This window comes from Chromobacterium fluminis, from assembly GCF_011602385.1.
GTDB lineage: Bacteria > Pseudomonadota > Gammaproteobacteria > Burkholderiales > Chromobacteriaceae > Chromobacterium > Chromobacterium fluminis.
The window spans coordinates 1-56200 of the sequence record NZ_JAAOMA010000021.1; the positions used below are offsets into that span (position 1 = coordinate 1).

General features: G+C 63.8%; 53 protein-coding genes (1 of these 53 cut by a window edge). 32 read left to right on the plus strand and 21 right to left on the minus strand.

Annotation, left to right across the window (positions count from 1 at the left end; translation table 11 throughout):
* The 3 genes from HA052_RS15110 to HA052_RS15120 form a co-directional block, all read left to right on the plus strand.
* Positions 1 to 466 (plus strand): hypothetical protein (locus HA052_RS15110; protein WP_166452514.1); only part of this gene is annotated, 466 nt, incomplete at its 5' end.
* A 185-nt stretch (positions 467 to 651) separates the two neighbouring features.
* Positions 652 to 1218, plus strand: a complete 567-nt coding sequence (locus HA052_RS15115; protein ID WP_206118920.1) for a hypothetical protein — start codon at positions 652 to 654, stop codon at positions 1216 to 1218.
* A 161-nt stretch (positions 1219 to 1379) separates the two neighbouring features.
* Positions 1380 to 2120 carry an HNH endonuclease signature motif containing protein gene (locus HA052_RS15120; RefSeq protein WP_166452515.1) on the plus strand — a complete coding sequence of 247 codons (741 nt, stop codon included), beginning with the start codon at positions 1380 to 1382 and terminating at the stop codon, positions 2118 to 2120.
* Positions 2121 to 2283: 163 nt separating this feature from the next.
* Here the strand turns inward: HA052_RS15120 and HA052_RS15125 are convergent, their stop codons facing one another.
* A complete protein-coding gene (locus HA052_RS15125; RefSeq protein ID WP_166452516.1) occupies positions 2284 to 3231 on the minus strand; it encodes a hypothetical protein in 948 nt (315 codons plus the stop codon).
* 511 nt (positions 3232 to 3742) lie between these two features.
* Positions 3743 to 4219 carry an FKBP-type peptidyl-prolyl cis-trans isomerase gene (locus HA052_RS15130; RefSeq protein ID WP_048410490.1) on the minus strand — a complete coding sequence of 159 codons (477 nt, stop codon included), beginning with the start codon at positions 4217 to 4219 and terminating at the stop codon, positions 3743 to 3745.
* 445 nt (positions 4220 to 4664) lie between these two features.
* On the opposite strand from HA052_RS15130, the gene HA052_RS15135 reads away from it, so the two are divergent.
* Complete coding sequence (locus HA052_RS15135) at positions 4665 to 5408, plus strand: HNH endonuclease signature motif containing protein (protein ID WP_166452517.1); 744 nt, start codon at positions 4665 to 4667, stop codon at positions 5406 to 5408.
* 126 nt (positions 5409 to 5534) lie between these two features.
* On the opposite strand, the gene HA052_RS15140 is transcribed toward HA052_RS15135, so the two are convergent.
* Complete coding sequence (locus HA052_RS15140; protein WP_166452518.1) at positions 5535 to 6059, minus strand: hypothetical protein; 525 nt, start codon at positions 6057 to 6059, stop codon at positions 5535 to 5537.
* Between the two features lie 749 nt (positions 6060 to 6808).
* Entirely contained in the window at positions 6809 to 7744 is a 936-nt protein-coding gene (locus HA052_RS15145; RefSeq protein WP_043593777.1) for a LysR family transcriptional regulator, read from the minus strand.
* Positions 7745 to 7954: 210 nt separating this feature from the next.
* Here HA052_RS15145 and HA052_RS28250 point away from each other — a divergent pair, with 210 nt between their 5' ends.
* Entirely contained in the window at positions 7955 to 8026 is a 72-nt protein-coding gene (locus HA052_RS28250; protein ID WP_081576008.1) for an NAD(P)H-dependent oxidoreductase, read from the plus strand.
* A gap of 165 nt (positions 8027 to 8191) precedes the next feature.
* On the opposite strand, the gene HA052_RS15155 is transcribed toward HA052_RS28250, so the two are convergent.
* A complete protein-coding gene (locus tag HA052_RS15155; protein WP_166452520.1) occupies positions 8192 to 10147 on the minus strand; it encodes an oxidoreductase in 1956 nt (651 codons plus the stop codon).
* A gap of 137 nt (positions 10148 to 10284) precedes the next feature.
* Here HA052_RS15155 and HA052_RS15160 point away from each other — a divergent pair, with 137 nt between their 5' ends.
* The 3 genes from HA052_RS15160 (at position 10285) to HA052_RS15170 (ending at position 12316) form a co-directional block, all read left to right on the plus strand.
* The gene (locus HA052_RS15160) at positions 10285 to 10869 is read left to right on the plus strand and encodes a cupin domain-containing protein (RefSeq protein ID WP_081576009.1); all 585 of its coding nucleotides are present in this window, start codon (positions 10285 to 10287) and stop codon (positions 10867 to 10869) included.
* A gap of 157 nt (positions 10870 to 11026) precedes the next feature.
* A complete protein-coding gene (locus tag HA052_RS15165) occupies positions 11027 to 11185 on the plus strand; it encodes a hypothetical protein (RefSeq protein WP_166452521.1) in 159 nt (52 codons plus the stop codon).
* A 96-nt stretch (positions 11186 to 11281) separates the two neighbouring features.
* Positions 11282 to 12316, plus strand: coding sequence for an ABC transporter substrate-binding protein (locus HA052_RS15170; RefSeq protein WP_166452522.1), 1035 nt, complete (start codon positions 11282 to 11284; stop codon positions 12314 to 12316).
* A gap of 80 nt (positions 12317 to 12396) precedes the next feature.
* Here HA052_RS15170 and HA052_RS27975 read toward each other — a convergent pair whose 3' ends face one another.
* From HA052_RS27975 to HA052_RS15190, 4 genes are all read right to left on the minus strand, one after another.
* Positions 12397 to 13827: a carbohydrate-binding protein gene (locus tag HA052_RS27975; protein ID WP_166452523.1), complete on the minus strand. Its 1431-nt coding sequence runs from the start codon at positions 13825 to 13827 to the stop codon at positions 12397 to 12399.
* 67 nt (positions 13828 to 13894) lie between these two features.
* A complete protein-coding gene (locus HA052_RS15180; protein WP_081547901.1) occupies positions 13895 to 14527 on the minus strand; it encodes a lytic polysaccharide monooxygenase auxiliary activity family 9 protein in 633 nt (210 codons plus the stop codon).
* 103 nt (positions 14528 to 14630) lie between these two features.
* Entirely contained in the window at positions 14631 to 15455 is an 825-nt protein-coding gene (locus HA052_RS15185) for a nucleotidyltransferase domain-containing protein (RefSeq protein ID WP_166452524.1), read from the minus strand.
* Positions 15456 to 15808: 353 nt separating this feature from the next.
* Complete coding sequence (locus tag HA052_RS15190; RefSeq protein WP_166452525.1) at positions 15809 to 17035, minus strand: RtcB family protein; 1227 nt, start codon at positions 17033 to 17035, stop codon at positions 15809 to 15811.
* A 264-nt stretch (positions 17036 to 17299) separates the two neighbouring features.
* Between HA052_RS15190 and rtcR the strand changes: the two genes are divergently transcribed.
* From rtcR to HA052_RS15210, 4 genes are all read left to right on the plus strand, one after another.
* Positions 17300 to 18892, plus strand: coding sequence for an RNA repair transcriptional activator RtcR (gene rtcR / locus HA052_RS15195; protein ID WP_166452526.1), 1593 nt, complete (start codon positions 17300 to 17302; stop codon positions 18890 to 18892).
* Positions 18893 to 18970: 78 nt separating this feature from the next.
* The gene (locus HA052_RS15200; RefSeq protein ID WP_166452527.1) at positions 18971 to 19303 is read left to right on the plus strand and encodes a metal-sulfur cluster assembly factor; all 333 of its coding nucleotides are present in this window, start codon (positions 18971 to 18973) and stop codon (positions 19301 to 19303) included.
* Positions 19300 to 20391 carry a DUF8744 domain-containing protein gene (locus HA052_RS15205; RefSeq protein ID WP_166452528.1) on the plus strand — a complete coding sequence of 364 codons (1092 nt, stop codon included), beginning with the start codon at positions 19300 to 19302 and terminating at the stop codon, positions 20389 to 20391. Before HA052_RS15200 ends, HA052_RS15205 begins: the two co-directional genes overlap by 4 nt.
* Entirely contained in the window at positions 20388 to 20798 is a 411-nt protein-coding gene (locus HA052_RS15210; protein WP_166452529.1) for a hemerythrin domain-containing protein, read from the plus strand. Before HA052_RS15205 ends, HA052_RS15210 begins: the two co-directional genes overlap by 4 nt.
* Here the strand turns inward: HA052_RS15210 and HA052_RS15215 are convergent.
* Positions 20788 to 21666 (minus strand): LysR substrate-binding domain-containing protein, encoded by an 879-nt coding sequence (locus tag HA052_RS15215; protein ID WP_166452530.1) that lies wholly within the window; start codon positions 21664 to 21666, stop codon positions 20788 to 20790. The genes HA052_RS15210 and HA052_RS15215 overlap by 11 nt on opposite strands.
* Before the next feature lie 100 nt (positions 21667 to 21766).
* On the opposite strand from HA052_RS15215, the gene HA052_RS15220 reads away from it, so the two are divergent.
* Both HA052_RS15220 and HA052_RS15225 read left to right on the plus strand, forming a co-directional pair.
* Positions 21767 to 22372, plus strand: a complete 606-nt coding sequence (locus tag HA052_RS15220; protein ID WP_166452531.1) for a LysE family transporter — start codon at positions 21767 to 21769, stop codon at positions 22370 to 22372.
* 80 nt (positions 22373 to 22452) lie between these two features.
* Positions 22453 to 23205, plus strand: coding sequence for a substrate-binding periplasmic protein (locus HA052_RS15225; protein ID WP_166452532.1), 753 nt, complete (start codon positions 22453 to 22455; stop codon positions 23203 to 23205).
* Between the two features lie 141 nt (positions 23206 to 23346).
* Here HA052_RS15225 and HA052_RS15230 read toward each other — a convergent pair whose 3' ends face one another.
* Positions 23347 to 23769 (minus strand): MarR family winged helix-turn-helix transcriptional regulator, encoded by a 423-nt coding sequence (locus HA052_RS15230; protein ID WP_166452533.1) that lies wholly within the window; start codon positions 23767 to 23769, stop codon positions 23347 to 23349.
* An 82-nt stretch (positions 23770 to 23851) separates the two neighbouring features.
* On the opposite strand from HA052_RS15230, the gene HA052_RS15235 reads away from it, so the two are divergent.
* The gene (locus HA052_RS15235) at positions 23852 to 24427 is read left to right on the plus strand and encodes a YIP1 family protein (RefSeq protein ID WP_081547879.1); all 576 of its coding nucleotides are present in this window, start codon (positions 23852 to 23854) and stop codon (positions 24425 to 24427) included.
* Position 24428: 1 nt separating this feature from the next.
* Here the strand turns inward: HA052_RS15235 and pgaD are convergent, their stop codons facing one another.
* The 4 genes from pgaD to pgaA form a co-directional block, all read right to left on the minus strand.
* Entirely contained in the window at positions 24429 to 24902 is a 474-nt protein-coding gene (pgaD, locus tag HA052_RS15240) for a poly-beta-1,6-N-acetyl-D-glucosamine biosynthesis protein PgaD (RefSeq protein WP_166452534.1), read from the minus strand.
* Complete coding sequence (gene pgaC, locus HA052_RS15245; RefSeq protein WP_346774563.1) at positions 24899 to 26146, minus strand: poly-beta-1,6-N-acetyl-D-glucosamine synthase; 1248 nt, start codon at positions 26144 to 26146, stop codon at positions 24899 to 24901. Before pgaC ends, pgaD begins: the two co-directional genes overlap by 4 nt.
* 67 nt (positions 26147 to 26213) lie before the next feature.
* Positions 26214 to 28172, minus strand: a complete 1959-nt coding sequence (pgaB, locus tag HA052_RS15250; RefSeq protein WP_166452535.1) for a poly-beta-1,6-N-acetyl-D-glucosamine N-deacetylase PgaB — start codon at positions 28170 to 28172, stop codon at positions 26214 to 26216.
* Positions 28172 to 30595: a poly-beta-1,6 N-acetyl-D-glucosamine export porin PgaA gene (gene pgaA / locus HA052_RS15255; RefSeq protein ID WP_166452536.1), complete on the minus strand. Its 2424-nt coding sequence runs from the start codon at positions 30593 to 30595 to the stop codon at positions 28172 to 28174. The genes pgaB and pgaA overlap by 1 nt, the downstream gene beginning before the upstream one ends.
* A gap of 292 nt (positions 30596 to 30887) precedes the next feature.
* Here pgaA and HA052_RS15260 point away from each other — a divergent pair, with 292 nt between their 5' ends.
* A complete protein-coding gene (locus tag HA052_RS15260; protein ID WP_081547873.1) occupies positions 30888 to 31367 on the plus strand; it encodes a VOC family protein in 480 nt (159 codons plus the stop codon).
* Between the two features lie 10 nt (positions 31368 to 31377).
* Here the strand turns inward: HA052_RS15260 and HA052_RS15265 are convergent, their stop codons facing one another.
* Positions 31378 to 31944: a MarR family winged helix-turn-helix transcriptional regulator gene (locus HA052_RS15265; protein WP_081547871.1), complete on the minus strand. Its 567-nt coding sequence runs from the start codon at positions 31942 to 31944 to the stop codon at positions 31378 to 31380.
* A gap of 136 nt (positions 31945 to 32080) precedes the next feature.
* Entirely contained in the window at positions 32081 to 32929 is an 849-nt protein-coding gene (locus tag HA052_RS15270; RefSeq protein WP_166452537.1) for a 5'-nucleotidase, lipoprotein e(P4) family, read from the minus strand.
* A 307-nt stretch (positions 32930 to 33236) separates the two neighbouring features.
* Here HA052_RS15270 and HA052_RS15275 point away from each other — a divergent pair, with 307 nt between their 5' ends.
* From HA052_RS15275 to HA052_RS15290, 4 genes are all read left to right on the plus strand, one after another.
* Entirely contained in the window at positions 33237 to 33833 is a 597-nt protein-coding gene (locus HA052_RS15275) for a TetR/AcrR family transcriptional regulator (RefSeq protein ID WP_166452538.1), read from the plus strand.
* 90 nt (positions 33834 to 33923) lie between these two features.
* Positions 33924 to 34664, plus strand: coding sequence for an NADPH-dependent oxidoreductase (locus HA052_RS15280; protein WP_081547865.1), 741 nt, complete (start codon positions 33924 to 33926; stop codon positions 34662 to 34664).
* Between the two features lie 48 nt (positions 34665 to 34712).
* On the plus strand, positions 34713 to 35813 hold the full coding sequence (nemA, locus tag HA052_RS15285; RefSeq protein WP_166452539.1) for an N-ethylmaleimide reductase: 1101 nt from the start codon (positions 34713 to 34715) through the stop codon (positions 35811 to 35813).
* Positions 35814 to 36248: 435 nt separating this feature from the next.
* Complete coding sequence (locus HA052_RS15290; RefSeq protein ID WP_166452540.1) at positions 36249 to 36671, plus strand: hypothetical protein; 423 nt, start codon at positions 36249 to 36251, stop codon at positions 36669 to 36671.
* A gap of 88 nt (positions 36672 to 36759) precedes the next feature.
* Here the strand turns inward: HA052_RS15290 and HA052_RS15295 are convergent, their stop codons facing one another.
* Together HA052_RS15295 and HA052_RS15300 are read right to left on the minus strand one after the other, a co-directional pair.
* A complete protein-coding gene (locus HA052_RS15295; RefSeq protein WP_081547859.1) occupies positions 36760 to 37431 on the minus strand; it encodes a UPF0149 family protein in 672 nt (223 codons plus the stop codon).
* Between the two features lie 93 nt (positions 37432 to 37524).
* A complete protein-coding gene (locus HA052_RS15300; protein WP_166452541.1) occupies positions 37525 to 39213 on the minus strand; it encodes an AMP-binding protein in 1689 nt (562 codons plus the stop codon).
* 147 nt (positions 39214 to 39360) lie between these two features.
* On the opposite strand from HA052_RS15300, the gene HA052_RS15305 reads away from it, so the two are divergent.
* The 5 genes from HA052_RS15305 to HA052_RS15325 all read left to right on the plus strand — a co-directional run bounded on the left by HA052_RS15305 (position 39361) and on the right by HA052_RS15325 (position 44864).
* On the plus strand, positions 39361 to 39747 hold the full coding sequence (locus HA052_RS15305; RefSeq protein WP_166452542.1) for a MerR family transcriptional regulator: 387 nt from the start codon (positions 39361 to 39363) through the stop codon (positions 39745 to 39747).
* Between the two features lie 104 nt (positions 39748 to 39851).
* Entirely contained in the window at positions 39852 to 41522 is a 1671-nt protein-coding gene (locus tag HA052_RS15310; RefSeq protein WP_166452543.1) for a sensor histidine kinase, read from the plus strand.
* Positions 41516 to 42244: a LytR/AlgR family response regulator transcription factor gene (locus HA052_RS15315; protein WP_048410449.1), complete on the plus strand. Its 729-nt coding sequence runs from the start codon at positions 41516 to 41518 to the stop codon at positions 42242 to 42244. Before HA052_RS15310 ends, HA052_RS15315 begins: the two co-directional genes overlap by 7 nt.
* 396 nt (positions 42245 to 42640) lie before the next feature.
* Positions 42641 to 43858: an L-lactate MFS transporter gene (locus tag HA052_RS15320; RefSeq protein WP_166452544.1), complete on the plus strand. Its 1218-nt coding sequence runs from the start codon at positions 42641 to 42643 to the stop codon at positions 43856 to 43858.
* Positions 43859 to 44342: 484 nt separating this feature from the next.
* Positions 44343 to 44864: a hypothetical protein gene (locus HA052_RS15325; RefSeq protein ID WP_081547849.1), complete on the plus strand. Its 522-nt coding sequence runs from the start codon at positions 44343 to 44345 to the stop codon at positions 44862 to 44864.
* Between the two features lie 137 nt (positions 44865 to 45001).
* Here HA052_RS15325 and HA052_RS15330 read toward each other — a convergent pair whose 3' ends face one another.
* Positions 45002 to 45451: a YaiI/YqxD family protein gene (locus tag HA052_RS15330; protein WP_166452545.1), complete on the minus strand. Its 450-nt coding sequence runs from the start codon at positions 45449 to 45451 to the stop codon at positions 45002 to 45004.
* 140 nt (positions 45452 to 45591) lie between these two features.
* Between HA052_RS15330 and HA052_RS15335 the strand changes: the two genes are divergently transcribed.
* The 7 genes from HA052_RS15335 (at position 45592) to HA052_RS15365 (ending at position 54721) form a co-directional block, all read left to right on the plus strand.
* Positions 45592 to 46761, plus strand: a complete 1170-nt coding sequence (locus tag HA052_RS15335) for an isovaleryl-CoA dehydrogenase (protein ID WP_166452546.1) — start codon at positions 45592 to 45594, stop codon at positions 46759 to 46761.
* A 108-nt stretch (positions 46762 to 46869) separates the two neighbouring features.
* Complete coding sequence (locus HA052_RS15340; protein WP_166452547.1) at positions 46870 to 48468, plus strand: carboxyl transferase domain-containing protein; 1599 nt, start codon at positions 46870 to 46872, stop codon at positions 48466 to 48468.
* An 18-nt stretch (positions 48469 to 48486) separates the two neighbouring features.
* Positions 48487 to 49272, plus strand: coding sequence for an enoyl-CoA hydratase/isomerase family protein (locus HA052_RS15345; RefSeq protein ID WP_166452548.1), 786 nt, complete (start codon positions 48487 to 48489; stop codon positions 49270 to 49272).
* A gap of 26 nt (positions 49273 to 49298) precedes the next feature.
* A complete protein-coding gene (locus tag HA052_RS15350) occupies positions 49299 to 51266 on the plus strand; it encodes an acetyl/propionyl/methylcrotonyl-CoA carboxylase subunit alpha (RefSeq protein ID WP_166452549.1) in 1968 nt (655 codons plus the stop codon).
* A gap of 5 nt (positions 51267 to 51271) precedes the next feature.
* A complete protein-coding gene (locus HA052_RS15355) occupies positions 51272 to 51784 on the plus strand; it encodes a GyrI-like domain-containing protein (RefSeq protein ID WP_081547837.1) in 513 nt (170 codons plus the stop codon).
* Positions 51785 to 51797: 13 nt separating this feature from the next.
* Positions 51798 to 52709, plus strand: coding sequence for a hydroxymethylglutaryl-CoA lyase (locus HA052_RS15360; RefSeq protein WP_166452550.1), 912 nt, complete (start codon positions 51798 to 51800; stop codon positions 52707 to 52709).
* 53 nt (positions 52710 to 52762) lie between these two features.
* Positions 52763 to 54721 (plus strand): acetoacetate--CoA ligase, encoded by a 1959-nt coding sequence (locus HA052_RS15365; protein WP_166452551.1) that lies wholly within the window; start codon positions 52763 to 52765, stop codon positions 54719 to 54721.
* Between the two features lie 61 nt (positions 54722 to 54782).
* Here HA052_RS15365 and HA052_RS15370 read toward each other — a convergent pair whose 3' ends face one another.
* A protein-coding gene (locus HA052_RS15370) for an ArnT family glycosyltransferase (RefSeq protein WP_166452552.1) crosses the window boundary here: on the minus strand, positions 54783 to 56200 show its 3' portion. The gene runs 232 nt beyond the window's last position; the window shows 1418 of its 1650 coding nt (coding positions 233-1650); its start codon lies off the right edge, out of view; the stop codon is at positions 54783 to 54785.

Below are 56200 nucleotides of genomic sequence, written 5' to 3' on the forward strand. Positions count from 1 at the left end.
GCGCTGGACCATAGCCGAAGACAACCGCCTCGCCCTGCTATGGGAAGCCTCCCCCGCGCCAGTGCGCCAACTATCGGAAAAACTGGGCCGCAGCCCGCTGGCCATCGTCTCCCGGTTGGTCCACCTGGGGCTGTACGAACACCAGCAAGCGGCGATGCAGGCCGACAACGCCCGCATGCAAACGCTGCAACTGCCGCCGCTCTGGGACGTGCCCGCCCCCGCGGAAAAGCCGCCCACCAGACCCGCCGCGCCGCCCGCAGCCGGCAAGCAAGGCGCGGTCTGGACCGTGACCGACGACCAACAACTGAAAACCCTGTGGCACAGCCCGGCCCAGCCGGACAGCCTGGCCATCGCCAAGCAACTGGGCCGCAGCCGCGGCGCCATCCTCGCCCGCCTGGTGCGCCTGGGCCTGTTCAGCGACCGCGACGCGGCGTATCAGGCGGACCAGGCGCGGCTAACCGGCTAGCCGCCCTCATCCTTTTCTAAATCACCAGTTCAAACGACACCATGGCATTCACCTTCGCAAATATTTTCAAGAATCGTCCCCCACAACAAGCAACTAAACCGGCAGCAGTTCCCGCTCCACAGCCAAGCGCCGCGCCAACGCCGCCGCAAGCCATAACGCCTATCCAACCCGCTAGCCCAATAAGCGTGCAAACTTCCGCGCCTAGCCTGCCGCCAATCACAGCTCAGCCCTCCGCTCCAGCCCAACCCGCCCCCAGCTCAGCGGAAAAAAAGGGCCATGAGGGCGAGAAAGCGCTCAACGCCTGGTTCAAGCAGCACAAGCTGGCCTATGTCGGCATCTGTCAGAACAAAAACAGCTTTGCCACCCTATTCCATGGCACGGCCAAACGGCCGGACTTCCTGCTCCTGCTGCCCTCGCTGGGCATGATCGCCATCGACGCCAAGAACTACACCCCATCGCGCGGCGAACTCACCCTCAGCCTGGAAGAAGAACTCAAAAAAGCGCTCACCTTCGAACGGCTATTCCGCCTGCCGCTGTGGTACGCCTACTGTGATAAGGGAAACATGGGCCAGAACTGGTACTGGATCAGCGCGCTAAAAGCGCTGGAAGTGGGCGAAGTGCGAGATGGCAGTAATGGCCAATTCCTGGCCATCAAGATGGAGCACTTTGAAACCATCGCCAGCCCCAAGGATTTGGCCAAGCTGTATACCCATACTTTGCCAAGTTTGGAGAAAGTGGCGGCGGGGGTTTGATTTGGGAAGTTGATGATGAATATATCGTCAATTTCTATACTTGAATGTTAATCACACAGAGATATATGCGACCAACTTGCATGACTTTGTTATAGCTTGAGACTCATCAGCGTCGGTCTGTTATTAGCATATGTAAGCAGAACAATTTCTGGAGCATAGCAATGTATAAAAAGTATCTTGAAGTTGCATGGATGAATGTTACGGAGTTTGTTCCACTCGACCTTGACAGCTTGTCGGAAAATATCCAAATCACTTCAACACTGGAAGAGTGGCCGGCAGCTGATGATACCAAGCCAAGGACATCCCGTTTCGTCAACTACAAGACCTATAGTCAGGTTGAACGAAGAGGCGATGGGGGCTTTGTCGTGAGAATTACCTATAAGCACGACAATAACCTGCATATCCAGTACGAGGATGCCTTATGGGGTGTTTCCACTATCGTGATTCCGCAAGGCGCTCGTAGCGGTGAAGCCAGTTGGAAAGGGTTTGATACAGAGAAATACGACGGTATGGTCCAGTGGACGTGGCGCGACAAGGAGGAGAAGCAGAGAACTCGCTCCAGCAAAACAGTCGTGGACCGAGATCAGCTCCGGTTCCGTCATGCGTTGCTGAGCCTGGATAAGTGCTGCGGCATCACCGGTGAAACAACGGAACGTGCGCTGGAGGCCGCACACATTGTTCCAGTAGCCGAAGACGGAATGGAGTGGCTGGAAAACGGAATTTTGCTGCGAGCGGATCTACACCGACTATATGACAAGCATCTGTTTACTATTCAGCCGGATGGCAAGGTGAAACTGCAAGGTGAGTTGTCGGATGCCTACATAGAACTGCTAAAGGATAAGAGACTACCCACATCAGTACTGACGCGAGTTAAGGCTGCGTTGAAGGTAGCTAACATGTAGAAGCTCCGACTTGATCCGACAGTCAGACATAGTCAAAATGGAAAACTGTCAGATCAGGTTTTAACCTCTACGCTTTACTCATTTAACAATATAATCAACCTCCAACTACAGCACTAAATTTCCCACCAAAACATGCACCAATCTTCACATAACAGAGGTTAATTTATCTTAACTCGACTGTCTGAGCAACAAACTCGACCAAGCTATTCTCTTCCGGCTCATAAAAAATTCGCTCATAAAGTCGTATAGGCACCTCAATTTTACTCCCCTTATAATTCACCCAACTGCTGCGCTTTTCAGGAGAAGCCGATTCAATACCTTTCTCACTCTCATCCTCAGTTGATTCCTGAAGCCAATTTATAGCCTCTATATTTGAGGCAGAAATAATCCACACATCGCCCTTTGGTTTAAGCACACTTTGTTCCGCGGCAGCACCATCTGCCTTCAAGCCATCATCGTCCCAGCGTAATCTTGAAAACTCCATGTCATCCCTCCCCCAGCCCTTGAAAGGATAAGCTTTATTTTTTTCAAACCAGATTATTTTTTTCTTATCAACAAAATCAGCTGCCTCTTCATTTCGACCCCATTTATCTTCACCATAAAAATTAACTGAAACTGCATAATATGGCTTTAGCGCCAACTCAAGAAATTTATGTTTTTTTTCAAAAAAACCAACACCCCAAGTGCGCAAATTAATTCTTGCATCAACCAAACGAAAATTATAAGAAGAAGAAACCACTCTATTCTTATCAAAACTTTCAACTAAGCCATTTTTCTTTTTTATAAACACTTGTACATCCACAGGCCCAGAGCTATCAAAGCAGAAGCTCTTTGGCCAGGGTTGCTTAGGAATGATTTCAAATGAAACGTCATTGTCTATAGCGCCATAACCCCGCACCATATCAGTGCCCTCTCGGATATGCCACTCAGCCCCTTTTGTTGATATCCATGACACATCTTCATAATGGCATTTAAATTTTTCATTCACCTCATATAATTTTCCATTTACATCAAATTTTACGTTAAACGAGTAGCTTTTAAGAGGAACTACCGGAGGTTGACATGCAGCAATAAAAGGAGTCAACAACAACACAAAAACACTATATCTCATAAAATAACCAAGCAGGTGTTGGTAGAATATCGAAAAATTATCATAAGCCTGTAAAAATAATACACCAAATCACTCTACAACCGAAAGCGACTCATAGCCACCCTATAAGCGTACAGGAAAAATTGCTCGAGAAAACAATACTTTTCAGCGTACTAAAACTACTTAACCTTGGTAGATTGACAGACAATCAGCCCAACGATCCTCCCGCCTCTGTTTAGTCCTTCTTTGTTGCACCTTTAGTAGGCACTCCATCTCCTTCAGGCTCAGAAATAGTAACCGCACCACTGCCACATTCCGCGCTAGGTCTATCTGTTGCATTTCTAGACTCAACGGTATCTTCAGAAGCCCTTTCACCCACCGTGAAGCTCCATGTCGCAGGCGGTACAGGACAGCAGCCTGTGCGCAGCGTACCGATGGTATCCAGCAAATCACCACCACCCAAACCACCAGACCCCAGACAAAAAAAAGCCCTCCGCTTGAGGAGGGCTTTTTTTGTGTGAGGCCGGTACTATCAATGCTGATGCCCGTGCTCGCCATGCACATGCTGGTGAGCGATTTCCTCAGCCGTTGCCGCGCGTACATCCACCACTTTGACGACAAAGCGCAGGGCTTTGCCGCACAGCGGGTGGTTGCCGTCCAACAATACCGTGGGGCCTTTGATCTTGGTGACGAAGTAGTAACGCGGCTCGCCATCCGGGCCGATGCGCTGGATTTGGCCGCCTACCTTCACGCCGGGCGGGAAGTCCGACTTGGGCATGGTGGTGACCAGGGCTTCGTCGCGTTCACCGAAGGTGTCTTCGGTAGCCAATTCCAGCGTGGTTTGAAAACCCGATTCCTGGCCTTCCAGCGCGGCTTCCAGCTTGGCGAACAGGTTGTCGTAATCGCCGTGCAGGTAGGAGACGGGCTTCTTGCCATCGTCGTAAACCAGGCCCTGGCTGTCGGTGACTTTCATGCGCAGGGTAACGGCGGTGTTGGCGGTGATTTTCATGGCAGGCAATAACAAAAAAATGGAAGCGGGAAGGTTCTCAGTTCAGCGAGGGAGTGTCAACTGAATCGTCTCTCGTTTGCCGGCCACTGAGGTGACAGCAGTAGCCTCTTTCATCAGGACGACGAAGGAGCACTGTGGCGAATCTGTCACCGAAGCTTCTATTTCTTCATAAACGGATCAATCCAAGTTGTCTTCAGATAAGAAAATGGGTAACCCCATGTTTACACATAAACTCCGAGTTGTTCTTTATAAATTCCATTTTTTTCTAATTATATCATGTGCAAAGGGTGACGATAATCGATAATGGAAGCTTAAAGCACCACTTCAATTTGTATGCTATACAAACCTGAAAATAATATGACAGCATCCATTAACCACGACTGCACCCAGTCGTAAAAAGTTTACCGTACAGATTATCAGACCGCATAATTTTTGGAGGTGAAAAATGTTTGAAAAAGGTATCAAAATTTCATGGTGGCATCCCACAGAGTACATCAACATCGATTTAGATTCACTTTCTACCGATGTAAAAATCAAGACAACAAACGAATGGTGGCCAGAAAAGAAAAAAATTCTACACTACACCACCAGCAGCGATATTACACAGCATGTTGATGGAGTATTTACACTTACAATTAGATATACTCCAGAAAATAATCCTCACTTACCCAATGAAAATACTTACTGGGGTACATCTACCATTGTCATTGAGCCAGGAGCACAGAGTGGTACTGCTACTTGGGATGGGGCAGATAATCATGACTATGATGGAACGGTAAGGTGGACACGGCTTGATGGTCTTTTCAAGGCAAAGAAGCGTACAACAACAACCAAGATGGAGCGCGAACAGACTCAGTTCCGTGCCGCACTGCTGAGCATAGATAGCTGTTGTGCTATCAGTGGTGAAACCACTGAAGCGACATTAGAAGCTGCACACATCATTGCATCGAAGTATGGCGGTGCAGAGGTGATTGAAAATGGTATTTTGTTACGAGCTGACTTACACCGCCTAATGGACACCAACAAAATTAAAATCCAGCAAGATGGTCATGTAGTCATTATCGACCAACTTTCTGATGATTATCAAAAACTGCTATATGGCAAGAAACTACAACCAACCATACTAAACCGGATTGCCCAGGCCTTGGCTAAAGCCGAGGAGCTAGGTCCGGTTGCTTCCACCGAGTAGGGAGTTCTCTGTTAATTAGCTTTGAATGGCCATTTAGACCACAGGCAACCTGTCTTAGTATCCGCCACTGAGGGGTAGCCCCATCCCCAACAGCCAGCCCCGAAGGGGCTGGCTGCCCTCCCCAGCTTAACTCCTCTTCTTCTTCCGCCCCAGCCTCCGCGGCAAGGCTTCCAACTCGTCCAGGCTGAGATGGAGGCGGTTCACCGCCTCCACATGCCTCGGCAGGTCCACCTGTTCCACCCCCAGGTTCAACAGCAGCTCCAGATAGTTGAAGAAGCTCTTGCACATGCGGCGGCGGTGGCCGCGTTGGCTGAAATCCATATCGCTGGCGATGCGGAACAACAGGCCGCGCGCGGAGTGCTGGCGGTTGAGTTTCAGCATCTGCGCCAGATGGGCGGCGTACTGATGGCCCAAGGCGCGGGCTTCACATTCATCCTTGGCGTCGGCCGGCTGCCAGTAATGCGGATAGGTGCGGCCTTTGATGCGGCGGATGAAGGGCAGACTGAGGTCTTTGGCGTGGGGGCCGGCAAAGCGGTAGCGCGAGCGCGGCCCTAGCGGCGGGAGTGGAGAGGCGTCCTGATGGACGTCTTGGGTTTCCGTAGCGGACGAAGTGAGTTCGATGCCTAGCACCGGATGGACAAGCTTTACCATTTGCAACCTCCTGAGCAGAAGGGCCCAGCCGCAAGGCGGCAGGGCGGGCACATGACAAGAGTTAGCCTACCGGTGAGTTCTTACGAAAGCCGGCGCGCCCGCGAGGGCGCCACTTGCCATGGCCCGCCCGAATAGGCAAAGCAATGGCAGCAGATACGCTGTGGAAACAGCGCATCCGCAGTAAGAACTCATAAGCGGGAGGCTAATCCCGAGCGCCGCGATTGCTGCGGCGCGGGGGCTATTGTTGAGGAGGAGCGGGAGGGCGTCAAGCCGGCGGGGTCCGGCAAGGGGAGTTGCAGCCATCATCTTGTGTGGCGCAGCGGGGTTCCGCGTGGGTATCGCCAGACTGTCTCTGCGTGGCCGCCAGGGTGATTCGATGTGTTTCCGGTGGGTATCGCCTGCGGCTCCACCCACCCTACCAATGCGAGCGGCTGCACGTAGGGTGGGAGGAGCGCAGCGATACCCACCAGCCGCCAGTCCCGGCGGGAACAAGCCATTACGCAGCAGAACGTAAGCGGTTCTAAGAGCCTGTTTACGATCTCGCGAGCAAGGGCGAGACAAGGCGAAAACGAGCGAAAAAGCGGAATGTACTTGTGTGGCGCAGAGGGGTTCCGCGTGGGTATCGCTACGCTCCACCCACCCTACCAATGCGAGCGGCTGCACGTAGGGTGGGAGGAGCGTAGCGATACCCACCAGCCGCCAGTCCCGGCGGGAACAAGCCATTAGCGCAGCAAAACGTAAACCGGTTCTTAAGAGAGAGGCACCGCATCCGCCGCCGACCCCGCCTGCGCATTAACTAGGGTGATGATGAAGTCCCGCATCCAGCGATGGCCGGGGTGCTGCTGGGTGCGGTCATGCCAGGCCATGCCCACTTCAAAGCTTTCGGTGGGTAGCGGAAACTCCACTTGTTTTAGCGCGTCGCCGCGGTCTTGCACCAGGCGCTGCGGCACCAGCGCGACAAAGTCGGACTGCGCCACCATTTCCGGCACAAACAGGAAGGACGCGGCGGACAAGGCCACGTTGCGGCGCAGGCCCAGCGCCGCCAGCGTGCGGTCCACGGGGGTGAAGAAGCCGTTGCCGTCCAAGGAGACGATGACGTGGTCCAGCGCCGCGTACTCTTCCACGCTCAGCCCTTCCTTCAGGGCGGGGTGGTCGCGGCGGCCAATCAGCACATAGTGTTCGTCAAACAGCCGGCAGCTGTTCAGTTTGGACGGGGCGGCCGGCGGGGTGAGCAGCGCCAGGTCCAGATCGCCCTGCTCCAGTTGCGCTTCCAGCCGGTGCGGGTCCAGCGTGCGCACCGCCACCCGCACGCCGGGCGCGCTTTTGTGCAGTTCCCGCGCCAGCGGGATCAGCAGCGCGGCTTGCAGGTAATCGGTGCAGGCGATAGCCACGGTGAGGTCCGCGCTGGCCGGTTCAAAGTCCTGGTGTCCGGCCACGGTGGCGCGCACTTCGTTCAGCGCCTTGCGCAAGGGCTCGAACATTTCCAGCGCCTTGGCCGTGGGGTACATGCCGCGGTGGACGGTCACCAGCAGCGGATCGTCAAACAATTCGCGCAGGCGGTTCAATTGCGCGCTCACCGCCGGCTGGCTCAAGCTCAGCCGCGCGGCCGCGCGCGTCACGTTCTGTTCCACCAGCAAGGCTTCTAGCGTTACCAGCAGATTGAGGTCGAGTCGTTTGGTATCCATCTGATGAATAGTAAGCAATAAAAACCGTGATTTCACGGATTGTTGACCACGCGTCAGACTGACGGCTTTCCCCCTTTAAACGCTTGGAGGCCGCATGAACCGACACGCCCTGATCATCCACGCCCACCCGGACCCGGCATCGCTGACCGCCCAATTCGCCGCGCTGGCGCGGCCGAACAGCGCAAGCGGCTTGCAGCGGACTTGGTGATCATGCTGCTTCCGCTGTGGTGGTGCGGCCTGCCCGCCTTGCATAAAGGTTGGATTGACCGAGTCTACGCTTAAAACCTGTTTACGATCAGCTACGCGTCGGCGATACGGCGTTGAAAACGTCTTCAGAATGCTCATGTACAACATATATTCCGCTTCTTCAGCCGCAACGCCTTGTCTCGCCCTTGCTCGCGAGACTTTGAACAGGTTCTGACGGCGCATATCGCCGGCTAACATCGGTTATAAACGCCAGCCCAGCCGCATGCCTTCATAGATGGCTTCTTCCGCGGTGCGCGGCGCCAGGCAATCGCCTATCGCGTGCAGCTCGGCGCCACAGCCGCTCAGTTCTTCCCATAAACCATCCTCGGCCTGGTGGCCCTGACACAGCACCAGGCAGTCCACGTCGCTTTCCACCATCGCTTCCTCGCTGGCGGTGTGTTGCAGGTACACGCTGTCGTCGTCGTGACCGTACAGCCGCGCGTACGGGGTTACCGCCACGCCGGCGCGCTGCAGTTGGCCGGCCAGGTGGTCTCGCACATACATTTGCAGCGCTTCGCCGGCATGGGTGCCGTTGACCACCAGCCTCACCTGGTGGCCGGCGGCGGCCAGCCGCAGCGCGATGCCGGGGCCGATCCAGTCGCAGCGCCAGTCCGCCACCAACACCTTGCCGCCCCGCACCGCTTCGCCGCGCAGCACTTGCCAGGCGTCCAGCACTGGCATGGCGCCGCCGCCTTCCAGCGCCGGCCAGCGCGGCCGCGCGCCGGTGGCCACCACTACCGCGTCCGGGGCCAGCCGCCGCACCAGTTCGCGGTCCACCCTGACGTTGCGCCTCACTTCCACGCCGGCCAGTTGCAGTTCCCGTTCCAGATTGGTGATCAGGCCGCCAAATTCCGCGCGGCCGGGCAGCAGTTGCGCCAGCAGAGCCTGGCCGCCCAGTTGCGGGCCGGCTTCGTACAGGCTGACCTGATGGCCGCGCTGCGCCGCGATCACCGCCGCCTTCATGCCCGCCGGACCGCCGCCGGCCACCAGCACTCGCCGCGGCGCGGCAGCCGGCCGCTGTTCGCCGTATTCCAGTTCACGGCCGCTTTGCGGGTGTTGGATGCAGGAGATGGACAGGCCGCGGTGGAAGCGGCCGATGCAGGCTTGATTGCAGCCTATGCAGGCGCGGATGTCGTCATGCCGGCCCTGTTCGGCCTTGGCCGGCAGTTCCGGATCGCAGATCAGCGCGCGGGTCATGCCGCAGCCGTCGGCCTGTCCCTCGGCCAATAGTTGTTCTGCTTCCTGCGGCTGGTTGATGCGCCCGGCCAAGAGCACCGGGATGCTCAGCGCACGCTTGAAGCGCGCCGCTTGCGCCGCCAGGTAGGCGGCCGGCAACGCCATCGGCGGCGCGATGTGGATGGCCGCGCCCAGGGTGGCGGAGCTGCCGGCCACCAGGCTGACGTAGTCCAGTTCGCTCTCCAGCGCCCGCGTCGCCGCCAGCGCCAGCTCGGCGTCCATGCCCTCGCCTTCTTCCTCGCCGGCGGAGATGCGCAGGCCCACCACGAAGCCCGGCCCGCCGCCGGCGCGGGCGGCGGCCACCGCTTCGCGCAGGAAGCGCAGCCGGCCGGCGTCGTCGCCGCCGTAGCCGTCTTGGCGGCGGTTGACTTGGGGGTTGAGAAATTGCGCCGGCAAATAACCGTGGCTGGCGACGATCTCGGCGCCGTCCACGCCGGCGGCGCGCAGCCGCCTTGCGGCCGCGCCGTAGCCGGCGATGATGTCGTCTATCATTTCGCGGCTCAGCGCGCGCGGCTGCACGTGAAAGCGCTCGCTGGGCGTCGCCGACGGCGCGTAGGCCACGCTCAGCAGGCCGTCGGCGCTTTCCATGATTTCGCGGCCGGGGTGGAACAGCTGGGCAAACAGCTTGCAGCCTTCGGCGTGCACGGCCTCGGCCAGTTGACGGTAGCCGGGCACGCAGCTGTCGTCGGTGGCCATCAGGGCGTGCGAGGTGTAGCGCGCGGTTTCGTGAACGCCGGAGACTTGCAGCACGATCAGGCCGACGCCGCCGCGCGCCCGCGCCCGGTGGTAGGCCACCAGCGCCGGGCTGACCCGCCCATCCTCCGGCAGCACGGTGTCGTGGCCGGTGGACATGATACGATTCTTCAGCAGCGCCGGGCCGATGCGCAGCGGGGTGAACAGCAAGGGGAACAAGGTGCTCATCGCGTGGACCTTTGATCGGGTTGGCGGACGCCATCGCAGTGGCGCTTTGATTTTGCTTAAATTAAAATTTATTGCAAATTTTTTTAATAAAATTCAAGCATGAACCGCGGCCAAGCGCCGTCGCACAGGATTTCATCGTGAGCAAAAACGCAACATCCGCCGCCGAGGCCCCGCTGCAGCTGGGCGCCCGCATCCGCCAACTGCGCAAGCGCCAGGGTTTGACGCTGAGCCGGCTCGCCGAAACCAGCGGCCTGTCCGTGGGCCACATCAGCCTGATAGAACGCGAGCTGGCCCAGCCGTCCATCAACGCGCTGGTCAATATCGCGCGCAGCCTGGGGGTGACGGTGCAATGGTTTTTCAACGACTCCGCCGAGCAGGCCGAGGACGAGAAGGACTACATCGTGCGCCGCGAACAGCGGCCGCGGCTGGACTACCAGAGCGGCTTCGTCGACCACTTGCTGACGCCCCGGAACCAGCGCCAGCTGGAGATGATCCATTGCCTGATCCCGCCCGGCGCCAGCTGCGACGAGGGTTACAGCCACAACGGCGAGGAAGCCGGCTTTGTGCTCAAGGGTTCGCTGGAGTTGTTTGTGGGCGAGCGCCAGTTTCATCTGGAACAGGGCGACAGTTTCGCCTATTCCAGCAGCGAGCCGCACCGCTACCGCAATCCGGGCAGCGGCGAGACCATTGTGATATGGGTGATTACTCCGCCCAGCTTCTGAGAACCAGGCCAAAGTCTGCTGCGCTTCAGCGATACGGCGTTGAAACCATCTTCAGAATGCTCATGTACCATTTGTACATTCCGCTTCCTCAGCCGTTTTCGCCTTGTCTCGCTCTTGCTCGCGAGATCGTAAGCACACTCTGAGAAGAAGCTATTCAATGTCTGCTGCGCTTCGTGAAGCGTTGCACGGCGAGTACCGCGTCGAAATGCTCACGCACCAGCAAAGCCGCTCCCTCAGCGGCTTTCGTCTTTTCCCGCGCTGGCTTGCGCAGCGCCCGACCCGCTCAAAGCCTGCCGATGCCGCAACAGTTTTTTAATAAAAGCAAAATAAATTTTACAGTTTTTTGATCGCTTCCTAGACTGTCCCGGCCGGCGCGGATAAGCCGGCCACGCAGCATCAGAGGAGACCGATCATGAAATTGACGCATCTGAGCATCGCCGCCAGCCTGCTGGCCGGCGGCGTCGCCTCCGCCAGCGAACTGGTGGTGGTGTCCTACGGCGGCGAGAACCAGGCGGCGCAATCGCGCGCCTATTACGCGCCCTATCAACGCCAAAGCGGCGTGCGCATCGTCGCGGACGCCTGGAACGGCGAGTTCGCCAAGATCAAGGCGATGGCGGCCACCGGCCGCGCGCGCTGGGACGCGGTGGAGGTGGACGCCGCGGCGCAGGGGCGCGGCTGTGAGGAGGGCCTGCTGGAGAGGCTGGATTACAAGCGGATAGGTGACAAGGCGGACTTTGTGCCCGGCGCGGCCCAGCCCTGCGCCATCGGCATGTTCCTGGCTTCCATGGTGCTGGCTTACAACGAGGACAAGCTGAAAACCGCGCCGCAAAACTGGCGCGATTTCTGGGATGTGAAGCGCTTCCCCGGCAAGCGGGCTTTGCGCCGCGGCGCGGCCTACACGCTGGAGATCGCGCTGCTGGCGGACGGCGTGCCGCCGGCCCAGGTCTACAAGACCTTGGCCACGCCGGCCGGGGTGGACCGCGCCTTTCGCAAGCTGGATCTGCTCAAACCTTATATCCAATGGTGGGAGAGCGGCGCGCAGCCGCCGCAGTACTTGTTGTCCGGCGACGTGGTGATGAGTTCTTCCTACAACGGCCGCATCAGCCTGGCGCGGCGCGAGGGCCGCAAGCTGAAGATGGTGTGGCTCAACAACATCAGCGAGTTCAGCTACTGGGCGATTCCCAAGGGCTCGCCCAACAAGGACGAGGCGCTGAAGTTCATCGCCTTCGCCAGCCGGCCGGAACAGCAAAAGCTGTATTCGGAGCAGATGCCTTACGGCCCCAGCAATCGCAAGGCGCTTAGCCTGCTGCCGGCCGCGGTCCAGGCCGACTTGCCCAGCCACCCGGCCAATATGGCCGGCTCTCTGGCGATGGACGCCGCGTTCTGGACCGATAACGGCGAGGCGCTGGAGCAGCGCTTCGCCAGTTGGGCGGCCAAGCGGCCGTAAACAGCGGCGGACGATCCACCGCGCATTTCGCCAGTTCCCAGCAAGGCCCGCCGCCGCGACGGCGGGCCGTCAGGCTAGGCTCAGACCAGCCCCCACAGAGTGAAGGCCACGTCCGGCGTCCAGCCGGGGTTGGACCGGTGCGCCTGCAAGCAGCGGTAATGCAGGCCCTGATAGCTGACGCCGTCGTCCACTTGGTAGTCGTGCTCGTTCAGCCACTCGGGGAATTCCGGCTCCGGGTCACCGCCGGTGGTGCTGGCGCTCACGCTGTTGCTGGGGCCGGAGGCCTGGCCCGCGGCGTCCAGCGCGGTGACAAAGTAACGGTAGGCGGTGCCGGGCCGCAGGCCGCTATCCAGATAGTTGAGCGCGCTGGTCTCCCCAGCCGGCTGGCCGTCGCGGTTCAGCTGGTAATGCGTCACCGGCTGCTCGCCGCCTTGCGAGGCTTCCCAGCTCAGGCTGATGGCAGTGTCGCTGCGGCTGTCCACTTTGAGGTTTTGCGGCGCGCCGGGACGGCCGCCTTCGTCGCCGCCGTGGATCAGTTCGGCGTAGTCGCGGACAAAACCCCAGTCATAGGGCCGGCCTTCGGCGTTATGCCCGGCGTCCCAGTTGACGGACCAGGTCATCAAACCGCGGATGGGGTTGCCGTCGGCGGCCAAGCGGCTGAAGGCGCGGTACACCGCGCCGGGGTCCGCCACGAAGCCGGTGGCGGCGGCGTCGTTGTTGGCCGGCAAGCCGATGGCGAACTTGTCCGCCGGAATGCGCAGGAAGCCGCGGGTGCCGTTGACCAGGCTATCCGTCAGGTAGTAAAGGAAATCTTCCTTTTGTTCCTGGTTGTCCTGGGACAGCCAGGCGTTCAGTTCGTCCACCCAGACGCCGTCGCCGCCCTGGTTGTAGTACTGCGGGGCGATGAAGTCGTAGTAACCGTCCAGCGCGGCAAGATACGGCGCGTATTTGTCGCCCACTTTCAGATAGGGGAATTCCGGCGCCATGCTGATGATGAAATGCCGGCCCTGGGCGGCGTAATGGTCTTTGACCCGCTTGAGCGCGGCGGGGATCACCGCGCTGTTGTCGGCGGCGGCGATGGCGCTTTGCTCCAGGTCGATGTCCAGGCCGTCAAAGCCGTAGGTTTCCACCAGGCGGATGATTTCGTCGGCCAGCGCTTGCTCTTGCCCGGCATGCAGTTCGATGTGGGCGTCCGCGCCGCCCAGCGAGATCAACACCGCCCGCCCCTGGCGATTGAGCTCGCCCACTTGTTCGCGGAAGGCTTGATCGCTCAGATTGTAGGGTTTGAAGGTGGGGATGCCGGCGCCCTTCATGAAGGCCACCGCCAGGATGTTGTAGTCGGCCGGCGCTTCCGCCAGCGGCAGGTCCGCGGATTGGCCGCCCTGATAGCCGTTGCCCGGCTCCGACGGCCAGTTGTGCCAGAAGCCCATCAAAAAGTTGCCTTCAATCTCCGGCATCAATGCGGCGTCGTCGCTCAGCGCGCGCTGTTCCGGCTTGGCGAATTGGTTCATCTGCCCTTCCTTTCATGGTGGCGACGGCGGCGGCCCAGGCCGCCGCGCGTTGCCAGAAGCGCCTTGATTAGCTGAAGTCGAAGTCGATCACTTGATAGAAGGCGTTGCCGGTGTCCGCCACTTCCCACACCGCCAGCACCACGTGGTAGCCCTGGCGTTCCGGCAGCCTGACATTGTGGATGGTGGGGTCCGGCGGCATCAGTTCGGCGCCGTGGGACCAGTACGGCTGGGCGGTCAGTTCCACTTTGTAGAAGGGCTCGGATTCGAACTGGGCGCGGCTCAGCGGCTGGTTGGGATTCCAGCCGGGCTTGGTGATGAAGTAGTTCCAGCGCCGGGTCAGATGGACGGCGTGGTAGCTCCAGTGGAATTCCTGAGTCTGGCCGGGTTTGACCGGGTGCTTGTGCCAACGCTCGGCGCTCTGCTCGTCCAGCACCGCGGCGAAGGCCTGGCCTGCGCTGGCGATCTTGCCGTCCGCCGGCGGGGCCACATTGGCCACGTCGTCCGGCGCCAGCGGGTCGCGCAGGCCGCCCGCGCCGGCGGGGAAGAATTTGCCTCCTTCCAGGCCGTTGACCTGCCAGCTTTGCAGCGAGCATTGGGCGTTGACGCCGTCCACGCAGAACTGGCCGCGCGATTCCGGCTTGAACACTTGGCCATGGCGCGGCTGTTGGCCAGGCCTGGATTCGACATTGGTGTAGCTCATCAGGATACCCCCGGGTTGATGTCAGGACGGCGGCGGCCGGCGCAAGCCGGACCGCCCGCCGCCCACATCTTATTATCCCGATGGAATGCGCAATGCTGTCCTTTCAGCTGGACACCAATTTCAGTTCATGGTCTAGCGGCCTGGCCAGACGCCACAGCGCCTGATCCAGCCTCGCGTTGTCGCCGCGGGGCTTTGGCAACGCCGGCGCCGGTTCCGCCGCCGCTAGTGCTTGTTCAATAAAGGCGTGGATCCGCGGGCGGCGCGGTCCGCGCATGGACTCGCCGCAGGCTATCTTCACCGCCAACAGGCGGTTGATCTCAACAGCCAGTTCGGCGTCGTCCACAACGCCGGCAGCCAGTTGGGCGAAGCGCGTCGGCGGCATGCCGCGCCCGGCATCCAGCCAGCGCACCGCCAGCAAAGCCCTCAGCACGTACAGGTATTTTTTCAAGCACACGCTGTCGTCCTGCAAATGGGCGTTGAAGTTCTTGCGCGCCATCGCCAGGTAGTGCCAGCGGCACTTGAGGTCCGAACGGAAGTCCGGCGCCAGCCCGCGCAGCAGGCGCAGAGCCTGCGGGTCCGCCCGGTACACCAGCGGCGATTGCAACCATTCGCACAGCGTGGGGTTGGAGCCTTGCAGCAAACGCAGCGCTTTGCGCAGCTCCCAGCCGCTGATGTCCAGCTCATCGTTGATCGGCAGTTCGATCACGTCGCGCTGCGGCATCACGCGCAGATACCATTCCGGCTCGTGCACGTAGATGAAGCGCACGTCGTAGTCGCTGTCGGGCGATGGAAAGCCCCAGGCGCGGCTGCCGGATTCGCAGGCGTAGAGCACCCGCACCCGATGCCGCCGTTCCAGCGCGTCCAGTTCACGCCCCACCCGCTCGCGCATCGCGTCTTCCAGCGGGTGTTGAAATAAAAATTCTCGCATTGTCTCTGTCTCCAGGCCGCCGCAGAGCCTCCAGCTCTGTCGGCGCCTTTCTTTAGCGCGGCTAACATGGTTCGTTTCACGCCTGAGGCAAATCGGCACAACGCCGCTTCAGGGGTTTGTTAGCCGCTACTAGAACCTATTTCCGATCCGCTTCGCGTAGAGAGACCTCACACGGCGAATGCCGCCGCGAAATGCTCTTGCACCGTACGCGTCTTCGGGCGCAACGCCTGGTTTCGCCCTTGCTCGCAAGATCGCAAACACGCTCTTTGAACCTGTTCAATGTCCGCCGCGCGCCAGCCAAACGGCTAGCAAAGGGCGTTAAAAAACGCGCGCGCCGGACCGGGAACGGGCCTTCACCCTTTCACGCACACCACCTGGCGCAAGGTATGCACCACTTCCACCAGGCTGGACTGCGCCGCCATCACCGCGTCGATGTCTTTGTAAGCCATTGGGATTTCGTCGATCACGTCGGCGTCCTTGCGGCATTCCACATGGGCGGTGGCGCGCCGCTGGTCTTCCAGATCGAAACGGCGCTTGGCTTCGGTGCGGCTCATCGCGCGGCCGGCCCCGTGGCTACAGGAGCAGAAGGCTTCCTCATTGCCCAGGCCGCGCACAATAAAGCTCTTGGCGCCCATGGAGCCGGGAATGATGCCCAGTTGCCCCTTGTGGGCGGCCACCGCGCCCTTGCGCGTCACCAGCACGTCTCGGCCGAAGTGGGTCTCGCGCTGCACGTAGTTGTGGTGGCAGTTCACCGCCTCCACTTCGGCGTCGAAGGACTTGGCGATCACGCCGCGCGCGGCGTCCACCACGTGGCGCATCATCAGTTGGCGGTTTTGACGCGCATAGTCCTGAGCCCAACCCACGGCTTCCACGTAGTCGTTGAAATGAGGGCTGCCCTCTTCGAAGTAGGCCAGTTCGCGGTGCGGCAAGTTGGCGATGTGCCGGCGCATATCCGCCTGGGCCAGTTCAATGAACAGGTTGCCGATGGCGTTGCCCACACCGCGCGAACCGGAGTGCAGCATGAACCAGACCCGGTCCGCCTCGTCCAGACACACTTCGACGAAGTGATTGCCGGTGCCCAGCGTGCCCAGGTGGAGGTGGTTATTGGTTTTCGCCAGCTTGGGATATTTGGTCGCGATGACGTCGAAGCCCGGCAGCAGCCGCGTCCAGACGGCGTCCACGCCGGCCGGCGGCCGTTGCCAGGCGCCCTTGTCGCGCCCGGAGCGGGGGGAGCTGCGGCCGTGCGGCACCGCGGCTTCGATGGCGCCTCGCAAGCCGCCCAGTTGGTCCGGCAAATCCGCGGCGCTCAGCGTGGTGCGCGCCGCCATCATGCCGCAGCCGATGTCCACGCCCACCGCCGCCGGAATGACGGCGCCCACGGTGGGGATCACGCTGCCGATGGTGGAGCCCTTGCCCAGGTGCACGTCCGGCATCACCGCCAGGTGCCGGAAGATAAAAGGCAGCTGCGCGGTTTGCAGCAGTTGCTCGCGCGCGGCGTCCTCCACCGGGACGCCTTGCGTCCACATCTTGATGGGCGCGCCGTTGGGCGCTTGCAGGGTTTGGTAGGGATTCACGGTCATATTCTTGTCTTTCTTTGTGCATATCTGTTTTTGGCGCGCTGCCGGCGCGCTTCGCCCCAAGGCGCGGACAGGCTTGCGTCTCCGCACCCATTTCGCTTATTGCCAGAATCGTGCCAGCTTGATGACAACTCGAAATAAAACCAACAAGCCATTGATTAAACAATAACAAACCTTCCACAAGGGAACGAGCCGCTGTATTTCGCAAAAACACAGGCAAGTCTTTTTTGATAAAATAATCTATTCAATTATCCAAATAGATAAGATATGCGCGAGAGAGTGGCGATTGGTTTCCTGGGCACTGTGCTGGACCGGCGCGGCCACGGCGCCGAGCGCTGGAAAAAATGGCGGCCCTCGGTGGGCATTTGCGCCCAACCCGACATGCCGCTGCGGCGGCTGGAATTGCTGCACGACAACCATCATTCGCGGCTGGCTCAGTTGACGGCTCAGGATATCGCCGCGGTGTCTCCGGGCACCGAGGTGCGGCTGCATCCGGTCAATCTGCAAGACCCGTGGGATTTCGAGGAGATGTACGCGGCCTTGCACGACTTCGCCGCGCGCTACGCCTTCGACACCGAACGCGAGGACTACCTGGTCCACATCACTACCGGCACCCACGTGGCGCAGATTTGCTGGTTTCTGCTCACCGAATCCCGCCATCTGCCGGCGCGGCTGCTGCAAAGCTCGCCGGCACGCCAGGGCCAGCGCCTGGCCGGCGAGGTCAGCCTCATCGACCTGGATCTGTCGCGCTACGATCAGATCGCGCAACGTTTCCGCCAGGAGAGCGACGACACCGTGTCCTTTCTCAAGTCCGGCATCGCCACCCGCAACACGCGCTTCAACCGCATGATCGAGCAGATCGAGCGAGTGGCGGTGCGCTCCGACGCCCCCATCCTGCTCAGCGGCCCCACCGGCGCGGGCAAGAGCCAGCTGGCGCGCCGGCTCTACCAGTTGAAAAAGACGCGCCATCGGCTGGACGGCCGCTTTGTCGAGGTCAATTGCGCCACCCTGCGCGGCGATAGCGCGATGTCGGCCCTGTTCGGCCATGTGAAGGGGGCGTTCACCGGCGCGCACGGCGAGCGCGCCGGCCTGTTGCGCAGCGCGGACGGCGGCATGTTGTTTCTGGACGAGATAGGCGAACTGGGCCTGGACGAACAGGCGATGCTGCTCAAGGCCATCGAGGAGAAACGCTTCTTCCCTTTTGGCGGCGATTGCGAGGTGCACAGCAATTTCCAATTGATCTGCGGCACGGTGCGGGACTTGCGCCAATGGGTGCGCGCCGGCCGTTTCCGCGAGGATTTGTACGCGCGCATCAATCTATGGAGCTTCGACTTGCCCGGCCTGGCCGAACGCCGCGAGGACATCGAACCCAATCTGGAGTTTGAACTGGCGCGCCACGCCGAGCAGCACGGCCTGCGCGCCCGCTTCAACGCCGAGGCGCGCCGCGCCTACCTCGCCTTCGCCGCGTCTCCGCAAGCGCGCTGGCAAGGCAATTTCCGCGAGCTGTCCGCCTCGGTCACGCGAATGGCCACGCTGGCCGACGCCGGCCGCATCGACGAGGAAGGCGTCAGCGAGGAGATCGCGCGGCTGCGTCACGGCTGGCAAGAGCCAGCGCCGGACGAAGCCTTGGCGGCGTTGGACCCGGAGCGTCTGACGCAGCTGGACCTGTTCGACCGCACGCAATTGGAGGGCGTGCTGCGCGTCTGCCGCGACGCCGCCTCGCTGTCCGAGGCCGGCCGCCGGCTGTTCGCCGCCTCGCGTCAGCTCAAGGCCCAGCCCAACGACGCGGACCGGCTGCGCAAATATCTGGCGCGCTTCGGCCTGGATTGGGAGCAGGTGCGCCGCAGTGATTTAGGCTGAACGGCCTATTGCCCGGGCGCGGCCGGCGGCGTAGCATCCATAAGGTGTAAATTATATATATCTTAAAAGGCGACCACCATGTCGGACCCGCTCTCAGCCGAACAGCAACAAGAAGTGGACTTGGCGCGCAGCTTGCTGCGCCAGGTCATAGACCCGGAAATCGGCGTCAACATCATCGACCTGGGCCTGGTCTATCGCATTGACCCGCAAGCGGAGCAATTATTGATCGAGATGACCATGACCTCGCCCGCCTGCCCCATGGGCGAAATGATCATGGACGAAGTGGAATTCGCGCTCACCCACGGCCTGCCGCCGCAGCGCCGCATTCATGTCAATCTGGTTTGGGAGCCGGCCTGGTCGCCGGAAAGAATGAGCGAGGACAGCCGCCGCCATTTCGGCTGGCAGGCATGAGCGCCCGGCTGCCCTGGCTGGGCCTGGCCGCGCTGTCCCTGCTCTGCGGCGCGCTGGCCGGCCTGGCGCGCCTGGGCTGGGCCGTCCCGGCCGCCACCGCGGCGCTGGCCGGCTGGCACGGCGCGTTGATGATAGGCGCCTTCTTCGGCGGGGTAATCAGCCTGGAACGGGCGGTGGCCTTGAATCGCCGCTGGGCCTTGCTGGCGCCGGCGGCCGCGGGCCTGTCCGGCCTGAGCCTGATCGCCGGCCTGCCGCCGCCGGCGGCGCAGTGGCTGCAGACGCTGGCCTCCGTCGTCTTGCTGGCCGGCGGCGTCCAGGTGCTGCGGCGTCAGCCCGCCGCCTTCACCCTGACCCTGGCCGCCGCGGCGCTGTGCTGGCTGATCGGCAGCCTGGCCTGGCTGCTGGGCGGCGATTTGCAAGCGGCCATCCCCTGGTGGCTGGCCTTCCTGATTTTGACCATTGCCGGTGAACGGCTGGAGCTGACCCGCTTGCTGCCGCTTGCGCCCTCGGCCCGGCGCGGCTTCGCGCTGGCGGCCCTGGCGCTGTGCGGCGGCGCGGCGCTGTCCCTGTGGCGGCCGGACGCCGGTCTGCGGCTGTACGCGGCGGCCTTGTTGGCGCTGGCCGTCTGGTTGCTGCGCCACGACATCGCCCGGCGCAATGCGCGCCAGCGCGGGCTGACCCGCTACATCGCCGTCGCCCTGCTCTGCGGCTACGGCTGGCTGGCGGTGACCGGCGCCTTGGGCCTGGCCGGCGCGCTACTGCCCGGCCACCCCTGGCGCGACGCGGCTTTGCACGCGGCCGGCCTGGGCTTTGTGTTTTCTATGGTGTTCGGCCATGCGCCCATCATCATTCCCGCGCTGACGCGGCTGAAGCTGCCTTACCGCCCGCTGTTCTACGCGCCCTTGGCGGCTCTGCACCTGTCCTTGCTGCTGCGACTTTACGGCATGCTGGACGGCGCTTTCGCCTGGCGACGCGCGGCCGGCCTGCTCAATGCGCTGACCCTACTGTTTTTCGTCATCCTGCTGCTAAGCAGCCTGCGGCGCGGCCGCGCCCCGGCGGATAGACCCCGGAAAGAAACCACATCATGAAGCGACACCCCGCCTTGCAAGAATTGTCCCGCGAACACCACCACGCCTTGAAAATGGCGCGCCAGGCCCGGCTGGCCGCCGAATCCGGCGACCCGGAACGGCAAGCGCAACTGGCCGCCGCGCTGCGCGCCTGGAGCGCCGACGCGCTGGAACGGCATTTCGCGGAAGAAGAAACTACGCTGTTGCCGCGGCTGGCGCAGACCGAGCACGCGGCGCTGGCCGCGCGCGCGCTGGACGAACACCGCCGCCTGCGCGAGCTGATCGCGGAATTGGCCACGCCGCAAGCGGCCGCGCTAACGCGCTTCGCCCAGTTGATGGAAGCCCACGTGCGCTTTGAGGAGCGCGAGCTGTTCGAACGTTTTCAGGCTGGCCTGCCCGCTGCCGACGGCGCGGCGCTCAGTCCCTAGGCAAATCCAGCGCCATCTGCCGGCGCAGCCACTCCAGCACCGCCCGCCGGCGCGCGTCGCCGTCGAACGGCCTCGACGACAACAGCACATAGCCGGAACCGTCCTCGCAAAAGCCGGCCGGCGCCGTCAACTGGCCCAGCCTCAGCGCATCCGCCGCCATATAGAGCGAGGCGATGGCCAGGCCCATGCCCGCTTCGGCCGCCTGCAAGCTGAGGTAAAAATGTTCGAAACGCCCAGCTTCTCCCGCAGCTTCCACGCCCTTCGCCGCCAGCCAGCGGCTCCAGGCCTCCGGCCGGCTGTCCGCGTGCAGCAGGGGCAAGGCGCGCCAGTCTCCGCCCGCGGCCAGCAGCCGCGCCGGCGCGCACACCGGCCCCATCCGCTCCCGCGCCACTTCGGCCACGTAATCGCCCAGGCCCCAGCCGCTGTCGTCGCGGCGCAGCGCCAGGTCGATTCTCTGTGAGGAAAAATCGACTTTCCCACCGGCGGCGGATAGCAGCAACTCAATGTCGGGATGTTCGGCCTGGAAAGCCGGCAAACGCGGAATCAACCAGCGCATCGCAATGGTGGGCTCGCAGGACAGCCGCAGCGGCGCGTCCGCCTGTCGTTGCGCGCGGGCCGCGCCCTGCTCCAGCACGCGCAAAGCCTCGGCGCAGCTTTGGCGAAAGCTCTCGCCGGCCGCGGTCAGAAACACCGCCCGGTTGCGTCGTTCGAACAGGGCCACGCCCAGCCCCTCCTCCAATTGCTTGACCTGACGGCTGACCGCGCCGTGGGTCACACACAACTCGGCGGCGGCTTTGACGAAGCTGCCGTGGCGGGCGGCGGCTTCAAAGGCGCGGACGGCGGTCAAGGCGGGAATGCGATAGCTCATCTGTGATTTTTTCTCACGCAATGCAAGGACAATAAATCGATTTTCCCCGCGCGCCAAGCCCGCGACAATCGCGGCGTCCTCTTCTGAAAGCCTTGTCGCGATGAATGAACTCCTGACCGTAGCCCTGCTTACCTTGCTCGCCGTGATCAGCCCCGGCGCCGACTTCGCCGTCATCACCCGCAACAGCCTGCAATACGGGCGCGGCCACGGGCTGCTGGGCGCCTTCGGCATTGCCTTGGGCGTGCAATTCCATGTGCTGTGCGCGCTGCTGGGCGTCAGCCTGCTGCTCAGCCGCACGCCCTGGCTGCTGGCCGGATTCAAGCTGCTGGGCGCCGCCTACTTGCTCTACATCGGCTACCGCACCTTCGTCCAGCCGCCGCTGGCCGCCGGCCCCGCGGATAGGGGCGGCCAGCAGAGCGCCTGGGCCGCGCTGCGCGCCGGCCTGCTGTGCAATGCGCTGAATCCCAAGACTTCGCTGTTCGTGCTCAGCCTGTTCAGCCAGGCGGTGAACGCGGACACGCCGCTGTCGCTGCGCGCGGGCTACGGCCTGTTCATCTCCGCCGCGCATCTGGCCTGGTTCGCGCTGGTGGCTTTGCTGTTCACTCAGCCGCGGCTGCACGCCGGCATGCTGCGCCGCCAACGCGGCTTGAACCGGATCATAGGTTGCGCCTTGATCGGCCTGGGCGCCGCGCTGGCGCTGCGCTGAAACCGCCCATTTGTCATCAAGCAAGCCCTTTTGTCTGGCAAACTGCCATGCTGTGAACCATCACGCATAACGGACAAAAAATGGTCATACCGGGGACTCTCATCCGCCCACTGCTGGCGGCGCTTGGCGCATGCTGGGCGCTGTCGGCCGCGGCGGCCGACATCAAGGCCTATACCGAGGACCTGCCGCCGCTCAGCTATGTGGAAAACGGCCGGGTCAAGGGCTATGCCGCCGAGGCTTTGCGCCTGGTCGCGGCAGAGGCCGGGCTCAGCCTGGAAATTGACGTTCAGCCCTGGCTGCGCGCTTACGCCACGGTGCGGAAGACGCCGAACGCGCTGTTGTTCGCCATGGTGCGCACGCCGGAGCGGGAAACGCAGTTCCAATGGGTGGGGCCGATAGGCCCGCGCCGCGTCTTCCTGTACCGGCTGTCCGCCCGCCGCGACATCCGCCTGGCCGGCGCGGCCGACGCGCGGCGCTATCGGGTAGGCGCGTTGGCCGGCTCCGCCGCCTTCAACCGGCTGGCGGCGCTGGACCCGCGGCGCGAAGGACTGGACGCCGGCCAAGACGACGCGGCCAACCTGAACAAGCTGCTGCTGGACCGCGTCGATCTGGTGGCGATGCTGGACTGGGCGATGCGCTGGCATCTGGACAAGCTGAAGTTGCCGCCGCGCACGGCCGCGCCGGCTTATTTGCTGGACGGCGGGGGGCAATACTGGTTCGCGCTCAATCCGGACACGCCCCCGCAGCGCGTCCTGCGTTTGCAGAAGGCCTTGAACCGCGTCGCCGCGGACGGCCGGCTGCGGCGGCTGCGCCGGAGCTATCTGGGCGATTAAGAACCTGTATACGATCTTGCGAGCTAAGGCGAGACAAGGCGAAAACGGCTGAGAAAGCGGAATGGTCAAGTGGTACATGAGCATTTCGAAGCTGTACTCACCGTGTAACGCTCCACGCGCGCAGCAGATCGTAAACAGGTTCTAAGCCGGGTCGAAGCCCGGCGGCGCCAGCTTGTCGCGCAGCAGACGGATTTCGTCGCGGTGCAGCGCGGCCAGCGCCTGCGCCTGGTTGCGGCCGGCCTCGGTCAGATGGATTTCCACCTGCCGCCGGTCCTCGCGGCCGGGCCGGCGTTCCACCAGGCCCAGCTCCTCGCAGCGGCTGGCCAAGGCCACCACGCCGTGGTGATGGGATTGGAGGCGTTCCGCCAGTTCGCCCACCGTGGCCCAGTCGCGGCCCGGATAACCTTGCACATGCAGGAGCAGTTGGTATTGCAGCGGGGTCAGGCCGTGGCCGCGGCAGGCGTCTTCGCTGAAACGCAGGAACACGCGCAGTTGATGGCGGAATTCGGACAGGCGTTCAAAATCCGCCTTGCTCAGGACGGGGGAGTCTGAAAAGGGATTCATGCTTGAATTTATATCACATCATGATACATATTGAGAGTAGCTTACCACCCGCCATGCCAGACCGTCCTCAAGGAGCTTTGCCATGAAACTGAGCCATTATCCGAAGATGCTGTTTTCCAGCCACGGCGGCTGGGACGAGTTGCGCGGGCGGCCGCCGTCGCCGCGCAGCTTGATGCTGAAGCTGGTGCTGCCGTTCTCGCTGCTGCCCGCCTTGATGATTTGCTACGCCGGCCTGGCCCATGGCCAGCTCTACGCGCCCGCAGCCGGCCTGGACCGCTGGCTGGCCGCCGCCGCCTTGTTTTTCGTCGCCGAGCTGGCCACCGTGCCGCTGATGGCCTGGACGCTGCAAACCCTGGCCTCCAGCCACAAACTGGCCGCGGGTTTCGATCAATGCTTCCTGCTGGCGGCCGGCGCGGCGGTGCCGCTGTGGCTGTCCAGCCTGGCCTTGCTGGCGCCGGATTTCGCCTTCAATCTGCTGGGCGCGCTACTGGGCCTGGCCGCGTCCTTCGCCCTGCTCTACCACGGGCTGCCGGCCATATTGGGACTGGAAGAGGAAGTGGAGTCGCAGCACTTCGCCTATAGCGCGTTGTGCGCCGGCGCGGCCGCCTGGGCGTTGTTGCTGGCCTTGGTGCTGCTGCCTTTGTTCGGCGGCTGGTGATTCAAGCGGGCGGCGGCAAGCGCGTCACGGTTTCGATGCGGGCGATGCCGCCCTCGCCGCAATGGTGGACCACCACCACCTTGGCGGCCTGGCCCTCGCGCAGCTCCTCCGGCGGCAAGCCCAGGTCTTCCGCCAATTTCTCCAAAGTGACATTGGGAATAGGGCTGCGTTTCTGCTTGCCGGTGAAGCGCCAGTAATTGAAGCGCGACCACAGCAGCAGGCATAGCCCGATCAGCGCGATCTCCAAGCCGTAGTCGCGCAGCTTGCTCAGGTGTTCCGGCGCGTCCTCCGCGCGGAGCGCCGCCGGCAACACGTCCCGGCCCCAGATCAGGTAGCCTACATAGGCCAGGGCCGGCAGCCACAGATAGAACCACGCCAACCAGCACACCAGAGTCATCAGCCAGGACAGCAGCCGCTGCAAGGCGCTCATATTGTGCGAGGCCTGGATGATCAGGCCATCTCCCAGCCGGCTCATGCCCTCACTCCCCGGTCCGGGCTGACCCAACGCGCGCGCTTGCCCTTTTTGCGGAACACGGCCTGCGGGAAAGCCACGATCGTGGTGCAGACGTTCAGCAGCCAGTAGACCAGCGGATACCACACCATCCAGTAGTAGTTCTTGCCCAGTTTGGCGTCGTACTGGCTATCCATCATTTTGCTGATCATGAACTGCAGCATGCAAGTGCCGCCCAGCACCATGCCGTGCCAGCGCGGAATCAGCGGCGTGCCCATCTGGGGCAGCCAGTCGCCCAACACCAGGCTCAGCAACCAATAGACGATGATGCCGGCCATGGTGTAGGACCACACCACGCTGAGGAAGTACTCGGAATACACCGGCCACATATGGCGGTGCCGCCAGGTGCGCAGCACCCAGGCGTTGCGCATCAGCGCCTGGGTGCCGCCCTTGGCCCAGCGCAGCCGCTGCTTCCACAGGCCGCGCAGGGTTTCCGGCATCAATATCCACACCAGCGCGCGCGGTTCGAAGCGCACGTTCCAGTGCTTGAGCTGGAGTTTCCAGCTGATGTCGATATCCTCGGTCAGCATGTCCTCGCTCCAGTAACCCGCCTGGTAAACCGCGGTCTTGCGGAAGGCGGTGATCACGCCGGACACGGTGAACAATCGGCCGTAAGTGCGCTGCGCGCGCTTGATCAGGCCGATGATGGCGGTGAATTCCCCCACTTGCAGCCGCCCCAGCAAGGTGGTGCGGTTGCGGATGCGGGGGTTGCCGGTGACCGCGCCCACGCGCGGCGAGGTCAGGAAATGGCGCATCAGCCATTTGCCCGCGTACGGGTCCAGCAGCGCGTCGCCGTCTATGCATAGCAGGTATTCATGGCGCGCCAGCGCCAGCGCGGTGTTGAGCCCCACCGCCTTGCCCTGGTTGGTGGCCTGGTGCACCACGCGCAGCCGCGGATGCGCGGCGGCCAGTTCGTCCAGGATGGCGCCGGTGGCGTCCCGGCTGCCGTCGTTGACCGCGATCACTTCGAAATCCGGATAGTCCAGCGCCAGCGCGTAGGCCAAAGTCTCGCGCACATTGTCTTCCTCGTTGTAGCAGGGCACCACCACGCTCAGCGGCGGGTAATCCAGCGTTGGCGGCTGGTTCAGCGGCGGATCTTTTCTTTCGTAGTGGAGGTAGTAATGCACCGCCCCCACCATCCACAAATACGCCATGAACAACGGATAAAAAAAGGCATATGCCAACAGCAGTATCAATGCCAGGTTCACAACGCGTCTCCTCGCCCCTTGATGCGATGAATCATCAATCGTCTATGCGGTCCCCCGCCGCCTGCCTTCATTCTTCCGGCCTCGCCGTCAGCGAGAACACTCGCTTGAACGTCTTCAGCCTGGGCTGGTCATGGAACAGGTCGTCCGGGTAGTAGGCGATATGCCGCGCGCCCAGGGTGTTGAGTTCGCGCACCGTGGCCGCCAGCTCCGCGGTGGGGATAGGCTTGCGGCTGCGCCAGTCCACCGCCTGCAGTTCGAACACGGTTTTTTCCAGCGCGCCCGGCTTGGCCGCCACTTTGTCGAACAGACGCCGCATCCAGGCCTTGGGATCGGCCGCGTTTTCCATATACGGCATCGCCATCACCGCCACCCGGTCGTAGCGGTTCAGCGCGCTGTCGAAGGACTGGGCGAACCAGGTTTCCGAATCCGGGTTGAGCACCACCTCGGCGTAGAGATTGCGCGCGGTGCGCAAGTCCGGCTGGTATTGGCGCACCACGGCCGCCAGTTCCATGCTGAAGTCGTCCAGCAAGGCGGTTTTGGCGTGGGTCCAGCGCGCCATTTGCTCCGGATCGGCGCGCACTTCGGCCACGCCGGCGGCCAGGCCCTGCCCTTGCCGCGCCTGACGCGCCGCCGAGCCGGCGTCTTCGAAATCGGACAGGGTGGCGTCGTCGTGGAACAACAGGCCGCCGAAACGGGAGCTGCGCGCCAGGTCTTCGTAAATCTCCCGGATCAGTTGGCGCACAGGCGGGGAATACGGGGTCAGCCGCGCATAGCCCTGCGCCTTGGCCTGAGCGCCGCCGGCCTGCTCCGCCAGCACTCGTTCGCCTGCCAGAGGATGGCCGGCCGGCAGAGCGAAGCCCAGGAGCGGCATCCAGGCGTAGACCCTGACGTTGGCCCGGGTCTGCAATTGCCAGGCGGCGCGGTTGAACAGGTCCGCGCGCATCGGCAGGTGACGGTTGGGGAAATACAGCGCCTGCGCCACGCCGTCGCCGTCGGGATCGGCGAAGGCCTGCAGGTAGACGGTGCTCACGCCCATGGCCTTGACCCGGTCCAGCAGCCGGCCCAGGTTTTCGTCCTGGCGTTTGGGGTCGGGGTCGTAGATGTAGTCCAGGTCCACGTGCATGATGCGGCTGGGTTCGGGCCGGACGCCGTCCGGCCAGCCGTTCAGCTGCTTGAATTGGTAAGCCAGATCGGCCAGGTCCATATTGGCGTCCAGCAGCACCCGGCGCAGCGAGGACAGCGGGGTGCCGCGGTCGTTGATGCCCGCCCCCAGGCCCATGGTCACCGGCATGCCCTCCTTGGCCGCCACCTTCGCCGCCTGCGGCGAATAGCTGCCGTAAGGCCACACCATCGCTCTGGGCGCCGCGCCCAGCCGCGCCTTGAGCAGCGCGCTGTTGCGGCGCAAATCGTCGCGGATGCGCGCCAGATAAGCCGATTCGCTTTCATAGCCGCCGGCGCGGTAAGCGCGGGCGGTCAGGGCCGGCTCCAGATTGCCCTGGGGATTGGCCAGCACGCCCAGATGGGAGGCGTAGCTGTGGCTGGCCACTTCCACCAGGCCGCTGGCCCGCATTTCGCGGATTTGCTCCCAACTCAGGAATTTGCTCCGCCCCGCCACGCCGTCGCCGTAGCCGACCTGGCTGCCCTCGGGCGCTTCCAGCCAACTGCCCACCAACGCAATCACGGCCGGCGCTTGGAACAGCTTCAGCACCGGATAGACATTGGTGTACACGCTGCGATAGCCGTCGTCGAAAGTCAGCAGCACCGCCTTGTCCGGCAAGGGCTTGCCGCCGGCGCGGTCGTCCAGCACCTGCTGCAAGCTGACGAAGCTGTAGCCCTGGCCCCGCATCCATTCCATCTGTTTCACCAGCGCGCGGGCGTCCACCGCGAACGGGTCCGACGCGCCGCTATCGGTCTTGTCCACCTCGTGGTAGCACAGGATCACCAGCCGCCCGGCCGCCGCTTGCGCCCAGCCGCTCCACAACAGGCAGGCCGTCATCAGGGCCGCCAGCCATTGTTTCATTTTCATCAGAAGCGCCAATCCAGATTGAGATACACCTTGTTGCCGGTTTCCGCCTTGCCGTCATAGGGATGGCGCACCCGGGTGAAGCCGTAGCGCAGGCTGCCGCGGCTGCCCCAGCGCCACTCTTGTTCCAGCAGCAGGCCCCACACGCCGCCGGCGCCGAAGTCGCGCTGGGTGTAAGTGCCCAGCGTCAAGCCCAGGCGCTGATGCCATGTGGTTTCGTACTCGCCCCACAGCTTCCATTCCTGCATCGCCGTCACCGAGGCCTCGCCGTCGGCGCGAGGGTTGAAATAGCGGGCGGACGACACCGTGTCGTTGGCGCTGGCCGCCAGCGTCAGAATGGTGTTGAGCTTGTAGCGCGGGCCGCTGACCCAGCGCTGGTCCCAGTTGGCGGACACGGCGCGGCGCAGATTGCCGTCGGACAAGGACAGAGCCTCGGCTTGCAAGGCGTAGCTGCGATAGTCGTCGGCGCGGTACTGCAAGCTCAGTTGGGTCCGGTTGCCGCGCACATCGTCCAGGCGGCCTTTCAACGGCGCTTCGGCGCTGTTCAGCTCAAAGCGAGCGCCCAGCGTCCAATAGTCGTCCGGCGTCCAGTCGTAGCCGGCGAAAGCGCCGCCGCGCCGCCCGCCGTCTATCTGGCCGGTCAGGCCGAATTCGCCGCGCCCTTGTTCGCCGCGCCATTCCGCGCCCATGCCCAGCGCCTCGTAACGGGCCGAGGCCGACTCGTTCACATAGCTGGCGCGTTGCAACTGGTGCAGACCAAACAAGCGCCAGTGGCCGAACGGCGACGAATACAAGCGCGCCGAGCTCTCCCAGGCGTTTTGTTCGCCCGCGCCCTGGCCGCCGCTCAAATCCTTCTTCCCCTCCAGCACCAGTTCCGGCCGCCGTTCCAGCCGGGCGCGTTCCCTCAGCTGGCGCACGCTGGCGTTGTCCACATCCAGCTCGCTCAGCCTCAGCAACTGGCGGTCCGCCTCGTCCAGCTCCTGCAAGTCCAGCGCCGCGCCGGCCAAGCCGGTCGCCGCCGCTTCCGGCTGATCCGGCTCGTCCACGCCCAGCCGGGTGAACACGCCTCGCGCCCGCCGCGGCCAGCCGCGCATCAGGGCCAGGCTGCCCTGGTTCTGTCGCAATTCGGGATTGAACGACGCCTCGTCCAGCAAAGCCTCCATCTTCTCCCAGCCGCCGCGGGTGTCCTCTTGATAGGCGGTCACCATCGCGTCCAGCAAGGCCACGCGCTGGAAGGCCGGATTAAACACGCGCCTGCCGCTGGCGCGGTCGGTTTTCTGCCGGGGAGCTGCGGCTTGCAACACGGCCAGCTCCCGGCGGCAGGCAGCGTGCTGGCCGGACTCCAACAGGGCGTAAACCAGGCCGATGCGCCAATCCAGCGCCTCGTCCGCCTGCGGCGCGTCGCGCAACGCCGAGCGGTACAGCGCCTCGGCCCGCAGCGGCTGGCGCAGGTTGAGATAGGCGTCGGCCAAGGCCGCGCGGGCGTACGGCGACCACGCCTGGCCGGCCTGCTGCCGGTCCAGGTCTATGGCCTGCGTCGACAAGCCTCGCTGCTGCAGCATTTGCACGCGGTCGTCCACCGCCAGCGCGGCGAACGGCGGCCGCGCGGCTTCCGGCCGCGCCGCGATGTCCTGATTAAGCTTCAGCGCCGCGTCGGTTTGCGCGTGCCGGCCAGGCCCGCTGTCCTGGCTTTCCTGGATGCGTCCCCAGCGGCTCAAGGTGGCCGCGCGGTCGAAATCGACCTGCAAGGCCAGCCGGGGATCCGCGATGGACGCCTGGCCCGCTTGCCACGGCGCGCCCAGGCGCAGCAAGCAGCCCAGATAACTGCGCTCCAGTTCCGGGTCTCCGGGAAAGCGCGCCCGCGCGCGGATCAGATAGTCCAGCGCCTGGGTCAGGTCCCCGCTTTGCAGCAAGACGTAAGCGCGCGCGCGGGCCAACTCCAGTTCGTCGGCCGGCGAGCCGGGCGGCGCGGCGTCCAGCGTGGCCAGCGCGGCCGCGGCCTGCCCTGCCTCGGCCTGGGCCATCGCCAGCCCGGCGCGGTAGCCCGCCGCCGGCTGACGCGCCAACAACAAGCGGTACAGCCGTTCGGCCTCCGCCGCGTCGCGCTGATCGCGCGCTACGCGCGCCAGCCGCGCCAACGTGTCCGCCGACATGTCGGCTTCGTGCCCCGGCAGCAGCCGCAAGGCCTCCACACCGCGTCCGCTCCAGCACAGCAGGGTCAAATAATCGTCCAGCAAGGGCGCGGCCAACGGTCCGCGCGCGCGCTCCCGCTCCAGCAACGCCAGCGCCGGCGCGGTCTGCCCCGCCCTGGCCTGGACGATGGCCGCCGCGTACTCCGGCTGTTTCCAGACTGGCGTTTCCGCGCCCGCCGCGGCGCCGGCCAACAACAAACCAGCCGCCAGGCTGGTAAATAGATTTCGCGTCATGCTTGACCCGTCATGGTCTCTATCAACATCAAGTTATAAGTTATTAAACGAATACTAAATTCCACTCAATTAGATAGCAAGTTTTTTTTCTATTTAAATCTATTATTTAAGATAACCCGCATGGAAACCTACCCTACTCGCATGAGGCCAATATAGCCGCTGGCGCGCGGCTTGCTGGCTCGACTAATGATTCCGTTCTTCCCAACAAAAAATACGCTTGACGTATAGTATGTATAACGTACCATATAGCGACAGGCGGCCGCCTTGCCTCATCCACTTAAGGAATCAAACTATGGCTATCGAAGTATTGGAATTGCACCATCATGGCTTGCGCATGCCGCTGAACCTGCTTGAGGCCATGGGCGCGTTTTACCGCGACGTGCTGGGCCTGGACGCCGACGCCGGCCGCTGGCACATCCCCGGGGTGCCCGGGTTTTTCCTGGACCTGGGCAACGACTGCCAGATCCATCTGCTGGGCAACGACGGCGTGTCGCCGTACGCTCAGGGCGCGGATCAGGACCCGGTGGACAATCACGTGGCGCTGGCGGTGCGGGACATCGCCCAGGCGGAGGCGGAATTGCTGCGGCAAGGCATCGCCCACTGGAAACAGGCCAACGTCGCCGCGCCGGAACTGACGCAATTGTTCCTGCGCGACCCGGCCGGCCACTTGATAGAGCTGCATCAGATCGGCCATTGCCGCTGCAAAGCCAGCGACCGCGCCCGAGCCGACGCGCTGGCGGCGGCGGGCGCGCAGCCCGGCGCGCCGCGCTGAAACGGCTGCTTCAGTCCGTTTTCAATCTGCTCCACACTTTGGCGAGCAAGGACCAAAGCGCCGCGCATTCGCTCTCGTCCAGCGCCTCGGTCAGGCGCTGGCAAGCGCGCCAGAAGCCCGGCAGCGCCTGTCTCAGCAGTTCCCGGCCGGCCTCGGTCAGGCTCAGCTCCAGGCTGCGGCGGTCTTCGTCGCGCAGTTGCCTTTGCAGCAGGCCACGCCGTTCCAGCCAATCCAGCTGGCCGGTGACGGTGGAGCGGGTCACGCCCAGATAATCGGCTATCGCCGACGGGGTTAGCGGCCCGTTCCGCCACCATCCCCGCTCTTGCAGCGAAAACAGCATCAACACGTTCAGCTTGCTTTCAGTCACATCCAAGGCCTGCAAATCCGCGTTCACCGCATCCAGCACGTCGTCGCTCAACCACAGCAACAGCAGGCCGAGCTTGGCGTGGGTCTGGCTCACCTCCTCGCCGGCGCTATGCGCCAGCAATTGTAAATGCGGGGCGATGGCCGGCTCCAGCGCGCGCGCGGCGGCGGAAGCATCGGACGGAGGAACGGAAGTGGCGGCGTCGGCGGACATGGCTTCAAGACAATGAGGAGGAATCAAACCCGCGGCAGGCTTTGCCGGCCGCGGAAACGAGGGCAGCGCGCGGCGCTCCCGCGGCTATCATAGTGGCCGACCCGGCGCGACGCAAACGCCCGCCGGGCCCGGCCGCTCAGGGCGCCGGCTTCCAGGCGGATTTGCTGGCGGCCTTCTTGAAGATCTCGCGGTTGCGGTCCGTGGCCGGCGGTTCGGAATCGCCGAAGATGGCGCGCATCCAGTGACCGTCGGTGGGATTGGGCATCAGGATGAATTTTCGGCCGAACAACTCGCGGTCTTCCTCCATCAAGCGCGCGCGCTCGTCCACATCCTTCACATAGTATTTGCGCTGAAAATCATTGAGATTGTCGCCCAACATCGCCACCACATTGTACTGGGCGGCGATCTCCTTCTGCCGCGGCTCCTTGTTGGAGCTGTCGCGCAGAATGGTCACGTGTTTTTCGTCGACGAAGGGAAAACCAGCGGCCCGCAAGTTGCCCAACGCGTATTCATAGGTCTTGTCGCCCTGGTCGCGGCTGCTAACGTAGAACACTTCCACCCCCTGCGCTTTGGCGTAGTGGAAAAAGTCCAGCGCCCCGGGCGTGGCGGTGAGCTTGTTTTCCGGAATCCATTTATCCCAGATCGCGTCGTCGAAAAAATCCCGGTCCTGCTGGATCAGATAGCCCCAGTAATTGACGGCGTTGAGCACGGTGTCGTCGATGTCGGTGATCACGGCCAGCGGTTTGTCGCCGGGCTTGCGCGCCGCCAGCGCCTGATCCAGCCGCATCCGCGCCAGATTGAAAGCCTGATGGTAGAGCGCGCGGTATTCCGCCGCGGTCTGCTTCCAGGCCGCAGCGGCGATAAGCAGATTGTTGCCGCCGTTGCCGGACGGGCCGTTGCGGTTGTCGGCCTCGGCGGCCTGGGCGCCGTGCCCAACGCTAAGCGCGCACAGGGCGGCAATGGCGGCGCGGCTGAATTTGCTCATGGGGATCTCCTTTGTCATTTGCTCTTGTCCAGGCTCCGGGCGCCCCGGAACCTGGACAATCTACCTTGAGACGACCTAGCTTTGAACCTGCTTATGATTTCGCGAGCTAGAGCGAAACTTTGCACAGGCTCTTAGCGTAAACCCTGCACCTTAATTACAATTGATTATTATGATCAATAAATGACATGCCAAAAGCATGACCTGTCCGCCTGATTCGCCGCCCTCGCCCTTGCCGCCAATGCGTCGCCTCCCCCGAGGATTGAAAAATTCCTTGATACTAGACGACCGGTCTAGTAGACTTCAGCCCATGTCACGTTCCAACCAGTTTTCAGACACTCGCGAACACCTGCTGGCCACCGGCGAAGCCATCATCCTAGGCAAGAGCTTCTCCGCCGTGGGTCTGGCGGAAATCCTCGGCGCGGCCGGCGTGCCCAAGGGTTCGTTCTACCATTACTTCCGCAGCAAGGAAGGCTATGGCGTGGAACTGCTGCGCCGTTATTTTGAAAAATACGACGGCAGACTGGTTAGCTTTCTGTCCAAGGACGCCGGCAGCGCCCGCGATTGCCTGTTGCATTATTTCGACGGCTGGCTGGAAACCCATCGCTGCGACGAGCCGCAACGCTGTTGCCTGGCGGTGAAGCTGGCCGCCGAAGTATCCGACCTGTCCGAGCCGATGCGCGAGGCGCTGGCCGAAGGCATGAGTTTCGTGGTGCGCAATCTGGCCGCCTGCATCCGCCGCGGTCAACAGGAGGGCTCGCTGGACGCGGACCTGCTGCCGGACGAAACCGCCAGCGCGCTGTACAGCCTTTGGGTGGGCAGCGCGCTGCTGTTCAAGACTCAACATTCACGCGCGCCGCTGTTGGCGGCGATGGCGCACACGCAACAAATTCTGCGCGCGCCCTAGCCAAGGCGAGGCCGCTCACACCCCGCTCCCCGGAGCGGGTTATTTTGAAATTAAAACTAGACGACTGGTCTACTTCAAGGAGCCCAAAGCATGAACTCGACATTGGAACTGATGCAAGAGCACCGCAGCGTGCGCAGCTACCAGGACAAGCCCATTCCCGCCGAGGTACTGGACGCTGTGCTGGACGCCGCCTGGAAAGGCCCCACCTCCATCAACGGCCAGCAGGTGTCGCTAGTCGTAGTGCAGGACGCGGAGCGTCGCCGGAAAATCGCCGAAATCGCCGGCGGCCAGCCATGGATCGCCCAGGCGCCGGTCTTCGTCGCCATTGTTCCCGACTTCTACAAAACTCGGATCGGCGTGGAAAAAGCCGGCGCCGAGCAAGTGATCCACAACAGCGTGGAAGCCTTCGCCGTCGGCGCTGTGGACGCCGGCATCGCCCTGGGCAACCTCATGACCGCGGCCCGTTCCGCCGGCCTGAGCGTGGTGCCCATCGGCGGCATCCGCCGCGACCCGCAAGCCATGGTGGAACTGCTGGAGCTGCCGGAACTGACCTTCCCGCTGGTGGGAGTGGTGCTGGGCTACGCCGATCAGGACAGCGCGGTCAAGCCGCGGCTGCCGCGCGCCAGCTTTGTGCACCGCGAACGCTACCAGGCGGCGGAACTGCCGGCTATGATCGCGCAGTACGACGCGTCCATCATGGATTACTGGAAGAGCATTCAGCGCACCGACGGCCAGCCCTGGTCCGCCAACACCGCGCAGTACTACCGCAACGTGTATTTCCCGCAGGTCGCGCCGGTGGCGCGCAAACAGGGTTTCGGTTTCGATCTGTGATCGCGCCCGCCCACTTTTCCCCTCTTAAATAGAGCCAAGGACATCGCAATGCAAGCCGACAAACTGTTCACCCCGCTGCGCGTAGGCGCCGTGACCCTGAAAAACCGCGTGGCGATGGCGCCGCTGACCCGGCTGCGCAACACCGAGCCGGGCGACGTGCCCACCGAACTGGCGGAAACCTATTACGCCCAACGCGCCGGCGCCGGCCTGATCGTGGCCGAAGGCACCCACATCTCCCCCACCGCCAAGGGCTACGCCGGCGCGCCGGGCATCTACAACGAAGCGCAAGTGGCGGCCTGGACCAAGGTCAACGCCGCAGTACACGCCAAGGGCGGGCTGACGGCGCTGCAGCTGTGGCACACCGGCCGCATCTCTCATCGCTCGCTGCAACCGGACGGCGAAGCGCCGGTGGCGCCGTCGGCGATCCAGGCCGACAGCCGCACCAATATCCGCGCCGCCGACGGCAGCCTGGTGCGCGAGCAATGCGATACCCCGCGCGCGCTGGAAGTCTCCGAGCTGGCCGACATCCTGGAAGACTATCGCCGCGCCACCGACAACGCGCGCCGCGCCGGCTTCGACCTGGTGGAAATCCACGGCGCCCACGGCTATCTGCTGGACCAATTCCTGTCGCCGCAAGCCAATGTCCGCACCGACGAATACGGCGGCAGCGTGGCCAATCGCGCGCGCTTCCTGCTGGAGGTGGTGGACGCGGTGGTATCGGAATGGGACGCCGATCACGTGGGCATCCGCATCTCGCCGCTGGGTATCTTCAACGGCGTCTCCAACACCGACCAACTGGACATGGCGCTCTACCTGGCCGAGGAACTCGCCAAGCGCAAACTGGCCTTCCTGCACATTTCCGAGCCGGACTGGGCCGGCGGCCCGGTGCTGGACGAGGGCTTCCGCCAAGCGCTGCGCCAGCGCTACCCCGGGGTGATCATAGGCGCCGGCGCCTATACCGCCGAGAAGGCCGAAACCCTGATCCGCAAAGGCTATATCGACGCCGCCGCCTTCGGCCGCAGCTATATCGCCAACCCGGACCTGGCCGAGCGCCTGCAAAGCGGCGCGCCGCTGAACGCGCCGGACCCGGCGACCTTCTACGGCGGCGACGAGCGCGGTTATACCGATTATCCGTCCATGAACATCTAAGCCTGCCGCTAACCGCCAAACACGCGGCGCGTCTTCCCATCCATGGGAACGCGCCGCTTTTTCATTGCCGCACCCACCCGGGCTTGCCGGCCGGCTATTTTCCGCCCGCAGCCGATACCAGCCGCGTAAGCAAGCATTGACGGGCTTTCTACGCCCGGCCTGCGCCTTGACCCGGCAGCGGGCAACTGTGCACAATCGCTGCCGTGCCGTTCCTCGCGGCACCGGACTTGGCCGTCCGGCGAACTACACTGCGAACAAGCGCTTGAGTCTTGCGTTTGGATCGCTGCACTCGTGCGCGCTCACAATGGCGGGCCGGGTGGGGACACCTTAGCGGGTGTGCCGGAGTCGTGTAGTCCGGTCGGCCAACCCTGTTCGGTCTGCCACCTCCGCTTGGCCGTGGGGGTGGCAATGAAAAACCGCTACACGGAGGTGACCATGTCGATCAAAACCCCATCCCGCCGCCATTACCGTCCGGACCCGGACCCAACGTCCCGCGCGGAATTGCCGTTTGCCGGCAACGCGTCCAACCGGCGCGGCGTCCATTGCTGGCAAGTTCCGCCCATAGACGACCAACACGCCGCGCATTTGCTGGGCCGCGAGTTCGCAGGACATTTCATCAAGTATTTGCAGGACAACCCCGACGACGGTCTGCGCAATCTGCTCGCTCAAATCGCCGCGGACATCGACTTTAGCGACGACAGCGCCGCCAAAGGCTATTGGGAAGGCTTCTTCAGCCTGCTGGAGCAAGTGCTGGCGCTGACCACCTCTCTCTTGGACGTGTTCGACTACATCGACCGGCTCAACGCCCGGGAGGCCGCCGAACGCGCGCTAAAGCCCGCAGCCGCACCCGGTACTTAACAATTTCAGCAAGCGCCGAGGCGCCCCAGCATGAAAAAAGGAAGCCATTCGGCTTCCTTTTTTTGCTCCCGGCGCGGTGCGCGGGAAATCAGTTGCGGCCGCAGCAGGCCTTGTACTTCTTGCCGCTGCCGCACGGGCAGACATCATTGCGGCCCACTTTGTCGCCTTCGCGGCGCACGGTGCTGGGCGCCTGTTCCTTGGCGCGCCAGTAGGTGTAAACCGCGCCCAGCGCCTCCAGCATTTCTTCCTTGTAGCCTTCCACTTCCTCGTCGCTGAAGGTCAGCAGATCTTCGCCGTCCTCTTGCTCGAAAGCGCCGCCCAACACCAGCATAGGCATCATCAGGCTTTCAAAGCCCTCGTCCTCGTCGGCCACTTCGAACCAGTCGGTCTCCACCACGTCCAGCGCGTAGAGGAAGGCGTTGGCCCACGGCCAGTAGTCCGGCTCGTCGCTGTCGCTGTCGTCTTCCGCGTACAGGATCAGGTCCAGTTCGTCGCCGGCCGCCAGTGCGGCGGCGGTGGCGTCGTACAACTTCTGCAGCAGGGTTTTCAGTTCCGCCGCGTCGTCCGCGCTCTCAAAGACCGGCGCGTCGCCCAGCACTTCTTCCAGCCAGAAATCGGCGTCCACCGCGTCCGGACCGCACGCCAGCGCGGCGAAAAAGCCCTGCACTTCGTCCGGGCGCATGGTGCTGCCGCTGGCGGACAAGGGGGTCAGCAGGTTTTCCAGACGCAGCAGATCGGCGTCGTTGAATACGGTAGTCATGATGGATTCCTCAGCTTAAAGATCAGTCTGGCGGCATTGTAAGCCAAAAAGCCCCGACAAGCCGGGGCTTTTGTTCCCATAGTTTGCGGCGGCTCAGGCGGTTTTGCCATCCGCCAGCCCCAACTTCTCCTTCATCTTCTCGCGCATCACGAATTTCTGGATCTTGCCGGTGATGGTCATCGGAAAACTATCGACGAATTCGATGTAACGCGGGATCTTGTAATGCGCGATTTGCCCCTGGCAAAAAGCACGGATATCGTCGGCGCTGGCGCTTTCGCCGTCGCGCAACCGGATCCAGGCGCACAACTCCTCGCCGAATCTTTCATCCGGCACCCCGATCACCTGCACCTCCTGAATCTTGGGGTGGCGGTAGAGAAACTCCTCCACCTCGCGCGGGTAAATGTTCTCGCCGCCGCGGATCACCATATCCTTGACCCGGCCCACAATATTGACGTAACCGTCCGCGTCCATCTCCGCCAGGTCGCCGGTGCGCATCCAGCCAGCGGCGTCTATCGCCTCCGCGGTCTTGGCCGGGTCGCCCCAATAGCCGGGCATCACCGAATAACCGCGCGTGCACAATTCGCCGCTCTGGCCGCGCGGCACGATGCGGCCTTCCACGTCCACGATCTTCACCTCCACGTGCGGATGGATGCGCCCCACCGTGGCCACGCGTTTGTCCAGCGGCGTGTCGGTGGCGCTCTGGAAGCTCAGCGGGCTGGTCTCGGTCATGCCATAGCCTATGGTCACCTGGCTCATATTGAGCTGGCTGGTCACCCGCTTCATCACCTCGATCGGACACGGGCTGCCGGCCATGATGCCGGTGCGCAGCGTGGACACGTCGTAATCGGCAAAGTCCGGCCGGTCCAGCAGCGAGATGAACATCGTCGGCACCCCGTGCAGGCCGGTGCAGCCCTCCTCCTGCACCGCGCGCAACACCTCTTGCGCGTCGAAGCTCTCCGCCGGAAACACCATGGTCGCGCCGTGGCTCAGGCACAGCAAGGTGCCCAGCACCATGCCGAAGCAATGGTAGAGCGGCACCGGGATGCATAGCCGGTCGTCCGGGCCGAAGGCCATCGCCGCGCCGGCGAAGTAAGCGTTGTTCAGAATATTGTGATGGGTGAGCGTAGCGCCCTTGGGGCTGCCGGTGGTGCCGGATGTGAACTGGATATTGATCACGTCGTCGAACTGCAGCATCTCGCCCAAGCGCTGCAACCCGGCTTTCTCCTCAGCCGACGGCACGGCCATCAGGTCGGCGAAATTGAGCATGCCCGGCGTACGCTGCTGACCCAGGCGGATCACAATCTCCAGCTGCGGCATGGCGGCGGACTTGAGCCGGCCCGGCTCGCTGACGGCCAGCTCCGGCAGCAGGTCCGCCGCCATCGCCAGGTAATCGCTGCTCTTGAAGCTGGGCGACAGGATCAGCGCGCGGCAGCCCACCTTGCTCAGCGCGTATTCCAGCTCGGAGCGGCGGTAAGCCGGATTAATGTTGACCATGATCAGGCCGGCCTTGGCGGTGGCGAACTGGGTCAGCGCCCATTCGGCGTTGTTCTGCGACCAGATGCCGATGCGGTCGCCGGGCTTGAGTCCCAGCCGGATCAAGCCGCAAGCCAGCCGGTCCACCTGCTCGCGCAACTCCTCGTAGCTCCAGCGTATCTGCTGATGGCGCACCACCAAGGCTTCGCGGCGGCCGTGCTCGCGGCAGGTCTGGTCAAACAACTGGCCTATGGTCTGGCCGATCAAGGGCTGAGGGCTGGCGCCATGGACATAGCTGGGCAAGGTCATCGAATCTCTCTCTCCTGGTAGACGGTACGTATCGCTTTTGTTTTTTTCATTCATCCCACAAGTTGACGATTACGTAAACGTAAATCATGCTAAGGCTGAGAACGCGTTAAAAAAAAGCTACAATCGCCGCTTGCCCTGGAACACATCATGACCGAACCCGAATTCTTCAGCATCTCCGACCTGGCGCGCGATTTCGACGTCACCCTGCGCACCATCCGCTTCTACGAGGAACAGGGCCTGATAGAACCGCAGCGCGACGGCCGCCAGCGGGTATTCAACCGCCGCGACCGCGCCCGGCTCAAGCTGATCCTGCGCGGCAAGCGCATCGGTCTGTCCTTGTCCGACATCCGCGACATCCTGGACCTGTACGAACAGGCCCACGACGAGGCCGGCCAGTCGCAAAAACTGCTGGACCTGGTGCTGGAGCGCCGCCGCCAGCTGGAAGAACAACGCCGCGACATCGACGCGGTGCTGGAAGAAATCACCCGCCTGGAAAGCCACTGCCGCACCGTGCTGGCGCAGCCGGCGGCATGACGCCCGCCTAATCTGCGCCCGCCTGCGGCCAAAGCCCGCCGCATGGCTTAAAATCAGGGCTTGAGGCCGGCCCCAGCGGGCGCGGCCGCCCCACTCCCTAAGCCATGATAGAAAACCAAGCCATGCTGCTGGCGGTGTTCGAACGGGCGGCGCTGATGTTGATGGCGCTGTTCTTCCTCACCCGCACCCGCCCGTTTCAACACCTGCTGCGCAAACAGGACCACAGCCCGGCCGAACTGGCGGCGGTGTCGCTGCTGTTCTGCCTGTTCGCCGTGTTCAGCACCTATACCGGCATTCCGGTGGACGGCTCCCTGGTCAATGTGCGCATCATCGCCGTCCTGTCCGGCGGCATCCTGTTCGGCCCCTGGGTGGGCATACCGGCCGGCATCGTCTCCGGCCTGCACCGCTACCTGATCGACATCAACGGCTACACCTCGCTGCCCTGCCTGATCTCCAGCGTCTGCGCCGGCCTGCTGGCCACCTGGATACACTTCCGCGCCGGCAGGAGCCGGCTGTGGCTGTACGGCATCCTGGCCGGCATGCTGTGCGAAGGGCTGACCATGGGCCTGATCCTGCTGCTCACCGATCCGGCGGTGGGCGTGCCCATCGTCCGCCACATCGCCTTCCCGATGATTGTCGGCACCGTCTGCGTCGGCCTCATCATCAAGCTGGTGCAAGACCTCAACGACGAAAAAGAACTGCTGGCCGCGCGCCAGGCCAAGCTGGCGCTGACCATCGCCAACCGCACCCTGCCCTATTTCCAGAATCTGGACCGCGACGCCATGGTTCAGGTCTGCACCGTGATCCGGGACCAACTGGACGCCGACGCGGTGGCCATCACCAACACCTCGGACGTGCTGGCCTACGTGGGCCTGGGCAAGGACTACTACGAGATGGACGAGCACTCCGCCATCGGCGCCATCACCCGCCAGGCCATCGCCGGCGACCAGATCATCATCGAGAACAATCTGCAGCAATACCACCTGGCGGACTTCCACTCCGTCATCATCATCCCGCTGCGCGAAAAAGCCGGCGTCAGCGGCACGCTGAAAATCTTCTACCGCAAGAGCCACGGCATCAGCACGCCGCTGCGCGAAGTGGCGGTGGGCCTGTCCCAGCTGATCTCCACCCAGATGGAAGTGTCGCGGGTCAAACAGCTGGAAGAGATGGCGCGCAAGGCGGAATTCAGCGCGCTGCAAAGCAAGATCAACCCGCACTTCCTGTTCAACGCCCTCAATGCCATCTCCTCGCTGATCCGCATCCAGCCGCAGCAGGCGCGCCAGCTGATCTCCAACCTGGCGGACTACCTGCGCTACAACCTGTCGTTGGGCGACCGGCTGATCGACATTCAGGAAGAACTGCGGCAAGTGCGCGACTACGTGGCGATAGAACAGGCGCGCTTCGGCGCCAAGCTGACGGTGGAGTTCGATATCGACGACGTGCACGTTCGCATCCCCAGCCTGCTCTTGCAGCCGCTGGTGGAAAACGCCATCCTCCACGGCATCCAGCCGCGCAAGGAACCGGGCCGGGTCAGCATCGCGGTCAAGCGCGACGGCGACAAAGTGCATGTCTGCGTGCGCGACACCGGCTACGGCGTCAGCCAGGAAGTGCTGGACGGCGTGGCCGCCGGCACGCTGTCCAGCCGCAGCATAGGCCTGAGCAACGTCAACCAGCGGCTCAAACTGCTGTACGGCGAGGGCTTGCGGCTGACCCGGTTGGAGCCCGGCACCGCCGTTTGTTTCGACCTGCCCACCACCGAGGAGCCGGCATGCTGAAAGCCCTGATCGTGGAAGACGAATACCTGGCGCGCGAGGAACTGGCCTATTTGATCCGCGAACACAGCCGCATCGACATCGTCGCCAGCGTGGAGGACGGGCTGGAAGCGTTCAAATTCCTGCAGGAACACGAAGTGGACGTGGTGTTCCTGGACATCAACATCCCATCCATAGACGGCTTGCTGCTGGCCAAGAACCTGCACAAATCGTCACGGCCGCCGCGCATCGTCTTCGTCACCGCTTACAAGGAATTCGCGGTGGAAGCGTTTGAAGTGGAGGCTTTCGACTACATCCTGAAGCCCTACAACGAAGCCCGCATCATCAATCTGCTGGCCAAGCTGGAAGCGCAGACGCCGCCGGCCGCCGCCGCGCCGGCCGAGGCCCCGGCCGCCAGCCGCACCGTCAACCTGGTCAAGGGCGACAGCATCATCGTCACCCCCTGCGAGCAGATCTACTACGCCGAGGCCGACGAGAAAGTCACCCTGGTCTACACCGCGCACGACCGCTATGTGATGTCGATGAGCATCAGCGAATTCGTCGCCCGCCTGCCGGCCGACAGCTTCTTCCGCTGCCACCGCTCCTACTGCGTCAACATCCACAAAATCCGCGAAATCGCGCCCTGGCTCAACAGCACCTACATCATCAAGCTGTACGACCTGAAAGCCGAGATTCCGGTCAGCCGCAGCAATATCAAAGCGTTCCGGCAGTTGATGCATCTTTGAGCGTTGGTCGCCCGCGCGGCGCATCAAACCGGCTGCCAGCCGGCTCCTGAATAAGAACCTGTTCATAATCTGCTGCGCTGCGGCGATACGGCGTTGAAACCGGCTTCGAAATGCTCATGTACCCTATGTACACTCCGCTTTCTCAGCCGTTTTCGCCTTGTCTCGCTCTGGCTCGCGAGATTTTGAACAGGCTCTAAGGCCAGACATTCCATTGGCAAGCCGGCTTGGCAATGGAAATGCCATCCACTCATGCGCGCCATTTTCCGGGCCTGCAACTGGTTCGCCGCCGCCTGCACTTCATTCCGCGCCGTCTGCATCTCATGCCGCCGCCGCGCCCCCTACATAAGCACAGGCTTATAGTCACACCAACAGTAATGACTTTAAGCGAGCAGCACCATGAACGCCTCAAGCAACGCCATCCGCTACCGTACCCTGGCCGGCACCGTCCTCACCCAGTTCGCCCTCGGCTCCGTCTACACCTGGAGCCTGTTCAACGCCCAACTCTCCGCCAAACTATCCGAGCCGGTCAGCCAAGTGGCTTTCGCCTTCGGCCTGCTCAGCCTGGCGCTGGCGGTGGCCTCCTCGCTGGCCGGCAAACTGCAGGAACGCTTCGGCGTGCAGCGCGTCACCCTGGGCGCCGGCCTGATGCTGGGCCTGGGCTTCTTCCTCACCGCCCAAGCCAATAATCTGGTCATGCTCTATCTGTGCGCCGGCGTGCTGGTGGGCCTGGCCGACGGCGCCGGCTACCTGCTGACGCTGTCCAACTGCGTCAAATGGTTCCCGGAACGCAAGGGCCTGGTGTCCGCCTGCGCCATCGGCGCTTACGGCCTGGGCAGCCTGGGCTTCAAATACATCAATCTGGCGCTGCTGGCCCGCTTCAGCCTGGAAACCACCTTTGAGCTGTGGGGCCTGATCGCCATGGCCATGGTGGTGGCCGGCAGCCTGCTGATGCGCGACGCGCCGCAGCAACAAGCCGCCGCGCAACAAACCGCCAGCCATGACTACACCCTGGCCGAGGCGATGCGCCAGCCGCAGTACTGGATGCTGGCGCTGATGTTCCTGACCGTGTGCATGAGCGGCCTCTACGTGATCGGCGTGGCCAAGGACATCGGCGAAAGCTATGTGCACCTGCCGACGCTGACCGCCGCCAACGCCGTGGCGGTGATCGCCGTGGCCAATCTGTCCGGCCGCCTGGTGCTGGGCATCCTCTCCGACAAGATGCCGCGCATCCGGGTCATCACCATCGCTCAGATTGCCGCGCTGGCCGGCATGCTGACCCTGCTGTTCGTGCCCTTGAACGCCACCCTGTTCTTCCTGGCCATCGCCTGCGTCGCCTTCAGCTTCGGCGGCACCATCACCGTCTACCCGTCGCTGGTCAGCGATTTCTTCGGCCTCAACAACCTGACCAAGAATTACGGCGTGATCTATCTGGGCTTCGGCATCGGCAGCATCGTCGGCTCCATCGTCGCCTCGCTGTTTGGCGGCTTCCTGGCCACCTTCCATCTGATCCTGGCGCTGTTGATCGTCGCGCTGTTGTTCTCGCTGACCATACGTCAGCCGGGCACGACCAAGGACGAGGAATTCGAAGCCGAGCCGCATCTGGGCAAAGCCTGATTCCCGCGCCGCTCTCTGCAACGCCCCCGCTTTGGGGGCGTTGTTGTTTGGGGAGCCGGGAAGGGATCGCTGGTGGGTATCGCCTGCGGCTCCTCCCACCCTACGGGCCGCCGCTCGCCTTCGGTAGGGTGGGTGGAGCGTAGCGATACCCACGCGGAACCCCGCTGCGTCACACAAGATGATGGCTGCAACTCCCCTTGCCGGACCCCGCCGGCTTGACGCCCTTCCCCTCCTCCCCAACAATAGCCCCCGCGCCGCAACAATCGCGGCGCTCGGGATTGGTCTCCCGATCATGAATACTTGTCGCGGATGCGCTGTTTTCACAGCGTATCCGTTGCCATTGCTTTGCCTATTCGGGCGGGCCGTGGCAAGTGGCGCCCTGATGGGCGCGCCGGCTTGTGCAAGTATTCACCGGTAGACCAACTCTTGTCATGTGCCCGCCCTGCCGCTTTGCGGCATGGCCCTTCTGCTCAGGAGGTTGCAAATGGTAAAGCTTGTTCGTCCGGTGCTAGGCATCGAACTCTCTCCGTCCTCTACTGAAACCCAAGACGTCCATCAGGACGCCTCTCTACTCCCGCCGCTAGGGCCGCGCTCCCGTTACCGCTTTGCCGGCCCCCACGCCAAAGACCTCAGCCTACCCTTCATCCGCCGCATCAAAGGCCGCACCTATCCGCATTACTGGCAGCCGGCCGAGGCCAAGGATGAATGTGAAGCCCGCGCCTTGGGCCATCAGTACGCCGCCCATCTGGCGCAGATGCTGAAACTCAACCGCCAACACTCGGCGCGTGGCTTGCTGTTCCGCATCGCCAGCGATATGGATTTCAGCCAACGCGGCCACCGCCGCCGCCTGTGCAAGAGCTTCTTCAACTATCTGGAGTTGTTGTTGAACCTGGGGGTGGAGCAGGTGGACTTGCCGAGGCATGTGGAGGCGGTGAACCGCCTCCATCTCAGCCTGGATGAGCTGGAAGCCTTGCCGCGGAGGCTGCGTAGAAAGAAGAAAGGCTAAAACTTTTCTGGGAACAGAGCTGGCTGGTGGGTATCGCCTGCGGCTCCTCCCACCCTACGCGCAGTGGCTCGTCATGGGTAGGGTGGGTGGAGCGCAGCGATACCCACGCGGCCCCCTCCTCCATAATCGCTGCCGCCTCAGCCCCGCCGCTTGGCCAGCCAGATATCCAGTTGCCGGGCGAAAGCCTGACGGTCCGACTGGCTCAAAGGCGGCGGGCCTTCGGTCTGCACGCCGCTGGCGCGCAACGTGTCCATGAAATCCCGCATCGTCAGCTGCGCGGCGATGGTGTCCGGCGAATACACGTCGCCGCGCCAGTTCAGCGCCTGCGCGCCCTTGCTCAAGGCATCGGACGCCAAGGGGATGTCGCCGGTAACCAAAAGATCGTTCGCCGCGATGCGGCGGACAATCTCGTTGTCCGCCACGTCGAAGCCTTTTGGCACTTGCAAGGCGCGGATATTGGGCGCCTTAGGCACCGTCAATAGCTGATTGGCGACGAACACCAGCTCCACGCCGGTGCGCTGCGCCGCCCGGCACAATGTTTCGCGGATCACCTTGGGACAGGCATCCGCGTCCACCCATATCGTCATGTCTGTTCTCTGCATGCAAACCCGGCCATGATAACGGTTTCGCGCCGGTTTCCGTCGCCGTCATGTTGACGCTTACGTAAACGTAAGTAATGATAGAGCATATCACGCGAAATACGCGCGCCCCTCAGAGGAGAGAAACCATGTACAGCAGCCTGCGCTTCGCCTTTGGCGACACCTACGATATGTTGCGCGAAACCGCGCGCGACTTCGCCCAAAGCGAAATCGCCCCGCGCGCCGCCGACATCGACCGCGACAACCTGTTCCCGGCCGATCTGTGGCGCAAGTTCGGCGACCTGGGCCTGCTGGGCATGACGGTGGACGAGCAGTACGGCGGCACCCAGATGGGCTATCTGGCCCATATGATCGCCATGGAAGAAATCAGCCGCGCCTCCGCCTCGGTGGGCCTGTCCTACGGCGCGCACTCCAATCTCTGCGTCAACCAAATCCACAAAAACGGCAACGACGAGCAAAAAAGCCGGCTGCTGCCCAAGCTGGTCTCCGGCGAGCATGTCGGCGCGCTGGCGATGTCCGAGCCCAACGCCGGCTCCGACGTGGTCAGCATGAAGCTGAAGGCCGACAAGGCCGACGGCGGCTACCTGCTCAACGGCAGCAAGATGTGGATCACCAACGGCGGCGACGCGGATGTGATGGTGGTGTACGCCAAGACCGACGTCAACGTCGGCGCCAAGGGCATCACCGCCTTCATCGTGGAGCGCGGCTTCGCCGGCCTCAGCCACGGCAGCAAGCTGGACAAGCTGGGCATGCGCGGCTCCAACACCTACCCCATGTTCTTCGACAACTGTTTCGTGCCGGAGGCCAATGTGCTGGGCGGGGAAGGCAACGGCGTCAAGGTGTTGATGAGCGGCCTGGACTACGAGCGCGCGGTGCTGGCCGCCGGCCCGCTGGGCATCATGCAGGCCTGCATGGACATCACGGTGCCGTATCTGAACGACCGCAAGCAGTTTGGCCAGGCCATCGGCGATTTCCAGCTGATGCAGGGCAAGCTGGCGGACATGTACGTCAAGCTGTCCGCCAGCCGCGCCTATGTCTACGCGGTGGGCCAGGCGCTGGACCGCGGCGAAACCGGCCGCCAGACCCGCAAGGACGCCGCCGGCGCCATCCTGTACGCGGCGGAGGGCGCCACTCAGATGGCGCTGGACGCCATCCAGTGCCTGGGCGGCAACGGCTATATCAATGAATACGCCACCGGCCGCCTGCTGCGCGACGCCAAGCTGTACGAGATCGGCGCCGGCACCAGCGAGATTCGCCGTTGGTTGATAGGCCGCGAGCTGATGGCGGAAACCCGGTAATCGCGGCGGAGAAAAGCCTGATGCCGCGTTGCGCTTCAGCCCCACCCGGCAAGCCCAATGCTCACTGACCGCACGCTTCGTCGACGGCGAATGACAAGGTAAAACGATATGCCCATCCTCGAATCCAAACTCTCGCCGCGCGCGGCGGACTTCCAGGCCAACGCCGACAAGATGCGCGCGCTGGTGGCCGACCTGCGCGACAAGGTGGCCAAGGCCGCGCTGGGCGGCGGCGACAAGGCGCGCGCCAAGCACGCCGCCCGCGGCAAGCTGCTGCCGCGCGAGCGCATCGATCTGCTGCTGGACCCCGGCGCGCCCTTTCTGGAGCTGTCCCAGCTGGCGGCCTTCGGCATGTACGACGACGACGCGCCCGGCGCCGGCCTGATCAGCGGCATCGGCCGCATCGCTGGCGTGGATTGCCTGATCATCGCCAACGACGCCACGGTCAAGGGCGGCACCTATTACCCGATGACGGTGAAGAAGCATTTGCGCGCTCAGGAAATCGCCCGCGACAACCGTCTTCCCTGTGTGTATCTAGTCGATTCCGGCGGTGCCTTCCTGCCCTTGCAGGACGAGGTGTTCCCGGACCGCGAGCACTTCGGCCGCATCTTCTACAACCAGGCCAATCTGTCCGCCGCCGGCATCCCGCAGATCGCGGTGGTGATGGGCAGTTGCACCGCCGGCGGCGCGTACGTGCCGGCGATGTCGGACGAAACCGTCATCGTCAAGGAACAAGGCACCATCTTCCTGGGCGGCCCGCCGCTGGTGAAGGCCGCCACCGGCGAGGTGGTGACGGCGGAGGAGCTGGGCGGCGGCGATGTGCACGCCCGCGTGTCCGGCGTGGCCGACCACCTGGCGCAAAACGACGCCCACGCGCTGTCCATCGCCCGCCGCATCGTGTCCGGTCTCAACTGGCGCAAACAGGGCGAGCTGGACCGCGCCGAACCGCGCCCGCCGCGCTACGCGGCCGAGGAAATCTACGGCGTGATTCCGGCGGACCCGAAAAAGCCCTTCGACGTGCGCGAGATCATCGCCCGGCTGGTGGACGACTCCGAGTTCGACGAGTTCAAGCAGAACTACGGCGCCACCCTGGTTACCGGCTTCGCCCGGCTGAACGGCTACCGTGTCGGCGTCATCGCCAACAACGGCATTCTGTTCTCCGAGTCCGCGCTCAAGGGCGCCCATTTCGTCGAGCTGTGCTGCCAGCGCGGCATTCCGCTGCTGTTCCTGCAAAACATCACCGGCTTCATGGTGGGCAAGAAGTACGAGAACGGCGGCATCGCCAAGGACGGCGCCAAGCTGGTCACCGCCGTGGCCTGCGCCCGCGTGCCCAAGTTCACCGTGCTGATAGGCGGCAGCTTCGGCGCCGGCAACTACGGCATGTGCGGCCGCGCTTATTCGCCGCGCTTTCTGTGGATGTGGCCCAATAGCCGCATCTCGGTGATGGGCGGCGAGCAGGCGGCCGGCGTGCTGGCCCAGGTGAAGAAGGAACAACTGGGCGACGCCTTCGGGGCTGAACAGGAAGAAGCGCTGAAAGCGCCGGTGCGCGAGCAGTACGAACGTCAGGGCCACCCCTATTACGCCAGCGCGCGCTTGTGGGACGATGGGGTGATAGACCCGGCGCAAACCCGCGAAGTGCTAAGCCTGGCGCTGGAGGCGGCCCTGTCCGCCCCGGTGGAAAGCACGCGCTTCGGCGTGTTCCGGATGTGAGGGATAAAGGCGAAACCCATGAGCTACACCACGCTTGAAATCGAACACAGCGGCAAGACCGCGACGATCTGGATGAACCGGCCGGACGTTCACAATGCAATGAACGAAACGCTGATCGCCGAACTGACCGCCGCCTTCTCCCACCTGCAATTGCAGGCGGACTGCCGCGTCATCGTGCTGGCCGGCCGCGGCAAGAGCTTTTCCGCCGGCGCGGACCTGGACTGGATGCGCCGCGCCGCCGGTTACAGCGAGGAGCAGAACCTGGCCGACGCGCAGCGGCTGGCGGCCATGCTCAAGAGCATCTACCGCAGCAAGAAGCCGGTGATCGCCCGCATTCACGGCGCGGCGCTGGCCGGCGGCACCGGCCTGGCCGCGGTCTGCGACGTGGCCATCGCCACCGAGGCCGCCAAGTTCGGCCTGACCGAGGTGAGACTGGGCCTGGTGCCGGCCACCATCGGCCCCTATGTGGCCGACGCGATAGGCTGGCGTCAGGCGCGGCGTTATTTCCTGTCCGCCGAGCGCATCGACGCCGCCACGGCGCTGCGCATCGGCCTGGTGCACGAGGTAGTGCCGGCCGAGGCGCTGGACGCGCGCGTGGCCGATATCGCCGAGGCGATGGCCCAGGGCGCGCCGCAGGCGCTGTCCTCGGCCAAGGACTTGCTGGCCATGCTGCGCGAGGGCTCGCCCTGGGACGATCAATTGCTGGAGGACACCGCCGGCCAGATCGCCAGCGTGCGCGCCGGCGCCGAGGCGCGCGAGGGCTTGGCCGCCTTCTTCGACAAACGGCCGCCCAACTGGTCATGACGCGAACAAGAAACAAGGGACGGACCATGTTCAATAAGATACTCATCGCCAACCGCGGGGAAATCGCCTGCCGGGTGATCAAGACCGCGCGCGCGCTCGGCATCGCCACCGTCGCCGTCCATTCCGACGCCGACGCCGACGCCCGCTTCGTCAAACTGGCCGACGAGGCCTACCGGCTGGGCCCGGCCCCGGCGGCGGACTCCTATCTGCGCGGGGACTTGATCCTGGACATCGCCCGCCGCAGCGGCGCGCAAGCCATCCACCCCGGCTACGGTTTCTTGTCCGAGAACGAGGACTTCGCCGCCGCCTGCGAGGCCGCCGGCATCGCCTTCATCGGCCCGCCCGCCTCCGCCATCGCTGCAATGGGCAGCAAATCCGCGGCCAAGGCGCTGATGGAGCAAGCCCAGGTGCCGCTGGTGCCCGGCTACCACGGCGAACGCCAGGAACCGGACTTCCTGCGCGGCCAGGCCGACGCCATCGGCTACCCGGTGCTGATCAAGGCCAGCGCCGGCGGCGGCGGCAAGGGCATGCGCATCGTGGAAGCCTCCGCGGACTTCGAAGCGGCGCTGGCCTCCTGCCAGCGCGAGGCGCGCGCCAGCTTTGGCGACGACAAGGTGCTGGTGGAGAAATACCTGCCGCGTTCGCGCCATGTGGAAATCCAGGTGTTCGCCGACCGCCAGGGCCAATGCGTGTATCTGTTCGAGCGCGATTGCTCGGTGCAGCGCCGCCACCAGAAAGTGCTGGAGGAAGCGCCGGCGCCGGACTTGCCGCCGGCCACCCGCGAAGCGATGGGCGCGGCCGCCTGCGCCGCCGCGCGCGCGGTGGGCTATGTTGGCGCCGGCACTGTGGAATTCATCATGGAAGTGCTGGCCGACGGCAGCCCCGGTCGCTTCTTCTTCATGGAAATGAACACCCGGCTGCAGGTGGAGCATCCGGTCACCGAGATGGTCACCGGGCAAGACCTGGTGGCCTGGCAACTGGCCGTCGCCAGCGGCCAACCGCTGCCCTTGAGCCAAGAGCAGCTGCGCCTCAACGGCCACGCCATCGAAGCGCGCATCTACGCCGAAGACCCGGACAAGGGCTTCCTGCCCGCCACCGGCACCCTCTACCACTTGCGCGCGCCGGCGGAATCCGACGTCGTGCGCATCGACACCGGCGTGACCGCCGGCGACAGCATCTCGCCCTTCTACGACCCGATGATCGCCAAGCTCATCGTCTGGGGCGAGGACCGTCGCCAGGCGCTGCAACGGCTGGACGCGGCGTTGGCCGACTATCAGGTGGCCGGCGTCACCACCAATATTCCCTTCCTGCGCCGCATCGTGCAGCACGCCAGTTTCGCAGGCGGCCAGGTGGACACCGGCCTGATTGCCCGCCATCACGACGCGCTGCTGCCGCCGCCCGCCGCGCCGGACGCCGAACAACTGGCGCTGCTGGCGCTGGCCGAAGCGCTGGCCGCGCCCGGCGGTTTCCCGGTGGCCGCCGGCTGGCGGCTCAACGGCGCGCTCAACCGCAAGCTCGTTTTCCACATCGACGGCCAAGACTACCCGACGGCGCTGCGCTATCAGGGAGACGGCTTCGAGATCCTAGCCGCCGGCCTCCGCTTCTCCGCCGCCGGCCGCCTGGACGGCGGAACGCTGCGCGCGCGGCTGGACAACAAACAAGTGGAAGCCGTCGTCGCCCGTAACGGCCAACAACGAGTGCTGTTCGCCGCCGGCCAGCGGCTGGAGGCGCAGTGGCTGGACCCGCTGGCCGTGGCCGCCGAGGAAGTGCACGGCGAAACCCATTTGAAAGCGCCGATGCCGGGCCGCATCGTCGCCCTATTGGCCGCCACCGGCACTAAACTCAACAAAGGCGACCCGCTGCTGATCCTGGAGGCGATGAAGATGGAGCACACCATCCCCGCGCCGGCGGACGGCGTGGTCAAGGCTTTCTATTTCGGCACCGGCGAGCAGGTCAACGACGGCGACGAGCTGGTCGACTTCGAAGCGGAGTGAGCCTCATGGACCCCATCATCATCAATCACCCCGGCTTGAATCTGGCCGGCTACAGCATCGCCACCCGGATGGAGAACGGCGACAATCTGCGGCAGATCCCCGAGTTCTGGGGCGAATACGCGGATACGCTGCGCCAGCCGCTGCTGGCGGCGCTGGGCCGCGCCGACGCCGCCGAATACGGGCTGATCCACGACTTCGACCCGGACACGGGCCGCTTCGGCTATATGATAGGGATGGAATACCCGCAGCCCTTGCCGCTGCCGCCCGGCTGCGCGCAGCGGCGCACGCCGCCGGCCAAGTACGCGGTGTTCACCACCAAGCCGGCCGGCAGCGACGCCGAGTTCGGCCAGGCGATCCAGGGCGCCTGGCGCTACATCACACAGGACTGGCTGCCGGCGTCCAAGCAATGGGAACAAGCGCCGCTGGGCGCTTTCGAACGCTACGACGGCCGCTGCGCGCCGGACCAGCCGCAACGCCAGATGGACATCTACATCCCGGTGCAGCCGCGCCGCCGCTGATAAAGAGCCAAACATGCCGCAAGTGAAGATTGTGGAAGTGGGTCCGCGCGACGGGCTTCAAAACGAAAAACAAGCGCTGTCCACCGCGGTCAAGCTGGAGCTGATCCGCCGCCTGGCCGCCAGCGGCCTGCGCAGCATAGAGGCCGGCGCCTTTGTCTCTCCCAAGTGGGTGCCGCAAATGGCTGGCAGCGCCGAGGTGCTGACCGGCCTGGACCTGGCCGGGCCGGCGTCCTACCCGGTGCTGGTGCCCAATGAACAAGGGCTGGACGCGGCCTTGGAAGCCGGCGCGCGTGAAATCGCCGTGTTCGGCGCGGCCAGCGAAAGCTTCAGCCGGCGCAATATCAACGCCAGCATCGCCGAAAGCCTGCAGCGCTTCTTGCCGGTGATGGCGCGCGCGCAGGCGGCCGGCGTGCCGGTGCGCGGCTATGTGTCCTGCGTGGTGGGCTGTCCCTACGAGGGCCGCATCGCGCCGGCCAAGGTGGCGGAGGTGGCGGCACGGCTGCTGGACATGGGCTGCTACGAGATTTCGCTGGGCGACACCATAGGCGTGGGCACGCCGTCCAGCGTGCTGGCGATGCTGGAAGCAGTGAGCAAGACTGTGCCAATGTCTCAGCTAGCCGGCCACTTTCACGACACTTACGGCATGGCGATCAGCAATATTCATGCGTGTTTGCGCGCGGGAATGATGACATTCGATTCTTCGGTTGCCGGCCTGGGCGGCTGCCCTTATGCTCAGGGAGCTTCCGGCAACGTCGCCACCGAAGACGTGGTCTACCTGCTGCACGGCGAGGGCTACGATACCGGCGTCGACCTGGCCGCGCTGGTGGACACGGCCTGGTTCATCGCCGATGCGCTGGGCAAGCCGCCGGCCTCCAAGCTGGCCTACGCCTTTGCCGACAAGCGCGCCGCCAAACCGGAGCAATAACAAGCCGCCGCCCGTCCATGGGCCGGCGCGCGGAGAAAATATCAGGAGAAAGCATGACCCCCGACACGCCCATCTGGACCCCCTCCGCCGGCCGCCTGGCCGGCGCCCACCTGACCGCCTTCGCCAAGCTGGCCGAACTATCCTACGACCGCAAGCTGAACGGCTACGCCGAACTGTGGCGCGCCAGCGTGGCCGATCCGGCCCGCTTCTGGTCCTTGGTCTGGGATTACTGCGGCGTGATCGGCGACAAGGGCGCGACGGCGCTGAGCGACGGCGACGATATGCTGGCCGCCCGCTTCTTTCCGGAAGCGCGGCTGAGCTACGCCGAAAACCTGCTGCGCCGCGACGACGACGGCGACGCGCTGGTGTTCTGGGGCGAGGACAAACTGCAACGGCGCTGGAGCTGGCGCGAGCTGCGCGCCCAGGTGTCGCTGCTGCAACAGGCGATGCGCGACGCCGGCATCCAGGCCGGCGACCGCGTGGCGGGCTTCATGCCCAATATGCCGGAAACCATCGCCGCCATGCTGGCCGCCAATAGCCTGGGCGCGGTGTGGACCAGCTGTTCGCCGGACTTCGGCGTGGACGGCGCGGTGGAGCGCTTCGGCCAGACCGAACCCAAGCTGTTGTTCTGCCCGGACGGCTACTGGTACGCCGGCAAGGCGGTGGACATCCGCGCCAAGATGGCGGCGCTGGCGGAGGCCCTGCCCTCGGTGCGGCAAATCATCGTGGTTCCGTATTTGGGCGAAACCGGCGTGTTCGCGGAAAACGTGCCCAAGGCCATTACCCTGACGGATTTCACCGCCGCGTATCAAGCGCAAGCACTGCACTTTGAACGGCTGCCCTTCCGGCACCCGCTGTTCATTCTGTATTCCAGCGGCACCACCGGCAAACCCAAGTGCATCGTCCACGGCGCCGGCGGCACCCTGCTGCAACACCTGAAGGAACAGCAGCTGCACGGCGACGTGCATCACGGCGACCGCCTGTTCTACTTCACCACCTGCGGCTGGATGATGTGGAACTGGCTGGCGTCCGGCCTGGCTTCCGGCGCGGCGCTGATGTTGTTCGACGGCTCGCCCTTCGTCGGCGAAGGCCGCACGCTGTGGGACTACGCCGAGCGGCAACGCTTCACGCACTTCGGCACTTCGGCCAAATACATAGACGGCCTGCGCAAGAGCGGCATCGTCCCGGCGCGGGAATGGAAGCTGGATTCGCTGCGCGCGGTGTTCTCCACCGGCTCGCCGCTGGTGGCGGAAAGCTTTGACTGGGTCTACGCCAACATCAAGGCCGACATCAATCTGGCCTCGGTGTCCGGCGGCACCGATATCGTGTCCTGCTTCGCGCTGGGCTGCGCCAGCCTGCCGGTCTATCGCGGCGAGCTGCAATGCCGCGGCCTGGGCATGGCGGTGGACATCTACAACGAGTACGGCCGGCCGGTGCGCGGCGAAAAAGGCGAATTGGTGTGCACCCGCCCCTTCCCGTCGATGCCGGTGGGCTTCTGGAACGACGCCGACGGCGGCAAGTACCGCCAGGCCTATTTCGGCCGTTTCGACAATATCTGGTGCCACGGCGACTACGCCGAACTCACCGCCCACGACGGCATGATCATCTACGGCCGCTCAGACGCGGTGCTCAACCCCGGCGGCGTGCGCATCGGCACCGCCGAGATTTACCGCCAGGTGGAGGCTTTCGACGAGGTGCTGGAGAGCATCGCCGTCGGCCAGCAATGGCAGGACGACGAGCGCGTATTGCTGTTTGTGCGTCTGCGCGCCGGCGCGCGGCTGGACGAAGACCTGCAGCAGCGGATCAAGGCGCAGATCAAAACCGGCGCCAGCCCGCGCCACGTGCCGGCCAAGATCATCGCCGTCGCCGACATACCCAAAACCATCAGCGGCAAGATCGTCGAGCTGGCGGTGAAGAACGTGATTCACGGCCTGCCGGTCAGCAACGTCACCGCGCTGGCCAATCCGGAAGCGCTGAAGCTGTTCGAGAATCTGAACGAACTGCAAAGCTGAACCGGCGCGCGGCTCAAGAAAAACCCCCGCTCAGTTCAATTGATGCGGGGGTTTTTCATGGCTAGCGCGAGTGGACCCGCCTCAGCAACGCAAACATCATATTCTGCTCGCGCGGCCGGGAGCCATACCACAACACCTCCCAGCCCGGCTCGGCAATGCCCTCGTCCTCAGAGCGCACCACCAGTTGGTAGTCGCAAGGCGAGGCGTTGCCCTCCGGATAGGACACCAGATCCAGGCCGGCGTAATAGCGCCAGCTGATCAGCGCCAACTGGTTGCGACTCTCGGTCGCCACGCAGGCGGCGTTGGCCGGCAACGCCTTCATCATCCGCTCCACCACCGGCCGGTAGCTCTTGGCGGCGTCGAACCAAGGCAGCCACAAGGTCATGCCCAAGCCCCACAGCAGGGTCAGGCCCGCCGCCCAGTTGCTGATGGCCTGACGGCCGCGCAAATGCTTGCGCGTCAAGGCCCACAGCCACACCAGGGTGGCGATCACCGCGCACACCGCCGCCAGGCTGGAGACATGCACTTGGTAATACGGACTGAAGTACTGGGCGCGCCCGGCCAGGCCTTGCGGCCAGCCAAAGTTCATCGCCGCCCAGCCGGACCACACCAGCAGAGCGAAGAAGCCGAAAGTCATCAGGCCGAACCAGTTGAGGAAGGCCGCCGCGCCGCGCTTGAGGTTGTCCAGCTCCACCGCCGCCAGCAAGGACAGCGGCAGCAGCAGCGGCATCGCATAGGTCATATTGGGCCGGCTGGACAAGGTCAGCAGAATCAACACCACGGCGAAGAACATCAGCGGCAGCTGCAAGCGCGCCTGATCCAGCCGCTCCCGGTTGCGGTACAGGGTCCAGCCGGCCAGCGGCCAGGCCGGAAACGCGAACCACAGGGCGTTCAGGCTGTAGTAGCCGAAGTCGTGAAACAACTGCACCCGGCCGAAGCCGTTGAGCTGGCCCAGAGAGTAGTCGTTCCACCAGAGGCTGAACGCGTCCGGATGGCTCTTGGCCAGCGCCAGCGGCCACACCAAGGAGGTGGGCGCGGCGATCAACAAGGCCAGCAGCACGGTAATCGCGTACTGCTTGCTGCGCCAGGCGGAGAAGGCCGGCAGCAACAACACCACCATCCACAGCAACATCAGCTCCATCAGGCTGGCGCTGAGGAAGATCGCCGCGCTGGCCGCGCCCAGCAAAGCGCCGGCCAGGCCGGGCGAGCGCAGGGTTAAGGACAAGGCGTAGAAGGCGGCCGCGAAACCGGCGAAACCGGACACCACCGAGGTGAGCTGATGGCCAGTCTCCACCAGGCCTACGCAACCTATCAGCACCATCACCACGCTGCGGCCGTGACGGCGGCCGATCAGATCGCGGCCGGCCATGCCGGCCAGCAGCAAGGCCAAGGCCATGAACAAGGGCGTGGCCAGCCGCGCCGCGTCGTGCGCCGCCAGCAACCAGGGAGACAGCAGCTTGACCATGATGGCCGCCACCC

Coding starts and splice junctions, on each gene's coding strand:
- HA052_RS15135 (WP_166452517.1), top strand. CDS start 4,665: ATGTTTGAAAAAGGTATCAAAATTTCATGGTGGCATCCCACAGAGTAC.
- HA052_RS15300 (WP_166452541.1), bottom strand. CDS start 39,213: ATGACCTTGCCCAGCTATGTCCATGGCGCCAGCCCTCAGCCCTTGATC.
- HA052_RS15145 (WP_043593777.1), bottom strand. CDS start 7,744: ATGGATACCAAACGACTCGACCTCAATCTGCTGGTAACGCTAGAAGCC.
- HA052_RS15365 (WP_166452551.1), top strand. CDS start 52,763: ATGACCCCCGACACGCCCATCTGGACCCCCTCCGCCGGCCGCCTGGCC.
- HA052_RS15290 (WP_166452540.1), top strand. CDS start 36,249: ATGTCGATCAAAACCCCATCCCGCCGCCATTACCGTCCGGACCCGGAC.
- HA052_RS15220 (WP_166452531.1), top strand. CDS start 21,767: ATGAATGAACTCCTGACCGTAGCCCTGCTTACCTTGCTCGCCGTGATC.
- HA052_RS15200 (WP_166452527.1), top strand. CDS start 18,971: ATGTCGGACCCGCTCTCAGCCGAACAGCAACAAGAAGTGGACTTGGCG.
- HA052_RS15215 (WP_166452530.1), bottom strand. CDS start 21,666: ATGAGCTATCGCATTCCCGCCTTGACCGCCGTCCGCGCCTTTGAAGCC.
- HA052_RS15190 (WP_166452525.1), bottom strand. CDS start 17,035: ATGACCGTGAATCCCTACCAAACCCTGCAAGCGCCCAACGGCGCGCCC.
- HA052_RS15340 (WP_166452547.1), top strand. CDS start 46,870: ATGCCCATCCTCGAATCCAAACTCTCGCCGCGCGCGGCGGACTTCCAG.
- HA052_RS15330 (WP_166452545.1), bottom strand. CDS start 45,451: ATGACGATATGGGTGGACGCGGATGCCTGTCCCAAGGTGATCCGCGAA.
- pgaD (WP_166452534.1), bottom strand. CDS start 24,902: ATGAGCCGGCTGGGAGATGGCCTGATCATCCAGGCCTCGCACAATATG.
- HA052_RS15275 (WP_166452538.1), top strand. CDS start 33,237: ATGTCACGTTCCAACCAGTTTTCAGACACTCGCGAACACCTGCTGGCC.
- HA052_RS15185 (WP_166452524.1), bottom strand. CDS start 15,455: ATGCGAGAATTTTTATTTCAACACCCGCTGGAAGACGCGATGCGCGAG.
- HA052_RS15170 (WP_166452522.1), top strand. CDS start 11,282: ATGAAATTGACGCATCTGAGCATCGCCGCCAGCCTGCTGGCCGGCGGC.
- HA052_RS15325 (WP_081547849.1), top strand. CDS start 44,343: ATGGTAAAGCTTGTTCGTCCGGTGCTAGGCATCGAACTCTCTCCGTCC.
- HA052_RS15155 (WP_166452520.1), bottom strand. CDS start 10,147: ATGAGCACCTTGTTCCCCTTGCTGTTCACCCCGCTGCGCATCGGCCCG.
- HA052_RS15205 (WP_166452528.1), top strand. CDS start 19,300: ATGAGCGCCCGGCTGCCCTGGCTGGGCCTGGCCGCGCTGTCCCTGCTC.
- HA052_RS15345 (WP_166452548.1), top strand. CDS start 48,487: ATGAGCTACACCACGCTTGAAATCGAACACAGCGGCAAGACCGCGACG.
- HA052_RS15360 (WP_166452550.1), top strand. CDS start 51,798: ATGCCGCAAGTGAAGATTGTGGAAGTGGGTCCGCGCGACGGGCTTCAA.
- HA052_RS15130 (WP_048410490.1), bottom strand. CDS start 4,219: ATGAAAATCACCGCCAACACCGCCGTTACCCTGCGCATGAAAGTCACC.
- nemA (WP_166452539.1), top strand. CDS start 34,713: ATGCAAGCCGACAAACTGTTCACCCCGCTGCGCGTAGGCGCCGTGACC.
- pgaB (WP_166452535.1), bottom strand. CDS start 28,172: ATGAAAATGAAACAATGGCTGGCGGCCCTGATGACGGCCTGCCTGTTG.
- HA052_RS15320 (WP_166452544.1), top strand. CDS start 42,641: ATGAACGCCTCAAGCAACGCCATCCGCTACCGTACCCTGGCCGGCACC.
- HA052_RS15165 (WP_166452521.1), top strand. CDS start 11,027: ATGTCTGCTGCGCTTCGTGAAGCGTTGCACGGCGAGTACCGCGTCGAA.
- HA052_RS15280 (WP_081547865.1), top strand. CDS start 33,924: ATGAACTCGACATTGGAACTGATGCAAGAGCACCGCAGCGTGCGCAGC.
- pgaA (WP_166452536.1), bottom strand. CDS start 30,595: ATGACGCGAAATCTATTTACCAGCCTGGCGGCTGGTTTGTTGTTGGCC.
- HA052_RS15350 (WP_166452549.1), top strand. CDS start 49,299: ATGTTCAATAAGATACTCATCGCCAACCGCGGGGAAATCGCCTGCCGG.
- HA052_RS15230 (WP_166452533.1), bottom strand. CDS start 23,769: ATGAATCCCTTTTCAGACTCCCCCGTCCTGAGCAAGGCGGATTTTGAA.
- HA052_RS27975 (WP_166452523.1), bottom strand. CDS start 13,827: ATGAACCAATTCGCCAAGCCGGAACAGCGCGCGCTGAGCGACGACGCC.
- HA052_RS15260 (WP_081547873.1), top strand. CDS start 30,888: ATGGCTATCGAAGTATTGGAATTGCACCATCATGGCTTGCGCATGCCG.
- HA052_RS15310 (WP_166452543.1), top strand. CDS start 39,852: ATGATAGAAAACCAAGCCATGCTGCTGGCGGTGTTCGAACGGGCGGCG.
- HA052_RS15225 (WP_166452532.1), top strand. CDS start 22,453: ATGGTCATACCGGGGACTCTCATCCGCCCACTGCTGGCGGCGCTTGGC.
- HA052_RS15295 (WP_081547859.1), bottom strand. CDS start 37,431: ATGACTACCGTATTCAACGACGCCGATCTGCTGCGTCTGGAAAACCTG.
- HA052_RS15120 (WP_166452515.1), top strand. CDS start 1,380: ATGTATAAAAAGTATCTTGAAGTTGCATGGATGAATGTTACGGAGTTT.
- HA052_RS15305 (WP_166452542.1), top strand. CDS start 39,361: ATGACCGAACCCGAATTCTTCAGCATCTCCGACCTGGCGCGCGATTTC.
- HA052_RS15270 (WP_166452537.1), bottom strand. CDS start 32,929: ATGAGCAAATTCAGCCGCGCCGCCATTGCCGCCCTGTGCGCGCTTAGC.
- HA052_RS15180 (WP_081547901.1), bottom strand. CDS start 14,527: ATGAGCTACACCAATGTCGAATCCAGGCCTGGCCAACAGCCGCGCCAT.
- HA052_RS15140 (WP_166452518.1), bottom strand. CDS start 6,059: ATGGTAAAGCTTGTCCATCCGGTGCTAGGCATCGAACTCACTTCGTCC.
- HA052_RS15265 (WP_081547871.1), bottom strand. CDS start 31,944: ATGTCCGCCGACGCCGCCACTTCCGTTCCTCCGTCCGATGCTTCCGCC.
- HA052_RS15315 (WP_048410449.1), top strand. CDS start 41,516: ATGCTGAAAGCCCTGATCGTGGAAGACGAATACCTGGCGCGCGAGGAA.
- HA052_RS15355 (WP_081547837.1), top strand. CDS start 51,272: ATGGACCCCATCATCATCAATCACCCCGGCTTGAATCTGGCCGGCTAC.
- HA052_RS15125 (WP_166452516.1), bottom strand. CDS start 3,231: ATGAGATATAGTGTTTTTGTGTTGTTGTTGACTCCTTTTATTGCTGCA.
- HA052_RS15235 (WP_081547879.1), top strand. CDS start 23,852: ATGAAACTGAGCCATTATCCGAAGATGCTGTTTTCCAGCCACGGCGGC.
- HA052_RS15210 (WP_166452529.1), top strand. CDS start 20,388: ATGAAGCGACACCCCGCCTTGCAAGAATTGTCCCGCGAACACCACCAC.
- rtcR (WP_166452526.1), top strand. CDS start 17,300: ATGCGCGAGAGAGTGGCGATTGGTTTCCTGGGCACTGTGCTGGACCGG.
- HA052_RS15335 (WP_166452546.1), top strand. CDS start 45,592: ATGTACAGCAGCCTGCGCTTCGCCTTTGGCGACACCTACGATATGTTG.